At 71.0% G+C, this 57,671-nt stretch carries 51 protein-coding genes and 1 pseudogene (1 of these 52 running past the window's edge); 29 read left to right on the plus strand and 23 right to left on the minus strand.

The annotated features are described in order from the left end of the window. Window positions 1-146 precede the first annotated feature (146 nt). From ACXN5W_RS18820 to ACXN5W_RS18830, 3 genes are all read right to left on the minus strand, one after another. Window positions 147-563 (minus strand): globin, encoded by a 417-nt coding sequence (locus ACXN5W_RS18820; protein WP_473159629.1) that lies wholly within the window; start codon window positions 561-563, stop codon window positions 147-149. A 217-nt stretch (window positions 564-780) separates the two neighbouring features. Then, window positions 781-2,196: an MFS transporter gene (locus tag ACXN5W_RS18825; protein WP_473159630.1), complete on the minus strand. Its 1,416-nt coding sequence runs from the start codon at window positions 2,194-2,196 to the stop codon at window positions 781-783. A gap of 365 nt (window positions 2,197-2,561) precedes the next feature. Next, window positions 2,562-3,623 carry a mechanosensitive ion channel family protein gene (locus ACXN5W_RS18830; RefSeq protein ID WP_473159631.1) on the minus strand — a complete coding sequence of 354 codons (1,062 nt, stop codon included), beginning with the start codon at window positions 3,621-3,623 and terminating at the stop codon, window positions 2,562-2,564. A gap of 288 nt (window positions 3,624-3,911) precedes the next feature. Between ACXN5W_RS18830 and ACXN5W_RS18835 the strand changes: the two genes are divergently transcribed. After that, entirely contained in the window at window positions 3,912-4,445 is a 534-nt protein-coding gene (locus ACXN5W_RS18835; RefSeq protein ID WP_473159632.1) for an HNH endonuclease, read from the plus strand. Between the two features lie 72 nt (window positions 4,446-4,517). Here the strand turns inward: ACXN5W_RS18835 and ACXN5W_RS18840 are convergent, their stop codons facing one another. The 3 genes from ACXN5W_RS18840 to ACXN5W_RS18850 form a co-directional block, all read right to left on the minus strand. Beyond that, a complete protein-coding gene (locus tag ACXN5W_RS18840; protein ID WP_473159633.1) occupies window positions 4,518-5,438 on the minus strand; it encodes a class F sortase in 921 nt (306 codons plus the stop codon). 11 nt (window positions 5,439-5,449) lie between these two features. Further along, entirely contained in the window at window positions 5,450-5,956 is a 507-nt protein-coding gene (locus ACXN5W_RS18845) for a hypothetical protein (RefSeq protein WP_473159634.1), read from the minus strand. Between the two features lie 272 nt (window positions 5,957-6,228). Next, window positions 6,229-6,672: an Lrp/AsnC family transcriptional regulator gene (locus ACXN5W_RS18850; protein WP_473159635.1), complete on the minus strand. Its 444-nt coding sequence runs from the start codon at window positions 6,670-6,672 to the stop codon at window positions 6,229-6,231. A 193-nt stretch (window positions 6,673-6,865) separates the two neighbouring features. Between ACXN5W_RS18850 and ACXN5W_RS18855 the strand changes: the two genes are divergently transcribed. The 13 genes from ACXN5W_RS18855 (at window position 6,866) to ACXN5W_RS18915 (ending at window position 19,291) form a co-directional block, all read left to right on the plus strand. Continuing rightward, the gene (locus ACXN5W_RS18855) at window positions 6,866-7,759 is read left to right on the plus strand and encodes a tryptophan 2,3-dioxygenase (RefSeq protein WP_473159636.1); all 894 of its coding nucleotides are present in this window, start codon (window positions 6,866-6,868) and stop codon (window positions 7,757-7,759) included. Window positions 7,760-7,941: 182 nt separating this feature from the next. After that, the gene (gene kynU, locus ACXN5W_RS18860; protein WP_473159678.1) at window positions 7,942-9,288 is read left to right on the plus strand and encodes a kynureninase; all 1,347 of its coding nucleotides are present in this window, start codon (window positions 7,942-7,944) and stop codon (window positions 9,286-9,288) included. Beyond that, entirely contained in the window at window positions 9,285-10,646 is a 1,362-nt protein-coding gene (locus tag ACXN5W_RS18865) for an FAD-dependent oxidoreductase (RefSeq protein ID WP_473159637.1), read from the plus strand. The genes kynU and ACXN5W_RS18865 overlap by 4 nt, the downstream gene beginning before the upstream one ends. Window positions 10,647-10,666: 20 nt before the next feature. After that, window positions 10,667-12,151, plus strand: a complete 1,485-nt coding sequence (locus ACXN5W_RS18870) for a 2-hydroxymuconic semialdehyde dehydrogenase (protein WP_473159679.1) — start codon at window positions 10,667-10,669, stop codon at window positions 12,149-12,151. A gap of 109 nt (window positions 12,152-12,260) precedes the next feature. Further along, window positions 12,261-13,082: a 2-keto-4-pentenoate hydratase gene (locus ACXN5W_RS18875; RefSeq protein ID WP_473159680.1), complete on the plus strand. Its 822-nt coding sequence runs from the start codon at window positions 12,261-12,263 to the stop codon at window positions 13,080-13,082. A gap of 110 nt (window positions 13,083-13,192) precedes the next feature. Beyond that, window positions 13,193-14,152, plus strand: coding sequence for an acetaldehyde dehydrogenase (acetylating) (locus ACXN5W_RS18880; protein ID WP_473159638.1), 960 nt, complete (start codon window positions 13,193-13,195; stop codon window positions 14,150-14,152). A gap of 22 nt (window positions 14,153-14,174) precedes the next feature. Then, window positions 14,175-15,236, plus strand: coding sequence for a 4-hydroxy-2-oxovalerate aldolase (gene dmpG, locus ACXN5W_RS18885; protein WP_473159639.1), 1,062 nt, complete (start codon window positions 14,175-14,177; stop codon window positions 15,234-15,236). Then, a complete protein-coding gene (locus tag ACXN5W_RS18890; RefSeq protein ID WP_473159640.1) occupies window positions 15,233-16,006 on the plus strand; it encodes a 2-keto-4-pentenoate hydratase in 774 nt (257 codons plus the stop codon). Before dmpG ends, ACXN5W_RS18890 begins: the two co-directional genes overlap by 4 nt. A gap of 207 nt (window positions 16,007-16,213) precedes the next feature. Continuing rightward, window positions 16,214-16,660: a RidA family protein gene (locus ACXN5W_RS18895; RefSeq protein WP_473159641.1), complete on the plus strand. Its 447-nt coding sequence runs from the start codon at window positions 16,214-16,216 to the stop codon at window positions 16,658-16,660. Next, window positions 16,653-17,174, plus strand: a complete 522-nt coding sequence (locus ACXN5W_RS18900; protein ID WP_473159642.1) for a 3-hydroxyanthranilate 3,4-dioxygenase — start codon at window positions 16,653-16,655, stop codon at window positions 17,172-17,174. The genes ACXN5W_RS18895 and ACXN5W_RS18900 overlap by 8 nt, the downstream gene beginning before the upstream one ends. A 125-nt stretch (window positions 17,175-17,299) precedes the next feature. Then, window positions 17,300-18,316, plus strand: coding sequence for an amidohydrolase family protein (locus tag ACXN5W_RS18905; RefSeq protein WP_473159643.1), 1,017 nt, complete (start codon window positions 17,300-17,302; stop codon window positions 18,314-18,316). A gap of 251 nt (window positions 18,317-18,567) precedes the next feature. Then, entirely contained in the window at window positions 18,568-18,876 is a 309-nt protein-coding gene (gene ctaJ, locus ACXN5W_RS18910; protein WP_473159644.1) for an aa3-type cytochrome oxidase subunit CtaJ, read from the plus strand. Beyond that, on the plus strand, window positions 18,863-19,291 hold the full coding sequence (locus ACXN5W_RS18915) for a DUF5130 family protein (protein WP_473159645.1): 429 nt from the start codon (window positions 18,863-18,865) through the stop codon (window positions 19,289-19,291). The genes ctaJ and ACXN5W_RS18915 overlap by 14 nt, the downstream gene beginning before the upstream one ends. 118 nt (window positions 19,292-19,409) lie before the next feature. Here the strand turns inward: ACXN5W_RS18915 and ACXN5W_RS18920 are convergent, their stop codons facing one another. Together ACXN5W_RS18920 and pepN are read right to left on the minus strand one after the other, a co-directional pair. Then, entirely contained in the window at window positions 19,410-19,799 is a 390-nt protein-coding gene (locus ACXN5W_RS18920; RefSeq protein WP_473159646.1) for a Uma2 family endonuclease, read from the minus strand. Window positions 19,800-19,868: 69 nt separating this feature from the next. Next, complete coding sequence (pepN, locus tag ACXN5W_RS18925; RefSeq protein ID WP_473159681.1) at window positions 19,869-22,418, minus strand: aminopeptidase N; 2,550 nt, start codon at window positions 22,416-22,418, stop codon at window positions 19,869-19,871. A 235-nt stretch (window positions 22,419-22,653) separates the two neighbouring features. On the opposite strand from pepN, the gene ACXN5W_RS18930 reads away from it, so the two are divergent. The 4 genes from ACXN5W_RS18930 (at window position 22,654) to ACXN5W_RS18945 (ending at window position 25,586) form a co-directional block, all read left to right on the plus strand. Beyond that, window positions 22,654-23,277 carry a mycothiol-dependent nitroreductase Rv2466c family protein gene (locus ACXN5W_RS18930; protein ID WP_473159647.1) on the plus strand — a complete coding sequence of 208 codons (624 nt, stop codon included), beginning with the start codon at window positions 22,654-22,656 and terminating at the stop codon, window positions 23,275-23,277. A gap of 146 nt (window positions 23,278-23,423) precedes the next feature. Continuing rightward, the gene (locus ACXN5W_RS18935; protein ID WP_473159648.1) at window positions 23,424-23,732 is read left to right on the plus strand and encodes a hypothetical protein; all 309 of its coding nucleotides are present in this window, start codon (window positions 23,424-23,426) and stop codon (window positions 23,730-23,732) included. A 114-nt stretch (window positions 23,733-23,846) separates the two neighbouring features. After that, entirely contained in the window at window positions 23,847-25,055 is a 1,209-nt protein-coding gene (locus ACXN5W_RS18940; protein WP_473159649.1) for a DUF1015 family protein, read from the plus strand. Window positions 25,056-25,118: 63 nt separating this feature from the next. Further along, window positions 25,119-25,586, plus strand: a complete 468-nt coding sequence (locus tag ACXN5W_RS18945; RefSeq protein ID WP_473159650.1) for a ribose-5-phosphate isomerase — start codon at window positions 25,119-25,121, stop codon at window positions 25,584-25,586. A 105-nt stretch (window positions 25,587-25,691) separates the two neighbouring features. Here the strand turns inward: ACXN5W_RS18945 and ACXN5W_RS18950 are convergent, their stop codons facing one another. Both ACXN5W_RS18950 and ACXN5W_RS18955 read right to left on the minus strand, forming a co-directional pair. Then, on the minus strand, window positions 25,692-26,069 hold the full coding sequence (locus ACXN5W_RS18950; protein WP_473159651.1) for a hypothetical protein: 378 nt from the start codon (window positions 26,067-26,069) through the stop codon (window positions 25,692-25,694). An 88-nt stretch (window positions 26,070-26,157) separates the two neighbouring features. Further along, window positions 26,158-27,390 carry a GNAT family N-acetyltransferase gene (locus ACXN5W_RS18955; protein WP_473159652.1) on the minus strand — a complete coding sequence of 411 codons (1,233 nt, stop codon included), beginning with the start codon at window positions 27,388-27,390 and terminating at the stop codon, window positions 26,158-26,160. Window positions 27,391-27,500: 110 nt separating this feature from the next. On the opposite strand from ACXN5W_RS18955, the gene ACXN5W_RS18960 reads away from it, so the two are divergent. Beyond that, window positions 27,501-28,028: a hypothetical protein gene (locus ACXN5W_RS18960; RefSeq protein ID WP_473159653.1), complete on the plus strand. Its 528-nt coding sequence runs from the start codon at window positions 27,501-27,503 to the stop codon at window positions 28,026-28,028. Here ACXN5W_RS18960 and ACXN5W_RS18965 read toward each other — a convergent pair. Together ACXN5W_RS18965 and ACXN5W_RS18970 are read right to left on the minus strand one after the other, a co-directional pair. Continuing rightward, the gene (locus ACXN5W_RS18965) at window positions 28,018-28,818 is read right to left on the minus strand and encodes a polysaccharide deacetylase family protein (RefSeq protein ID WP_473159654.1); all 801 of its coding nucleotides are present in this window, start codon (window positions 28,816-28,818) and stop codon (window positions 28,018-28,020) included. The two genes, ACXN5W_RS18960 and ACXN5W_RS18965, sit on opposite strands and share 11 nt — an antisense overlap. Window positions 28,819-28,835: 17 nt before the next feature. Continuing rightward, the gene (locus ACXN5W_RS18970; protein WP_473159655.1) at window positions 28,836-29,741 is read right to left on the minus strand and encodes a universal stress protein; all 906 of its coding nucleotides are present in this window, start codon (window positions 29,739-29,741) and stop codon (window positions 28,836-28,838) included. Window positions 29,742-29,992: 251 nt separating this feature from the next. On the opposite strand from ACXN5W_RS18970, the gene gndA reads away from it, so the two are divergent. Next, window positions 29,993-31,459: an NADP-dependent phosphogluconate dehydrogenase gene (gene gndA, locus ACXN5W_RS18975; RefSeq protein WP_473159656.1), complete on the plus strand. Its 1,467-nt coding sequence runs from the start codon at window positions 29,993-29,995 to the stop codon at window positions 31,457-31,459. Between the two features lie 96 nt (window positions 31,460-31,555). Next, window positions 31,556-32,797, plus strand: coding sequence for an FUSC family protein (locus tag ACXN5W_RS18980; protein ID WP_473159657.1), 1,242 nt, complete (start codon window positions 31,556-31,558; stop codon window positions 32,795-32,797). Window positions 32,798-32,867: 70 nt separating this feature from the next. Here the strand turns inward: ACXN5W_RS18980 and ACXN5W_RS18985 are convergent, their stop codons facing one another. Further along, a complete protein-coding gene (locus ACXN5W_RS18985) occupies window positions 32,868-33,194 on the minus strand; it encodes a hypothetical protein (protein WP_473159658.1) in 327 nt (108 codons plus the stop codon). A 154-nt stretch (window positions 33,195-33,348) separates the two neighbouring features. Here ACXN5W_RS18985 and ACXN5W_RS18990 point away from each other — a divergent pair, with 154 nt between their 5' ends. Genes ACXN5W_RS18990 through ACXN5W_RS19000 form a run of 3 tightly spaced genes read left to right on the plus strand, consistent with a single transcriptional unit; the run spans window position 33,349 to window position 36,727 of the window. Beyond that, a complete protein-coding gene (locus ACXN5W_RS18990) occupies window positions 33,349-33,873 on the plus strand; it encodes a PadR family transcriptional regulator (RefSeq protein WP_473159659.1) in 525 nt (174 codons plus the stop codon). Beyond that, window positions 33,870-34,559, plus strand: coding sequence for an ABC transporter ATP-binding protein (locus ACXN5W_RS18995; protein ID WP_473159660.1), 690 nt, complete (start codon window positions 33,870-33,872; stop codon window positions 34,557-34,559). Before ACXN5W_RS18990 ends, ACXN5W_RS18995 begins: the two co-directional genes overlap by 4 nt. Further along, window positions 34,556-36,727: an FtsX-like permease family protein gene (locus tag ACXN5W_RS19000; protein WP_473159661.1), complete on the plus strand. Its 2,172-nt coding sequence runs from the start codon at window positions 34,556-34,558 to the stop codon at window positions 36,725-36,727. Before ACXN5W_RS18995 ends, ACXN5W_RS19000 begins: the two co-directional genes overlap by 4 nt. Before the next feature lie 204 nt (window positions 36,728-36,931). On the opposite strand, the gene ACXN5W_RS19005 is transcribed toward ACXN5W_RS19000, so the two are convergent. Next, window positions 36,932-39,724, minus strand: coding sequence for an Hsp70 family protein (locus ACXN5W_RS19005; RefSeq protein WP_473159662.1), 2,793 nt, complete (start codon window positions 39,722-39,724; stop codon window positions 36,932-36,934). A 518-nt stretch (window positions 39,725-40,242) separates the two neighbouring features. Between ACXN5W_RS19005 and ACXN5W_RS19010 the strand changes: the two genes are divergently transcribed. Next, window positions 40,243-45,657 carry a glycoside hydrolase family 9 protein gene (locus tag ACXN5W_RS19010; RefSeq protein WP_473159663.1) on the plus strand — a complete coding sequence of 1,805 codons (5,415 nt, stop codon included), beginning with the start codon at window positions 40,243-40,245 and terminating at the stop codon, window positions 45,655-45,657. Window positions 45,658-45,828: 171 nt separating this feature from the next. Continuing rightward, window positions 45,829-46,239: an NUDIX hydrolase gene (locus ACXN5W_RS19015; protein WP_473159664.1), complete on the plus strand. Its 411-nt coding sequence runs from the start codon at window positions 45,829-45,831 to the stop codon at window positions 46,237-46,239. A gap of 155 nt (window positions 46,240-46,394) precedes the next feature. On the opposite strand, the gene ACXN5W_RS19020 is transcribed toward ACXN5W_RS19015, so the two are convergent. After that, on the minus strand, window positions 46,395-46,703 hold the full coding sequence (locus tag ACXN5W_RS19020) for a hypothetical protein (RefSeq protein ID WP_473159665.1): 309 nt from the start codon (window positions 46,701-46,703) through the stop codon (window positions 46,395-46,397). 536 nt (window positions 46,704-47,239) lie between these two features. Between ACXN5W_RS19020 and ACXN5W_RS19025 the strand changes: the two genes are divergently transcribed. Then, window positions 47,240-47,797 carry a hypothetical protein gene (locus ACXN5W_RS19025; RefSeq protein WP_473159666.1) on the plus strand — a complete coding sequence of 186 codons (558 nt, stop codon included), beginning with the start codon at window positions 47,240-47,242 and terminating at the stop codon, window positions 47,795-47,797. A 681-nt stretch (window positions 47,798-48,478) separates the two neighbouring features. Here the strand turns inward: ACXN5W_RS19025 and ACXN5W_RS19030 are convergent. Then, window positions 48,479-49,256: pseudogene (locus ACXN5W_RS19030) on the minus strand (transposase family protein). A 217-nt stretch (window positions 49,257-49,473) separates the two neighbouring features. On the opposite strand from ACXN5W_RS19030, the gene ACXN5W_RS19035 reads away from it, so the two are divergent. After that, window positions 49,474-49,917, plus strand: coding sequence for a hypothetical protein (locus ACXN5W_RS19035; protein WP_473159667.1), 444 nt, complete (start codon window positions 49,474-49,476; stop codon window positions 49,915-49,917). Window positions 49,918-49,968: 51 nt separating this feature from the next. On the opposite strand, the gene ACXN5W_RS19040 is transcribed toward ACXN5W_RS19035, so the two are convergent. Then, window positions 49,969-50,448: a hypothetical protein gene (locus ACXN5W_RS19040; protein ID WP_473159682.1), complete on the minus strand. Its 480-nt coding sequence runs from the start codon at window positions 50,446-50,448 to the stop codon at window positions 49,969-49,971. 460 nt (window positions 50,449-50,908) lie between these two features. Continuing rightward, window positions 50,909-52,315: a non-reducing end alpha-L-arabinofuranosidase family hydrolase gene (locus tag ACXN5W_RS19045; RefSeq protein ID WP_473159668.1), complete on the minus strand. Its 1,407-nt coding sequence runs from the start codon at window positions 52,313-52,315 to the stop codon at window positions 50,909-50,911. 588 nt (window positions 52,316-52,903) lie between these two features. On the opposite strand from ACXN5W_RS19045, the gene ACXN5W_RS19050 reads away from it, so the two are divergent. After that, window positions 52,904-53,089, plus strand: coding sequence for a hypothetical protein (locus ACXN5W_RS19050; RefSeq protein WP_473159669.1), 186 nt, complete (start codon window positions 52,904-52,906; stop codon window positions 53,087-53,089). A 12-nt stretch (window positions 53,090-53,101) separates the two neighbouring features. Here ACXN5W_RS19050 and ACXN5W_RS19055 read toward each other — a convergent pair whose 3' ends face one another. The 5 genes from ACXN5W_RS19055 to ACXN5W_RS19075 all read right to left on the minus strand — a co-directional run. Further along, a complete protein-coding gene (locus ACXN5W_RS19055) occupies window positions 53,102-53,767 on the minus strand; it encodes a YdcF family protein (protein ID WP_473159670.1) in 666 nt (221 codons plus the stop codon). Window positions 53,768-53,820: 53 nt separating this feature from the next. Next, a complete protein-coding gene (locus ACXN5W_RS19060) occupies window positions 53,821-54,246 on the minus strand; it encodes an NADAR family protein (protein WP_473159671.1) in 426 nt (141 codons plus the stop codon). Window positions 54,247-54,828: 582 nt separating this feature from the next. Beyond that, window positions 54,829-55,476 (minus strand): PIN domain-containing protein, encoded by a 648-nt coding sequence (locus ACXN5W_RS19065; RefSeq protein WP_473159672.1) that lies wholly within the window; start codon window positions 55,474-55,476, stop codon window positions 54,829-54,831. A 4-nt stretch (window positions 55,477-55,480) separates the two neighbouring features. Further along, window positions 55,481-56,011, minus strand: coding sequence for a helix-turn-helix domain-containing protein (locus tag ACXN5W_RS19070; RefSeq protein ID WP_473159673.1), 531 nt, complete (start codon window positions 56,009-56,011; stop codon window positions 55,481-55,483). A gap of 254 nt (window positions 56,012-56,265) precedes the next feature. Beyond that, on the minus strand, window positions 56,266-57,671 hold the 3' portion of the coding sequence (locus ACXN5W_RS19075) for a chymotrypsin family serine protease (protein WP_473159674.1). The gene runs 343 nt beyond the window's last position; 1,406 of the gene's 1,749 nt are visible here — the last part of the coding sequence; its start codon lies off the right edge, out of view; it ends in the stop codon at window positions 56,266-56,268.

Below are 57,671 nucleotides of genomic sequence, written 5' to 3' on the forward strand. Positions count from 1 at the left end.
GGGATGATCTCTTTTTTTCTCCTGTGAGTCCCCACCTCTCTCTCCTTTCCTCCCCTCCCCCCCCCCCCCCCCCCCCCCCCCCCCCCCCCGCCCGGCTCAGACCTCGGCGCCGTGTTCACCACGAAGTAGGCGGCCCGCTCGCCGGCTCAGACCTCGTGCGCCGTGTTCACCATGAAGTAGGCGGCCCGCTCCAGGTAGTCCCAGAGCGTCGCGTGCTGCTCGGGAGGCAACCCCAGGCTGTCCACCGCCTGGCGCATGTGCCGCAACCAGGCGTCCCGGGCCGCCGCGTCCACCCGGAACGGCGCGTGCCGCATCCGCAGCCGGGGGTGGCCGCGTTCCGCCGAGTAGGTGTTCGGACCGCCCCAGTACTGCATCAGGAACAGCGTCAGCCGGTCCGCGGCCGGACCGAGGTCCGCCTCCGGGTACATCGGGCGGAGCAGAGGATCCTGGGCCACCCCGGCGTAGAACTCGTCGACGAGTTTGCGGAACGTCGGCTCACCACCGATGGCCGCGAAGAAGGTTTCGGCCTGCGGCGGTTGCGCGTTCTCCCCGTACGGATTCACCGTTCCATCCTGCCAGGTGCCACCCGGATCGCCGACCTCGCCGGCCGGGGAAGCAGGACCGGCGGACCCGGTTGCCGGCCTCGCCGGGTCCGATCCGGCGCGGATCCGGCGCGGATCCGACGCCACCGCTACGGTGCCGGGCACGGCCGGGGGAGGCCTCGGGGGCGGTCGATTCGGCTGCCATCGACGGACGGCGGAGCCCCGGAGGGTATGACGGTCAGTGGGCGGGGGCGTCGGCCGGCGAGCCCGACGGCCGGGCTGGCGGACCCGGCCGGGCCGGTCCACCACCGGCCGACTGGGCGGGCAGGTTCGAGCCGTTCGGGTCGGCGGATCGGACGCCGGCCTCCGACCGGGCGCTCTCCCGCTGGGCCGCGGCGATCGCCTCGTCGAACCGTTCCGGACTCGGCCAGTACAGCGCGGCCAGACCGACCAGCAGGACGCCGGCGAGGCTCCACAGGCCGACCACGCTGGGGATGCTGAAGTGGTCCGATAGCAGGCCGGTGACCAGCACGGCGCTGCCCTGGGTGACCTGGAGGCCGGTCGCCATCACCCCGAAGGCGCGGGCCCGGTACCCGTTGGGCAGGGCCCGGACGAACAGGCCGTTGGCCACCGGCGTCAGGCCCGCGACGGCGAACCCGCAGAGCGCCGACAGGCCGGCCACCACCACCGGGGACGGGTTCAGCAGCGCGGGCACCAGCGACAGCGGTGCGATCACGGCGAGCGGGCGGACCAGGGACTGGCGGACGCTCGGCCGGAGCAGCCGACCCACGAAGAGGCTGCCGATGATGAAGCCGACCGGGCTGCTGGCCATGATGAGCGCCTGGGCCATGCCGCGACCCGCCTCGGTCGAGGTGCGCTCGTCGGCCCAGCCCGCGGCGAGTCCCTCGGGGACGATCGCGAACAGCGTGGCGGCGAAGACGATGATCGCGATGGCCCGCAGCACGGGCCGGCCGAAGACGATCCGGAAGCCGTCGCCGGTCTCCCGGAGCAGGTGCCGCCGGGCCTGACCGGTCTGGGCCGGCGGCCGGTGGCGCAGGCCGAAGCGGACCAGCAGAGCGGAGGCGGCGAAGGTCAGGGCGTCGACCACCAGCGCGTACGCGGGGTTCACCGAGGCGATCGTCGCACCCACGACGTACCCGAGCACCTGCGCGGCCTGACCGGTGCTGGTGTTCACCGAGAGCCCGACCACCAGCCGGTCGCCGGGCAGGATCTGCGGCATCGTGGCGGAGCGGGCCGCCTGGGCCGGGGCGGTGAGCAGGGTGGTGCCGAAGAGCAGGGCGAGCATTCCCCACACCGGCATCCACGGCAGCGCGACCAGCGCGACCAGCCCCATCCGGCACAGATCGCAGATGACCATCACGGTGCGGTACGGGTGTCGTTCGGCTACCGCCGCGAGTAGCGGGCCACCGACCAACCAGGGCAGGTAACTGACCGCGAACGCCGCGGCCGACAAGGCGACCGAGGATGTCTGTTGATAAACGAGTACGGTGACCGCGGCCTTGGTGATGTGGTCGCCTATCCAGGAAAGCGCCGAGGCGGTGAAAAGCGCCCGGTACTCGGATCCGGCAAACACCTCGCGAAAGGTGGCCGGCCGTTCTGGACCATGCGTCTCATCCGGCAACAGGGCCTCCATCGTTCCCGACCGCTCCTGTGGGAGCCGTCGAAAAACGCTGACACATGTACCGATCAGCGAGGTCTTCGTGACGCTCCGAAACGGAGCTTTACTTCCCGAATTCTGCCCGATCGTCCAACGACTGGCTAGTGCGAACGGACGGTTCGTCGCATCTACGACTGAACGAACGGACGATACAGGACCCACTGTGCGGAGCGCGACCCCTTCGTCGCGGATAGCCGTGGCGGGCGGCCGGCCCATCCGGGTGGCCCGTCGGAGCTTCCGGGGCGGCCCGTCCGGTCACCGGCCGGCACCGGCTGCCCGCCGGAGGCGACCCGCCCCTCCCGGTCCCGCCGGCCGCTCCGTCGCGTCGGGTCGGCCGTGGGTCAGGTCGGACCGCCCTGCCCGGTCTCCTCGCCGGTGCCCCCGCCCGGTGCCGCCGGCCGGGGATAGGGCCATCCGGTGGCCAGCCGGGACGTGATGCCCGACTCGTCCAGCGCCTCGGTCAACCGTCGGCGCAGCGCCCGCCCGACCGACACCTGGCCGTCGGGGGTCGTCTTGGCCACCGTCCTGATCACCGTCCCGTCGACGGTCACCTGCTCGACCCCGAGGACCTCGGGTGGCTCCACGATCAACGGCGCCAGCTCGGGGTCCGCCGCGACCTCGGCGGCCGCGGCGTGCAGGACCCCGGTCGCCTCCTCGGTGTTGCCGAAGCCGATCGGCAGATCCACGATCACCATGCCCCAGCCCTGGCTCTTGTTGCCGACCCGGACGATCTCGCCGTTGCGGATGTACCAGAGGACCCCCCGGCCGTCCCGGACCGTCGTCACGCGCAGGCCGACCGACTCCACCGTGCCGGTGGCCTCGCCGAGGTCGACCGTGTCGCCGACCCCGTACTGGTCCTCGATCAGCATGAACAGCCCGGCGATCAGGTCCTTCACCAGCGTCTGCGCGCCGAAGCCGATGGCCACCCCGGCGATGCCGGCGCTGGCCAGCAGCGGCCCGAGGTCGAAGTTGAACTCGCTCAGCACGGTGAGCGCCGCGATCGAGAAGATCGTCGCGGTCACCCCGCTGCGCAGCACCGAGCCGATCGCCTCGGCCCGCTGCCGGCGGCGTTCCGGCACCACCGTCGCCGGGTTCCCGGGGCCGCTCGGCGTCCGTTCCCGCAGCGGCCGGAGCATCCCGGGTACGGCCGTCCGGGCCGTCGTCCGGACCAGCCGGCTGATCGAGCGGTGCAGCAGGAAGCGGATCAGCATGGCGCCGAGCACGATCAGGATGATCCGCAGCGGCTTCAGCACGATCCAGTAGCTGCCCTCGGCGAACCAGGCGGAGCCGGTCCAGTCCAGGACCTGCTGGCAGAAGGGGTCGGCCGAGCAGCTGGGGCTGGGATCGGGGGCCACGGAAGAACCGGACGGATCGGGGGCGAGGAGGAGGAACAGCGCGCTCACGCTGTCTTAGTACCGCACGGCCGGACGGTCCCGGCGGCCGACCCGCCCGAACCGCCGGCCGATCGGTCGGGTTCGCCCAGCGGCCGGACCGGGGCACCCGGGATCCCACGTCGGCAAAGGTTCACCGGGTGAGCCCGGATTAGTACGTGCAATCGAGGCACCTATCGGGGACGATGGGCGCACGGGCGCCGGTGATCTGCCGGCGCCGGCCGCGGTCCACCCGGACCGGGCCGCGGCCGGCGGGCAGATGACGGGAGTGGGCTGGGAACAACCGGGAGGGTGAGCACGATGCCTGACATACGACCCATGGTGGGCTCCAGTGCGTTGGTGCTCAATGCCACCTACGAGCCGCTGTGTGTCGTGTCGGTGCGTCGAGCCGCGATTCTCGTCCTCTCGGCGAAGGCAGTCTGCGTGTGCGACGGCGAGGGCGTCCTGCACAGTGCCCGCAATGTCCTGGCGGTTCCGTCGGTGGTCCGGCTGACCCGGTTCGTCCGGGTGCCCTACCGGACCCATGTGGGGCTGTCCCGGCGGGCGATCTTCGCCCGGGACGGTTGGCGCTGTGCGTACTGCCGGGGGACGGCCGAGACGATCGACCACGTCTTCCCGCGCAGTCGGGGTGGCCGGCACGCCTGGGAGAACGTCGTCGCGGCGTGTGCGCGGTGCAACCACACAAAGGGGGACCGGACGCCCGCCGAACTCGGTTGGCGGTTGCACACCGTACCGGCCGCTCCCAAGGGGGCGGCCTGGCGCGTTCTCGGCCACCGGACCCCGGATCCGCGCTGGGCGGACTGGCTGGATCTGCGCGAGGCCGAGGCGGCCTGACCGGCGAGCGATGTCGAACGGTTAACAAGGGGCCCTTGCTATACAAAAAGCGATAACAGGGGGCCCTTCCTTTCACCCGGGGCGGGCGGTGACCAGGGTGGCGTACACGACGATGTTGTCGGCGTAGCCGAGTTTCCCGCCCACCCAGCGACCGCCGCAGGTGATCAACCGGAGACCGGGCCGGTCGAAGTCGCCGAACACCTGGTCGGCGGGGAACCGCGACTTGTCGTATTTTTTCGACGAGTCGACCTGGAAGACCGCGGTCGAGCCGTCGGCGCGGTCGATCTCCACCCGGTCGCCGGAACGGACCCGGCTCAGCCCGTGGAAGACGGCCGGACCGGTCCGGGTGTCCACGTGTCCCACCAGCACGGCGGGACCGTACTGGCCGGGGGTCGGGCTCTGGTCGTACCAGCCGGCGGTGTCCGGCCGGTCCGGCGGCGGCGTGGCGATCGTGCCGTCCGGGGCCAGGCCGACGGGCTGGACGGGCGCCTCCAGGTTGACCGAGCGGATGGTGATCCGGGTCGGCTGGCTGGCGCCCATCAGGGGATACTTCCGGGGTGGCTGTCGCAGCTGCGGATAGAGCGCGCTCGGCAGCGGGGACTGTCCGGTGGCCCGCTGATAGCCGACCCCGGTGACGACCAGCCCGAGCAGCACGACCAGCAGCGCGACCGGCAACCTCGGCCCGAGCCCGAACCGACCGGGTCCGGCCCGGCGTGCCCCCGGGGCAACGCTGCCGCGGCCCCAACGCCGCCGCCCGAACCGGCCACCGGACGGTGCCGGTCCGGGGAGGCCGGGCAGGCGTCCCGGGCGGCTGACCGCCGGCTTGACCTCCAGGGTCCCCGGCGGCAGATAGTCGTCCGGATCCTGCGTGGTGACGCTCGCGGCGCCGGCCTGGAGCACCACCTGGCGCAGAATCGCCCAGGCGCGGCTGGGCGGTGCCCCCAGCGGCCCCGGCGGTGGGGCCAGTGGTCCCGGGCGTGGGATCGGCCGCATCGCCCGACGGGTCAGCGGGCCAGCGGGCTACGCCGGCGCCGGCCATGCAGGCCGAAGCCGACACCGAGCAGCACGATGCCGAGGCCGCCGGCGATCACCAGCGCGCCGGAGCCGCTACCCGCCGAGCCGCCACCCCCGGTGGCCGGGCCCTGCGAGGGCTTGCTCATGTTGACCACCGTCAGCGTGGCGCTGGCGGTGCTGTTGTTGTTGGGACAGGTGAGGTTCACCGGGTACTCGCCGGGCGCCTTGTTGCCCGGGATCGTGGCCGAGCCGGTCAACACGCCGTTGTCCGGCCGTACCATCACCCGCCCGAAGGCGTCGGACTGCACGTTGGCCTGCCGGTTGTTGCCGTCGTCGCAGTTCGCCCGGATGTTGATCCGGCTGCCCGGTTCGGCGGTGCTGGGCGTCACGTCGACCGTGGCGTTCTGCCCGGCGCCGGCCGGTCCGGCCAGCAGTGCGAGCGTGCCGGCCAGCGTGATCGCGGCGGCCACGGTGCGCAGGAACGTCAGACCCCGCATGATCCCCCCTTATCCGGCCATGGGCCGGTGGTGCATGGGTGCTCTCGACGTGCCACTGCGTTCCCCCTACGCACCGTTGAACACCCACCCCCCGACCCCTCCTCCCCACCCCCCATCCCCCCGCCCGCTCCGCCCCCGCCCCCTCCCGCGTTGATCATGAAGTTAGCGGTCGATTTGAAGATCAAAAAGCCGGCTAACTTCATGATCAACCATGAGGGGGGAGGGAGAGGGGGGGGAGGGGGGATGGGGGGTGGGGAGGTCGGGGAGGGGGGTCAGGGTGGGGGGAGGGGGAGGATTGAGCGGCGGTCGAGTGGGGTGGACAGCACCATGGTGCTGGCTGGGCGGCCGTACGGGGCGAGTCGGTCGATCAGCCGCTCGAAGGAGTCGATGGATCCGGCGGCCACCTTCAGCACGCTGCACGCGTCGCCGGTGATCCGCATGATCTCCAGGATCTCCGGCCAGGTCGGCACCTCCGGGTCACGCAGCACGCAACGGGGGCCGTAGCAGGACATCTCGATCAGGGCCACCACGCTGCGGCCGGCCCGGGCCAGGTCGACGTGGGCGTGGTAACCGGTCACCACGCCGGATTCCTCCAGCCGGCGCACCCGTTCGGCCACGGCCGGCGGGGACAGGTGGACCCGGCGGGACAGTTCGCTGTACGACAGCCGCGCGTCGGCCTGAAGCTCCCGAAGCAGCGCCCAGTCCATCTCGTCCACGGGGAACCTTTCCTTCTTAAAGCGATCCGTTCCGATCGGAGCAGATCTTGCGGTCGGAACCGGTCAGAGCCGTGGATCCTGTCTTCCGTTCCACGATCCGGTCGCGCGACCATGAACGCTACCCCGCGGGCTCCGACCGGCCACAACACCGCCGGCCGGGCCCGGCCGGGTCGGCCACGAAGGGACTGGACAGGTGGAGAGCACGGAACTGCGGGCCCCGGTCGCGGTGCGCCCGGTCACCGCGGCGGATCGGACCGCCCGGGCCGAGGCCAACAACGGCGGCCCGACCCTGGAATTCCCCGATCAGGTGCCGTACGACGCGTACGTCCGGGCCAGCACGCTGCACCGGTTGCAGTACCCGATCACCGGTGAACCCGGCGAGATGTCGTTCCTGATGGTCAGCCAGATCATGGAGCTGTACTTCAAGCTCGTCTGCTTCGAGCTGCGGGAGGCGTCCCGCCTGCTCCGCGCCGACGACGTGTGGGCGGCGCTCGCCCCGCTGCGTCGGGCCGCGCTCGAACTGGAGGGGCTGAACGGGGCCTGGCGGGCGCTGAGCTGGATGACACCCGCCGACTTCAACCGGTTCCGCGACGAGCTCGGCGAGGCGTCGGGTTTCCAGTCCGCCATGTACCGGCACCTGGAGTTCCTGCTCGGGCTGCGCAACCCGGCGCTGATCCGGCCGTTCCACCGGCAGGCCGACCAGTACGCCGAGCTGGTCGCCACGCTGGCCGCCCCGAGCCTCTGGGACGACGTGCTGGCGTTGCTGGACCGGCGCGGGTTCGCCGTGCCGGCCGAGGTGCTGCACCGGGACCACGCGGCCGACTACGAGCCGGACCCGGCGGTCGAGGCGGCCTGGGTGGCGGTCTACGCCGACGGCGGACCGGACAACCACCTGCGGCTGCTCGGTGAGGCGCTGGCCGAGCTGGCCGAGCAGTTCGGGGACTGGCGCTATCAGCACGTCAAGGCGGTGCAGCGCAGCATGGGCGCCAAGGTCGGCAGCGGCGGATCGAACGGGCTGGCCTGGTTGCAGCGCAGCATGGCCCGGGTGGTCTTCCCGGAGCTGTGGTCGGCCCGGACGAGCATGTGAGGGAGAGGACGGAACACCCCGTGACCACCACCCCAGAGACCCGGCCCGGGGCCGGGACCGAAACCCGGCCGCCGACCGGGGCCGGGACCGGGACCGAAACCCGGCCGCCGACCGAGGCCGGACCCGAGACCGAAACCCGGCCGCCGACCGGGGCCGGACCCGAGACCGAAACCCGGCCGCCGATCGGGGCCGGGACCGAGACGGCGGCCCGTCGGCTGGACGAGGCCGATCCCGGACACCGGCACCTGTTCCACGTGCCGCCCGCGACGGGCGGCCGGTACGCCGAGACGGCCTATCTGGCCGGCAACTCGCTGGGGCTGCAACCCCGGGCCACCCGGGCCGAACTGCTGGCCGACCTGGACGCCTGGCGGGAGCTGGGCGTCGAGGGCCATCTGGAGGCCGAACGCGCCTGGCTGTCGTACCACGAACCGCTCGCGGAGCCGGCCGCGCGACTGGTCGGCGCCCGCCCGGCGGAGACCGTGGTGATGAACTCGCTCACGGTCAACCTGCACCTGCTGATGGTCTCGTTCTACCGGCCAGCCGGGCAGCGGACCCGGATCGTCATCGAGGACAACGCCTTCCCCTCGGACAGCTACGCGGTACGCAGCCAGGTCCGGTTCCACGGGCTCGACCCGGAAACCGAGGTGGTACGGCTGCGCCCGCGCCCCGGCGAGGACACGCTGCGGACCTCGGACATCCTGGACCACCTGGCCGCCGAAGGCGACCGGACCGCCCTGGTGCTGCTCGGCGGGGTGAACTACCTGACCGGTGAACTGCTCGACATGCCGGCCATCACCGCCGCGGCCCGGTCCGCCGGCGTGACCGTGGGGTGGGACCTGGCGCACGCGGCGGGCAACGTGCCGCTGCGGCTGCACGACTGGGACGTGGACTTCGCGGCCTGGTGCTCGTACAAGTACCTCAACGCCGGCCCCGGGGCGCTGTCCGGGGTCTTCGTCCACGAACGCCACCTCGGCCGGGTCGACCTGCAACGGTTCGAGGGTTGGTGGAGCACCGAGGCGGCGACCCGGTTCGAGATGACCCCGGTGGCCCGGCCGCCGGCCACGGCCGAGGCGTGGGCCATCTCCAACCCGCCGATCTTCGCGATGGGCCCGGTGCGAACCTCGCTGGAACTGTTCGACTCGATCGGGATGCCGGTGCTGCGCGAGCGCAGTCGGCGGCTCACCGGGTATCTGGCCGGGCTGCTGGACCAGGTGACCGCCGCCCGGCCGCTCACCGTGGTCACCCCGAGCGATCCCGAACGACGCGGCTGCCAACTCTCGGTCCGGATCACCCGCGCGCTGCCGGAACCGGGGTCCGGCGGAGGCGCGCACGGGTCCAGTCGGTCCGGCGCCGGGAGCGCCGCGGAACTGGCCCGGCGGCTGCGGCACGAGTACGGGGTGATCGCCGACGCCCGCGAGCCGGACATCATCCGGTTCGCCCCGGTCCCGCTGTACTCGACGTACCACGACTGCTGGCGGGCCGCCGAGGCCCTCGCCGCCATCGTGCCGGCGACGGAGGGACGACGGTGACCGAGGGGGCGACCCGGCCGGCCGGGACGGCGGCCCGGCGCGACGGCGAGATCGCGGTTGTCGGCGCGGGACTCGCCGGCTGCCTGCTGGCCTGCTATCTGGCCCGGCGCGGCTACCGGGTCGCACTCTACGAGCGACGGCCGGACCCGCGGACCGGCCGGGCCGAACGCGGCCGGTCGATCAACCTGGCGCTGTCCGAGCGTGGCCTCGACGCGCTGCGCCGGATCGGGCTGGACGAGCGGGCCATGCTCGACGCGCTGCCGATGTGGGGCCGGATGATCCACCCCGTCGACGGGGGAGAGAACTTCCAGCCGTACAGCGCGACCGGCGACCGGGCGATCAACTCGATCAGCCGGGGAGCGCTGAACAACGCCCTGCTGAACGCGGCCGAGGCGCTGCCCGGGGTCCGGACCGTCTTCGCGCACCGGCTCACCGGGCTGGACCCGGAAACCGGGACCATGACCTTCGCGGGTCCCGACGGCACCGTCACGGCCACCGCGCCGGTGGTGCTCGGCGCGGACGGCGCCCGTTCGGCGGTCCGCGCCGAACTGGTCCGGCTCGGCGTGCTCACCGAGCGGTCCGAACCGCTCGACTACGGCTACAAGGAGTTGACCATCCCGTCCCGGGACGGCGACTTCGCCCTGGACCCGGCGGCGCTGCACATCTGGCCGCGCGGCAACTCGATGATGATCGCGCTGCCCAACCCGGACCGCTCGTTCACCTGCACGCTGTTCTGGCCCAACGCCGGCCCCGGCGGCTTCACCGCGCTGGCCACCCCGGCCGCCGTCGAACGGCACTTCGCCGCCGAGTATCCCGACGTGCCGCCGCTGGCCCCCGACCTGGCGCTGGACTACCAGCGCAATCCGGTCGGGCGGCTCGGCACCGTCCGGTGTACGCCGTGGCAGGCGTACGGCCGGGTCGGTCTGCTGGGCGACGCGGCGCACGCGATCGTGCCGTTCTACGGGCAGGGCGCCAACTGTGCCCTGGAGGACGTGGTCGAGCTGGACCGCTGCCTGGACGAGACCGGCGACGACTGGGCGGCGGCGCTGCCGCTGTTCCAGGCGCGCCGCGAACCCAACACGGAGGCGATCGCGCAGATGGCGCTGGACAACTTCGTCGAGATGCGCGACCGGGTGGCGTCGCCACTGTTCCAGCTCGGCAAGCGGGTGGAGCACGCGCTGGAGCGGGCACTGCCCGGCCGGTACGTCTCCCGGTACGAACTGGTGTCGTTCACCACCACCCCGTACGCCGACGTTCGGGACCGGGTTCGCCGGCAGCACCGGTTGCTCGGCGCGGCGGTGGTCGGGGTGGCCGCACTCACGCTGGCCGTGCTCGGTGGCCGGGGGAGGCGGGCGTGACGGGCTGGGATCCGGAACTCATGGCGGGCCGCCCGGCGGGCGCGCCCGGCCTGCTCCGCAACTTCGTCGCCGGTCGGTTCGTCGAGCCGGACGGCAGGACCTTCCCGAAGGTCAGCCCGGTCACCGGGGAGACCGTCTTCGAGGTGGCCGAGGCCGACGAGGCCACGGTGGACGCCGCCGTCTCGGCCGCCCGTGCCGCGTTGCGTGGACCCTGGGGTCGGCTCGGCGAGCGGGACCGCGCCGAGGTGCTGCGCCGGATCGCCGACGAGCTGGAGCGCCGGTTCGACGATCTGGTGACCGCCGAGGTGGCGGACACCGGCAAGTCGATCTCCCAGGCCCGGACCCTGGACATCCCGCGTGGGGCCGCCAACTTCCGGGCCTTCGCCGAGATCGTGGCCAGCGCGCCGACCGAGTCGTTCACGACGGTCACCCCGACCGGCGGCCGGGCCCTCAACTACGCGGTCCGCAAGCCGGTCGGGGTGGTCGCGGTCGTCGTACCGTGGAACCTGCCGCTGCTGCTGCTCACCTGGAAGGTGGCGCCCGCGCTGGCCTGCGGCAACGCCGTGGTGGTCAAGCCCAGCGAGGAGACCCCGGCCTCGGCCACGCTGCTCGCCGAGGTGATGGCCGCGGCCGGCGTACCGGACGGGGTGTTCAACCTGGTCCACGGGTTCGGACCGGATTCGGCCGGCGAGTTCCTGACCCGGCACCCCGGGGTGGACGCCATCACCTTCACCGGCGAGTCGGCGACCGGCAGCGCCATCATGCGGGCCGCCGCCGACGGGGTGAAGGCGGTCTCCTTCGAACTCGGCGGCAAGAACGCCGGCCTGGTCTTCGCCGACGCCGACCTGACCGCCGCGGTGGCCGGCTCGGTGCGGTCCAGCTTCACCAACGGTGGCCAGGTCTGCCTGTGTACGGAGCGGCTCTACGTGCAGCGGCCGGTCTTCGCCGAGTTCGCCGAGCGGCTGGCGGACCGGGCGACCGCGCTGCCGTACGGCTGGCCGGCGGACGAGGCCACCGCGAACATGCCGCTGATCTCCCGCCAGCACCGGGACAAGGTGCTCGGCTACTACGACCTGGCCCGCGCCGAGGGTGCGCAGGTGCTGGCCGGCGGTGGCACGCCGAGCTTCGGTGACGCCCGGGACGGTGGCGCGTACGTCCAGCCCACGGTGCTGACCGGCCTCGGGCCGGCGGCCCGGACCAACCGGGAGGAGATCTTCGGTCCGGTGGTCCACCTCGCGCCGTTCGACGACGAGGAGGAGGCGTTCGCGCTGGCCAACGACAGTGACTACGGCCTGGCGGCGACCGTCTGGACCCGGGACGTCGGCCGGGCGCACCGGGCCGGCGGCCGGCTCGACGCCGGCATCGTCTGGGTGAACACCTGGTTCCTGCGGGACCTGCGGACCCCGTTCGGCGGCGTCAAGGCCAGCGGCATCGGTCGCGAGGGCGGCACCCACTCACTGGACTTCTACTCCGAACTCACGAACGTCTGCGTGGACCTGTCATGACCGGGCGCAGCGAGGGAATCATCAGGGTCGGTGCGGTGGAGCCGCCTGGCGGGTCCGAGCGCAGCGAGGAGCCGACGTGAGCGAGCGGAACCAGTCCGGCGAGTGGGTCATCGACCCGGCTCCGTTCGACGTGGCGGCGGCCGCCGCCGAACTGGACGTGGCCCGGGAGAAGGGCCAGCCCTGCCCGCCGCTGCGTGGGCGGTTGCTGCCGGCCGGTGACGTCGAGGCCGCGTACCAGGTGCAGCGCCATCAGGTACGGCGGTGGCTGGCCGGCGGTGGACGCCGGGTGGGCGCGAAGATCGGCCTGACCTCCCGGGCGGTCCAGGAGACCTTCGGGGTGTACGAGCCGGACTTCGGCGTCCTCACCGACGCCATGGCGGTGCCCGACGGGGCCGAGGTGGACCTCGACCGGCTGCTCCAGCCCCGGGTCGAGGCCGAGGTGGCGTTCGTGCTCGGCGCCGACCTGACCGACGAGCGGGTGACCACCGTGGACGTCATCCGGGCGGTGGACCACCTGCTGCCGGCCATCGAGATCGTCGACTCCCGGATCGCCGGCTGGGACATCTCCATCGTGGACACGGTGGCGGACAACGCCTCCAGCGGGCTGTTCGTGCTCGGTACCACGCCGCGCCGGCTGGCCGACGTGGACCTGCGGCTGTGCGGCATGGTGCTGGAGCACGCCGGTGAGCCGGTGTCGGTGGGTGCCGGCGCGGCCTGCCTGGGCAACCCGTTGCACGCGCTGGCCTGGCTGGCGGCCACCCTGGTCCGGGGCGGTGATCCGCTGCGGGCCGGCGACGTGGTGCTGTCCGGCGCGCTCGGCCCGATGGTGCCGGTGACCCCGGGCGGCGCGTACGAGGCCCGGATCTCCGGTCTCGGCTCGGTCCGCACCTGCTTCTCCGCCGAACCGGCCCGCGAAGCGGGGCCCCGGTGAGCAACGGAGCAATGAGCGACGGCGCAGCGAGCAGCGGCGCGGTGAGCGGTGTCTCAGTGAGCGGTGGAAGTGGATCAGTTGACGGTGGACCCATGAACGGAGGACGGGACTTGACCCATGGCGTGGCCGTGATCGGGTCGGGCAACATCGGCACCGATCTGATGATCAAGGTGTTGCGGGTGTCGGAGACGCTCCGGATGGTCGCCATGGCGGGCGTCGACCCGGACTCCGACGGACTGGCCCGGGCCCGCCGGTTCGGCGTGGCCACCACCGCCGGCGGAGTGGCCGGGCTGGTGGCGTTGCCCGAGTTCGCCGACGTGGAACTGGTCTTCGACGCCACCTCGGCCGGGGCGCACCGGCACAACGACGCGGTGCTGGCCGCGCACGGCCGGACCGTTGTCGACCTGACCCCGGCCGCCCTCGGCCCGTACGTGGTGCCCCCGGTGAACCTGGACGCGCACCTGCACGAACGCAACGTCAACATGGTCACCTGCGGCGGCCAGGCCACCGTGCCGATCGTCGCGGCGGTCGGCCGGGTCACCCCGGTCGCGTACGGGGAGATCGTCGCCTCGATCGCCTCGAAGTCCGCCGGGCCGGGCACCCGGGCCAACATCGACGAGTTCACCGAGACCACCGCGCGGGCCATCGAGGTGGTCGGCGGCGCCGGGCGGGGCAAGGCGATCATCGTGCTGAACCCGGCCGATCCGCCGCTGCTGATGCGCGACACCGTCTACTGCCTCTGCCCGGACGCCGACGCCGACCGGACGGCCATCGCCGGTTCCGTGGCCGACATGGTGGCCACGGTCCAGCGGTACGTCCCGGGCTACCGGCTCAAGCAGGAGGTGCAGTTCGACCTCGTGGACAGCTTCGTGCCCGCGCTCGGCGGACGGTTCACCGGGTTGCAGGTGTCGGTCTTCCTGGAGGTCTCCGGCGCCGGGCACTACCTGCCGGCGTACGCCGGCAACCTGGACATCATGACCTCGGCCGCACTGCGCACCGGGGAGCGGCTGGTGGCCGTCCGGGCCGCCGACCGGCTGACCGGCCTGCGCGGAACGGGAGCAGCCCAATGAGCGAGCGTAGCGAGGAGCCGTCATGAGCGAGCTTTATGTCCAGGACGTGACGCTGCGGGACGGCATGCACGCCATCGGGCACCGGTACACCGTCGAGCAGGTCCGGGCCATCGCAGCGGCCCTGGACGCGGCCGGGGTGGCGGCCGTCGAGGTGGCGCACGGCGACGGGCTGGCCGGCTCCAGCGTCAACTACGGGCACGGCGCGGCCAGCGACGCCGACTGGATCGGCGCGGCGGCCGAGGTGCTGACCAACGCCCGGCTCACCACGCTGCTGCTGCCCGGCATCGGCACCATCGCCGACCTGCGGGCCGCCCGGGATCTCGGGGTGACCAGCGTACGGATCGCCACCCACTGCACCGAGGCGGACATCTCGGCCCAGCACATCTCGTGGGCCCGGGAGAACGGGATGGACGTCTCCGGGTTCCTGATGATGGCGCACCTGAACGACCCGGCCGGGCTGGCCGCCCAGGCCAAACTGATGGAGTCGTACGGCGCGCACTGCGTCTACGTGACCGACTCGGGTGGCCGGCTGCTCACCCGGGACGTGGCCGAGCGGGTCGACGCGTACCGGCAGGTGTTGGAACCCACCACGCAGATCGGCATCCACGCGCACCACAACCTGTCACTGGGGGTGGCCAACAGCGTGGCCGCGGTGGAGCACGGCCGGATCCCCGGTCCCGGCCCGGCGGACCCGGCCGCGCCGGCCGGGCGGACCGTCCGGGTGGACGCCTCGCTGGCCGGTCAGGGCGCCGGGGCCGGGAACGCGCCGCTGGAGGTCTTCGTGGCGGTGGCCGAACTGCACGGCTGGAAGCACGGCTGCGACGTGTTCGCGCTGATGGACGCCGCCGACGACCTGGTCCGGCCGCTCCAGGACCGGCCGGTACGGGTGGACCGGGAGACGCTGTCGCTGGGCTACGCCGGGGTCTACTCCAGCTTCCTGCGGCACGCCGAGCGGGCCTCGGCGAAGTACGGCGTGGACGTCCGGTCGATCCTGGTCGAACTGGGCCGCCGGCGGATGGTCGGCGGGCAGGAGGACATGATCGTGGACGTGGCCCTCGACCTGGCCAACCGGGAGGCGTCATGACCCCGCCCGACGTCACGGCCCTGGCCGAGCGGCTGGGTACCGCCGCCGACACCGCGACGCCCACCGCGCAGCTCGCGGCGGCGGCCGGTCTGGACGTCGACGGCGCGTACGCCGTGCAGACCGCCCTGGTCGAGCGCCGGCTGACCCGAGGCGAACGGCTGGCCGGGGTGAAAATGGGGCTGACCAGCCGGGCCAAGATGGCCCAGGTGGGCGTGGACGAGGTCATCTGGGGCCGGCTGACCGACGCGATGCGGGTGCCCGACGGCGGCACCGTGGACCCGGCCGGACTCATCCATCCCCGGGTCGAACCCGAGGTGGCGTTCCTGCTCGACCGGCTGCCCGAGCCGGGTGAACCCCTCGTCGACTTCGGCTCCGCCGTCCGGGCGGTCGCCCCGGCGATCGAGCTGATCGACTCCCGGTACGCCGACTTCCGGTTCTCGCTGCCCGACGTGATCGCCGACAACACCTCGGCCGCCGCGTTCGTGGTGGGCCAGTGGTCGCCCGTACCGGACGGGCTGGACAACCTCGGCGTGCTGCTGGAGATCGACGGGCGGGTCGCCCAGGTCGGTTCGACCGCGGCCATCCTCGGCGACCCGCGCCGGGCGCTGGCCGAGGGGGTACGGCTGGCCGGCCGGTACGGCGTCCGGCTGCGCGACGGTTGGGTGTTCCTGGCCGGCGCGGCGACCGCGGCCGTACCGCTGCGGCCCGGCGCGCACGTCCGGGCCGTGGTGGAGAAGCTCGGCGCGGCCTCGCTGAAGGCGTCGTCGTGACCGGGGTGGCGCCGGGTTGGTTTCCGGCCACCCCGCCCCACTCCGGGCGGTCAGGTCTGGTGTCGGCGGGCGGCGGCGGGGTGCGGTGTTGGTTTCCGGCCGTCCCGCCCCACTCCGGGCGGTCAGGCTTGATCCCTGCGTGGGGCGGAACGGCCGGAAACCAGTCGGTGGGCGCTGCCTGTCCGTCGGTGGCGGGGGGTGGGGGCGATGGTCGCTGAGGCGCGGACCGTGGCCGGGAAGGCGGTGCCGCGGGGGGCGTTTCCGCACGTCAAAGTGGCTGGTGGGTTCGTCTTCGTCTCCGGTACGTCGTCCCGTCGGCCGGACAACACCATCGCCGGCGCGCGGGTCGACGCGCTCGGCACCACTTCGCTGGACATCCGGGTGCAGACCCGGGCGGTGCTGGAGAACATGCGGGACCTGCTGCGTTCGGTGGGCGCGGACCTCACCGACCTGGTGCAGGTCACCACGTATCTGGTCAACATGAACGACTTCGGTGGCTACAACGAGGTCTACGCGGAGTTCTTCGACGCCACCGGGCCGACCCGGACCACGGTGGCGGTACACCAACTGCCGCACCCGCACCTGCTCATCGAGATCCAGGCCGTCGCCGCGCTGCCCGACGGCGCCCTTGCCAAGGAGGTTGGTCGTGAGTGAGATCGCCGAGCCGTTCAGCTTTCCCGGTTGGATCGCCGACAACCAGCACCTGCTCAAGCCGCCGGTCGGCAACCGGGAGATGTTCCCCGGCGGCAGCGACTTCATCGTGATGGTGGTCGGTGGCCCGAACCAGCGCACCGACTTTCACGTCGACCCGTACGAGGAATTCTTCTACCAGGTCAAGGGCGACATGCACATCAACCTGATGCTGCCGGACGGTCCGCGTCGGGTGGACGTCCGGGAGGGTCAGATGTGGATGCTGCCCCGCGACACCCCGCACTCGCCGCAGCGGGAGGCCGGTTCGATCGGCATGGTGGTGGAACGGGTGCGCGAGCCCGGGACGCTGGAGAGGTTCCAGTGGTACTGCGCCGAGTGCGGTAACCGGGTGTACGAAGTGGAACTCCAGGTCCGGGACATCGCCGCCGACCTGCCGCCGGTGTTCGAGGCGTTCTACGCCGACGAGTCGGCCCGCACCTGTGACCGGTGTGGCACCGTGCATCCGGGCAAGGGCTGATGGCTCAGCCGGCCCGGCCGTCGCCCGGTCCGTCGGCTCCGGCCGGTCCGTCGGCTCCGGCCGGTCCGTCGGCTCCGGCCGGTCCGTCGGCTCCGGCCGATCGGGTGGGCCAGCCGGTTCCGCCCGTGCCGGCCAGCTCGCCGGTGGTGGACGTACACACCCATGTCGTACCCCGGGGGTGGCCGGACCTGGCCACGGCCTGCGGTGGTTCCGGCTGGCCCTGGCTGCGGATCGACTCGGAGCGGGCCGCCATGATCATGGTGGCGGAGACCGAGTTCCGGCCGGTCGGGGCGGAGTGCTGGGACGCGCCGACCCGGTTGGCCGACATGGCGGCCGACGGCGTGGACCTCCAGGTGATCTCGCCGACACCGGTGTTCTTCTGCTATGACCGGCCCGCCGATCAGGCGGCCAAGGCGGCGCGGATCTTCAACGACCGGATCCTGGAGATCGCCGCCGGTGCGGACCGGCTGGTGCCGTTCTGCCAGGTGCCGTTGCAGGACCCCGACGCGGCCTGTGCCGAGTTGGACCGGTGCCTCGCCGCCGGGCACGTCGGGGTGGAGATCGGCAACCACGTCGGGGATCGGGACCTGGACGACGCGGGGATGGTCACCTTCCTGCAACACTGCGCCGAGGTCGGCGCGCCGGTCTTCGTCCACCCGTGGGACATGCCCGCCGGTCCCCGGTTGGACCGCTGGATGGCCCGATGGCTGGCCGGGATGCCGGCCGAGACGCACCTGTCGGTGCTGGCGCTGATCCTGGGCGGTGTCTTCGACCGGGTGCCGCCGACGCTGCGGATCTGCTTCGCGCACGGCGGCGGCAGCTTCCCGTTCTGGCTGGGTCGCGCCGACAATGCCTGGCACCGCCGGGGTGACCTGGTACGCGGTGCGTCCAGCGCCCCGCCCAGCTCCTACCTGGACCGGTTCTCGGTGGACTCGGTGGTCTTCGACCCGGCGGCCCTGCGGCTGCTGGTCGACACCATGGGCGTCGAGCGGGTCATGCTGGGCAGCGACTACCCGTACCCGCTGGGGGAGCGCCCGGCGGGCGCGGTGATCCGCCGGGCCGACTTCCTCAGCCCGGAGCAGCGTGACCTGCTGCTCGGCGGCAACGCGCTGCGTTTCCTCGGCCGTCCCACCGGGGCGTAGCCGGAGCCGGGTCGTGGCGCAGGCGGGCGCCGGCTCCAGGGGGGACCGCGAGCCGGCCGACCGGGGCTGATTCCGGACGTGTAGGAGCGACCCGTACGGGGAACACCAGGGCGCCGGCGTGGCGGATCGCCACCCGGGAGCAGGGCTGGACGTGCTCTCCGCTAACGTGAGCACGGCTGGATCGGACCCGCCGACGACGTCGTGGGCGGTCCGAGGAGACCATTCGACTTTCAGATCTTCGCCTGGGGGCGTTGAGGTTGTCTGTTACCGAGACGTTGCTGATCTTCGTCGGCATCCCGGCCCTCGTCGTGCTGGTGATCGCCGGCCTGACGTTCGCCGGGCGGGGCCGTGGCACCGCCAACCGGCGGTACCGGCCGGGCCGCCCGTTCGACTTCACGCCGGTGTGGTTCCTGTCCGCGCCGGAGCAGCTCGCCGAGACGGCTGGAGTGGCGCTGCCGGCCGGTGCCCAGGCTCCCGCGCTGGTCAGCAGTGCGGTCGAACACCGGCCCGAGACCGCGGCCCGGATCGGCACGACGGGAGGCGCAAGTGACCGTTGGTGAGATGTCGAAGCGGGATGTGATGCCGGAGTACCGGGGAGAACGTCCGGCTGTGCTCGACGGCCCGTTCACGACCCGTCAACTGCTCCGGATCGACGAGGCGATGCGGACGGCCGACCGCGCCACCGGCCTGGTCTTCTCGATCTACGTCGGTGGCCTGGACGAGCCCGTCCGGGAGCACGCCGAGCGGCTGCACCGGCAGCTCGCCGACCCGGATCACGCGGTGTTGATCGCGCTCTCGCCGAACCAGCGCCGGCTGGAGGTGGTGACCGGCGCGAGGGCCCGGCGCCGCATCCCGGACCGGGAGGCGAAGCTCGCCGCACTGTCCATGGTGGCCGCCTTCGGCGGTGGCGACCTGGCCGGTGGCATCCTGGCCGGCCTCGACCAGCTCGCCTCCCGGGCCGGCAAGCCCGACTGACGCTCGCCTCCCGGGCCGGCAAGCCCGACCGACGGTTTGGCCGGTAAGGCCGACTGACGGCTCGCCTCGCGGCGCCGGCAAGGCAAGCTGACGGCGCCACGCGGACAGGGTGTTGCCGTCAGGGCGCGGTGATCCAGCTCGCGGGTCGCACCTGGACCGGGAAGGGTCGGTCGATCCGGATGCTGTCGGTGCCGCCGACCGAGGCGAGCAGCCGGTAGCGGCCGAGTTTGGTGATCCGGTCATGCCGGCGGCTGCTCGGCGACTCGACCTCGACCACCAGCGCGGCCTGGATCGGCTCGTGCCAGAGCACGCCGCGGGGTGAGTCCGGCCGCAGCACGGTGAGGTCCGGGATGACGCTCGCACTCGACAGCCGGAGGCCGACCTCCCGGATCACCCGCCACCCGGTCGGCAGCGCCGAACGCAGCGTCATCCGCACCTCGTCGGCCAGCTCGTGGTGGCCCAGACGACAACGGCCCAGACGACAACGGCCCGGACCGGCCCGGGTCACGGGTCGATCCGGGCCGCGTACCGGATTCGGCGGGGCGTCGGCGACGAGGCCGCCGGGCGCCCGCTGCGGTCAGGCGGTGCGGGCGTCGCGGCTGCGGGCGCGTTGGGCGCGCAGGACGCCGTCCCGGCCCTCGGCCACCAGCCGACGCAGCGGCGCCGGGTGGCTGGCGGCCGCCAGCCAGCTGTCGGTGGCGGCCACCGTGTCGTCTCCGACGTGGAACATCGGGTACGCCAGCAGGGCGAACTCCTGTGCCGGTTCGCTGTCCCGGCGTGCCCAGACCGCGTCCGCGTCGGCGAAGAACCGTTCGACGTACGGCGCCGTGAGCTCGACCTGCGCCGGGTGGTGGAAGCCCTGCAACAGGGCGCGGTTACGCCAGTTCGGCAGCGCCTCCTCGCCGGTCAGCTCCCGCCACACCCGGGCCTTGTTCTCGGCCGTCGGCACCAGCGCGCGGGCCAGCGCGGCCTCCCGCTCGCCGCCGGTGGTCCGGTCCCCGGCCAGCTCGGTCTCGATCAGGTCGGTGTCGGCGACCCCGTTCGCGACGAGCGACTGGATGAGCGTCCAGCGCAGTTCGGTGTCGATGGTCAGCCCGGCCGGGACGTCGGTGCCGGACAGCCAGCCGCGCAGGATGCTCAGGTCGGCGTCCGATCGGGCGGCCGAGGCGAAGACGCGGGCCCAGGCGAGCTGGAGGCCGCTGCCCGGCTCGGCGGTCCGCAGCGTCGCGTACGCGGTCCGGGCGAGCGCGGTCCGTCCCTCGGGCGCCCAGGCCGGATCGGCGTACATGGTCAGTGCCGCCTCGACCTGGCGCAGCGTCGGGGTCACCAGGTTGATGTCGGTCTCCCGGGGCAGGCCGGCGAGGACCAGCGCCACGTAGTCCCGGGCGGCCAGTTCGGCGTCCCGGAGCATGTCCCAGGCGGCCGTCCAGCACAGCGCCCGGGGGAGGGACTTCTCGAACCCGGCGATGTGCTCGACGACGCACGCCATCGACCGCTCGTCCAGCCGCAGCTTCGCGTACGTGAGGTCGTCGTCGTTGAGCAGCAGGACGTCCGGCGCGGTCACCCCGACCAGTTCGGCCAGTTCGGTGGTGTCACCGGTCACGTCGACCTCGATCCGGTCCCGCCGGACCAGCCGGCCGTCGGCCAGGTCGTACAGGCCGACGCCGATCCGGTGGGTACGCAGCGTGGAGTGCTCGGCGGGCGCGTCCTGGCGGATCGTGACCCGCTCGTACCGGCCGTCGGCGCCGATGGTCACCTCCGGGCGCAGCGTGTTGACCTGCGCCGTCTCCAGCCACTGGGCGGCGAACTTGCGCAGTTCCCGGCCCGAGGCCGCCTCCAGCTCGGTGAGGAGGTCGTCGAAGGTGGCGTTGCCCCAGGCGTGCTTGCCGAAGTACGCGCGCAGCCCGGCCAGGAAGGGATCGAGCCCGACGTACGCGACGAGCTGCTTGAGGACGCTCGCACCCTTGGCGTAGGTGATCCCGTCGAAGTTGACCTCGACAGCCTCCATGTCCGGCATGTCGCAGTACACCGGGTGCGTCGAGGAGAGCTGGTCCTGCCGGTAGCCCCAGTTCTTCCGTACGGCCAGGAAGGTCGTCCAGGCGTCGGTGAACCGGGTGGCGTGGGTGTTCGCCCAGTGGCTGGCCCATTCCGCGAACGACTCGTTGAGCCACAGGTCGTTCCACCACCGCATGGTGACGAGGTCACCGAACCACATGTGCGCCAGCTCGTGCAGGATCGTGTTGGCCCGCTGCTCGTACTCGTAGTCGGTGACCTGCGAGCGGAACAGGTAGTGCGCCTCGGCGTGGGTCACGCAGCCGAAGTTCTCCATCGCCCCGGCGTTGAAGTCCGGCACCCAGACCTGGTCGTACTTCGGTAGCGGGTAACGCACCCCGAACTGCTCGTGGAAGAAGTCGAAGCCCTGCTTCGTGATCAGGAACAGGTCGTCGGAGTCCAGGTGCGGCGCCATCGAGGCCCGGCAGAACACCCCCAGGTCGACGCCGTCGTGGGTCTCGCGCACCTCGTGGTACGGGCCGGCGCAGAGCGCGTTGACGTAGGTGCCCATCCGCACCGAGTCGGCGAAGTGGACGGTTTTGGTGTCCTCGGTGGCCTGCTCCACGGTCCGTACCGGCATGTTGGAGACGACCAGCCAGTGCGCGGGCACGGTGGCGTGCCAGGTGAAGACGCTCTTCAGGTCCGGCTGGTCGAAGCAGGCGAACACCCGCTGGGCGTCGTTGGTTTCGAACTGACTGTAGAGATAGGTCTCGCCGTCCACCGGGTCGACGCTGCGGTGCAGTCCCTGGCCGCTGCCCGAGTACGTGAAGTCGGCCTCGACCACGAGGGTGTTCTCGGCCGCGAGTCCGGTCAGCGGCAGGCCGCTCTCGGACGACCATCCCGAATGGTCCACCGGAACACCGTTGAGGGTTACCGAGCGGATCGCGGAAGCTGCGATGTCGATAAATGTCCCGGCACCCGGTTCGGTGCACCGGAAATTGACGGTTGTAGTGCCGCGAAAGGTCGGACTACCCGTGGCCCGAACCGCATTGGACAGATCGAGATCGATGTCGTAGCCGAGGACGTCCAGCAGGCGGGCCCGCTCCGTCGCCTCGGCCTGGGTCAGGTTATGCACTCCTGGCACGTGAAATCTCCATCCGTCTCGCTCGATCCACCGAGATGTCCCGGCGACCGCTGCCCGGGTCAGCAGCAGCGGCTTTGGTTGGAGTCTCGCATGTTAGGAGGCGAACGGGGTGTCCTAGGTCACCGGCCGGTTTTCCGGTCGGCGGCGGGTCCACGGGATAATGATCTGTTGAGTGCCGGACGCCGTCTCGGCGGACCGGTGACGTCACGATGCGGGAGGGGTTGCCGTGACCGAGCGCGCGACCGTAGACATGTGGTTCGACCCGATCTGCCCGTGGGCCTGGCTCACCTCACGGTGGCTGTTGGAAGTGGAGAAGGTCCGGCCGGTCCAGATCAATTTCCATGTGATGAGCCTGTCGGTCCTCAACGAGGGCCGCGATCTGCCGGAGCAGTACCGGGAGCTGATGGAGACGGGCTGGGCACCCGTACGGATCTGCATCGCCGCCGAGAAGAAGTACGGCCCGCAGGTGCTGCGTGACCTCTACACCGCGCTCGGCACCCGGATCCACCCCGGCCACCAGGAGCGGGGCGTCGAGCTGTACGCCGAGGCGCTGGCCGAGGCGGGGCTGGACCCCGACCTGGTCAAGGCCGCGGTCAGCACCGAGTACGACGAGGCCCTGCGGGCCAGCCACAACGCTGGAATGAAGCCCGTCGGCACCGACGTGGGTACCCCGGTCATCCACGCGCCAGGCCCGGACGGCAGCCCGGTGGCCTTCTTCGGCCCGGTGGTGACCCCGGCGCCCAAGGGGGAGGCGGCCGCCCGACTCTGGGACGGCGTCCTGCTCGTCTCCGCGACCCCCGGCTTCTACGAGTTGAAGCGGTCCCGCGAGCAGGGTCCGATATTCGACTGAACCACGTACGGATTTCGGCGAACCGCCCGGACACGATCGTCACAGTCGATACCGTGACCGTGTCTGGGCGGCCCGCCCCGGGGAACGGTCGCGGGGTGCGTCGCCGTGGTCGCGCGGGCTGTGGCCCGCCGTACGGGAGGCACCCGATGGTCGAGCACCGCCGCACAACCGCCGAGGAGTCCCCGGGCCGGCTCGGGGACGAGGCGAGCCGCAACCTCGGGGACGAGGTGAGCCGCAACCTCGGCGCCGAGTACTGGTCGGTGGATGACTGCGGCTGGTCCAGCCTGTGTCCGGGACTGCCGGAGAACCTGGTGGACCTGCTGGCTCCGCCCATCCTGGTGGGCGCGGTGCCCACCGGTCACCTGGTGACGACCGGCCGACCGGGCTGGTCCCGACCCGGTGACTCACGCCGGCCCGGTGGGCGGCACCGACGACCGGTCGCCGGCCCCAGCTGACTCGCCGGCCCAGCCGACACCGGGCCGACCGGGCCGACCGGTGACTGTCCGATCTCCAGGACACCCCGGGGTATCCGTGAGCGGCGCGTGCCGGCGCCGGTAGCGTCTCGGGTCATGACGGTCGTACACCCGATCAACCGGGCCTGGATCTCCACCGGTGGCACCGGCGCGCAGAACTACGACGAGTTCGCCGACGACGCGGAGATCACCGCGATCATCGAGGCCAACCCGCACAGCGCCCTGGCCATCGAGATGCCGCACCGGGCGCCGGACAGCCTGGGCCGGTCCTTCGCCGAGTCGCTGCCCGCCGCCGCGGAACGGCTGGCCGAGGCGAAGGCCGACGGCAGCTACACCCCGGCCGAGGACGTGGTGGTGCTCTACCGGATCAGCTCGGCCGTCGAGGAGCCCGCGTACGGGCTTTTCGCGCTGGTGGACACCGGGGAGATCTCCACCAGCGCCGACGAGCCGGGCCTGGTGATCCGCAACGAGGACGTGTTCGTGGAGAAGGTCCGGGAGCGGGTCGCGCTGGCCGACGCGGTCGGGCACCTGCTCTCCCCGGTCCTGCTGTTGCAGACCGGCAGCGGGGCCCGGCTGCACGCGGCCCTGGCCGCGGCGACCGAGGCGGCCGGCGTGCCCGCGGCCACCGACGTCGACCAGGCGGGGCGTACCCACGCGATCTGGCTGCTCGGGCCGGGCCCGTCCCAGGACGAGCTGCTCGCGCTGGCCGGTGGCGGCGAACTGGTGGTGGCGGACGGCAACCACCGCAGCCTGGCCGCGCAGACCGGCGGGCTGTCCCGGTTCCTCGCCGTGGTCACCACCCCCGCGTCGGTGGCCATCCAGCCGTACAACCGGCTGGTCAGCGAGCTGACCGTGGACCAGGGCGAGCTGCTGGACCGGCTCCGGGCCGCCGGGGTCGAGGTGACCGAGGCCGGCACCACGCCCGTCGTACCGGCCCCCGGCGAGCCGGTACGGCTCTACGTCGCCGGCCGCACGTACGAGGTGCGGCTGCCGGTCGGCGGTGCCGGCGGGGTGGACGACCTGGACCACGCGCTGGTCGAGCGGGTGCTGCTGCGGGACGTGCTGGGGCTGGACCCGGGCGACAAGCGGATCACCTACGTCGGTGGCGACTACCCGGCGAGCTGGCTCGCCCGGGAGGTGGACGCCGGCCGGGCCGAGCTGGCCGTGCTGATCGCGCCGGTCACCGTCGACGACTTCGTGGCGGTGAACCTGGCCCGGCAGAAGATGCCCCGCAAGAGCACCTGGTTCACCCCGAAGGCCCGCGGTGGCCTCGTACTGGCCGAGTTGTCCGACCGCTCGAAGTGATCCTTGTCCGGCCGGGCCCGCCCGCGGTGCGGGACCGGCCGGCGGGCTGACACACTGCCCGGTATGCGCGTCTACCTGGGAAGTGACCACGCCGGCTTCGAACTGAAGGTGCATCTGGCGAACCACCTGGCCAACTCCGGCTATGACGTGGTGGACGTCGGACCCCGGGCCTTCGACCCGGACGACGACTACCCGACCTTCTGCCTGCACACCGGGACCAGGACGGTCGCCGACCCGGGCAGCCTGGGGGTGGTGATCGGCGGTTCGGGCAACGGCGAGCAGATCGCCGCCAACAAGGTTCCCGGGGTACGCGCGGCGTTGGCCTGGAACGTCGAGACCGCCCAGCTCGCCCGGCAGCACAACGACGCCAACGTGGTGGCGATCGGGGCCCGGCAGCACACCCTGGACGATGCGACGAGCCTCGTCGAGGCGTTCCTCACCACGCCGTTCTCCGGCAACGAGCGGCACGCGCGCCGGATCGAGCAGGTGGCCGCGTACGAGAAGGCCCACGACCTGCCCCCGCTGCCCTAGGGATCGGGTCCCAGGACCCGGGTCCGAGGCCACCGGGCCGTTCCCGCGCGTGCGGGAACTGTCGCGTGCGGGGACTGTCGCGTGCGGGGACTGTCGGTCGGCCGGTCAGCGCGAGTGTCTGGGCAGTTCCTCGCGGGGCGTCCAGTTGCGCCGGACGATCGTCAGTTCCGCCTCCGCCGTCGCGAGCTGGCGGTCGGTGGGCCGGGCCGCGTCCCGGGCCCGCATCGCGGCGGTCACGCCGACCTGCGAGGAACCCGATCCGACCAGGCCGCGCAGCCCCCGGTCCCCGTCCCGATCCTCCACGGGCGGGGCACCACGGCGCCGACCGGTCGGTTCGGGCGCCGGGTCGGACACCTCGCTGGTGACCGCCGCCGGTTCCGTCCGGTTGGCCCGCGCCACCCCGTCGCCGGGCCGACCGCCGTCCGGCGCGTCGATCTCGGCGCCGTGCCGGGACCGTCGCCGCCGCCGCTCCACGTCCGCCATACCCCGACGGTAGCCGGTAACCGGCCGGACCGCGCCGGCCGGTGGGATCGGGTTCGGCCGGCTCCGCCCCGCGGGTCCGGGCACCCGTTCAGAAGAACTCGGTGCCCGCCGGCCCCGGATGCCAGCCGAAGCCGGCACTCGCCCTGGCCACCGCACCCGGCCGCAGTTCCCGAACCCGCCCGACGGTGTGCAACGCGGCCAGCGACGGGGCGCCGAGATAGATCGCCCCGAGGTCACGCACGTCGCACCCCAGGTCGGCGGGCTCCGGGGTGGCGACGCAGCGGGCGCCGTCGAGGTCCCCGGTCAGCCGCCACCGACCGGCGTTCTCCGGCAGCAGGGCGTCGGTCACCTCCAGCACCACGTCGACCGGGGCCGCGTAGCGGCGGGCGGCCAGCGCCGTGGGCACGTCCACCAGCCGGATCCAGAGTCCGTCCCGCAGCCCGGCACCGAGCCGGGCGTGCTCGTCGACCAGATACAGCAGCGGCTCGTCCAGCGCCGCGAGCTGCATGGTCACCGTGCGGGTCAGGTCGATCGAGAGCAGGAAGCTCCACAGCGCGGCGTACGAGTCCGGGTTGACGGCCGTCAGCTCGCGCAGCAGCACCGTGCCCGCCGGTCCGCCGTCATTCCAGTCGCCCCGGACCCGGTACAGGGCGTAGCCGTCCACCCCGTCGGGACCCGAGTGCAGCACCGCGCGCAACTCGGTGGCGCCACCCCGGCGGCCGGGTGGGTCGGCCAGTGCCTCCCGCCACCAGGCGTCGTTCCGGCTCGACCGGCCGGGCCGGCCGGCCGGGGCGGACCGGACCAGGTCGTGCAGCCGGGCCAGGTCCGCGCGGACGGCCTGCGGATCGGCCAGCGACACCCCCTCCACGGGGTGGGACAACCGCGCCTCGCGACTGTCGACCCGCAACGACAGCCGCTGCGCCGCGCGCCCGTAGCCGAACCGTGGATAGATCCGTCCCTCGCTCGCCCAGAGCACCGCGACGGGTTCCCGACCGGCGTCCCGGATATCGCGTAGCTGACGGTGCATCAGCCGGGTCAGCAGCCGGCGGCGCCGGTGGGTGGGCGCGACGCCGACCTGGGTGACGTGCGCGGCCGGCAGCACGGCTCCGGGCACGGTCAGCTCCCGGGTGAACGCGCCGGCGTGCGCCACCAGGCTGTCGCCGTCCCGGACCAGCAGGGCCCGGTCCGGCTCGTAGACGTTTCGGGCGCTGTCCCGCTCGTCCGCGTCGAACGTCTGGAGGAACACCGTACGCAGCAGCTCGAAGACATCGTCCCAGTCTTCCGGGGTGCCGGTCAGGATGGGCGGTTGCGCGTCGGTCATCCCCTCTGTCTAGCCGAGCGGTGCCAGGGGCGGCGACCCCTTTGTCGGCTCGTTACCCTCGGATGTGGGACGGGTGGCGGGGATCGGACCGCGCCCGATGGGGAGGAACCATGTCGGACCAGTTCCAGCCGTGGGCCGAGCGGACCGTCGAGCTACCGCCGGAGGAGCACGGATTCCGCCGTGGGGTGGCGTCGGTGGGAGCGCCGCGTACGCCACGTACGGAGAGCTTTCCCACGGTGTCGCAGGAGCCCACCGGCACCGGGTGGCCGGACGCGGAGGAGCTCCCGGTACGGCGACCGCTCGGGTACCACCTGGCCCGGTTGCGCCGGGGCGGCGAGTGGAGTGCGTTCGGTGGCCTGTTCGCCTTCGTCTGCTGGGGTGTCTGGGCGATCTCCTCCCGGGGTGACCTGTCCAGCCCGGTTGCCGCCTTCGTGCTCACCCTGCTGGTCGCGGTGGGCCTGTTCGCGCTGGCCCGGCTGCTCGGTCGGATGGTGTGGGAGCGGCAGCTCGGTCGCCCGCGCCGGACCGCTCGGGGCGCCCACCTGGTGACCGGGATCTTCCTGGCCGGGGTTGGGCTGGCCTACCTGCGCCAGACCGACTGGGTGATGTCCGCCTGGCACTGGGTGTTCAACTCGTGACCCGGGTTCCGGCGTGATTCAGGCCACCGGTTGCTGAGTCGACTGACCGGGGTGCCCGGAGGCCGTGTTCGGCCAGTGGGCCGACCCGCCACCCCCGATCGGCGCAACCGGCCAGCAGATCCGGCAGCGCGTCGAGGGTGGCCCGCCAGGAACCCGGCGCGCAGGTGCGGTCGGAGTCGTGCAGCAGCACGGTGCCGCCGCCGGTGAGGCCGCTGCGCACGGTCACCAGCACGGACCTGGCCGTCGCGCCGGCCGTCCAGTCCCGCCCCCAGCAGGTCCACAGCACCGGGGTCAGCCGTAGCCGCCGGGCGGCGACCAGGGCCGCCCCGGTCAGCACCCCGTACGGCGGGCGGTAGAACACCGGCGACCGGCCGGCGGCCTCGGCGATCACGTCCCGGGCCCGGGCCAGGTCCCGATGGGTCGAGCGGGCGTCGGTGAGCAGCAGGTTCCGGTGTCCCCAGCCGTGCACGGCCACCTCGTGGCCCGCCGCGACCAACTCGCCGACCAGTCCGGGAGCCCGGACCGCCGCCGCGCCGAGCAGGAAGAAGGTGGCCCGGACCCGGTGCGCCGCGAGGACGTCCAGGAACCGGGGCGTGGCGACCGGGTCCGGCCCGTCGTCGAAGGTGAGGGCGACCCGGTCCGGTGCGCCCCGGCCGGACAGCCCGGGAAACCAGCGCAGCCGGACCGAGGGCAGCACCGTGGCCGCCGGCAGGGCCTGCGCCAACCCGGCCGAGGCCAGGGTGGCCAGTGCGGTGCCGGCGACCGCCCGGATCCGATGGTACGTAGGCATCCGTCCGTTCTACCCGATCAGGCCGGTTTGTTGGCGTCTTCCGGCGGCTCGGCGTGCCCGCGTTCCCGGACGATGGCGACCGGGCAGTGACCGTGGTGCAGCAGTTGCTGGCTCACCGAGCCGAGCAGCAGCCCGGTGAAGCCGCCGTGACCGCGTGAACCGACCACGACCAGCGCGGCCGACCGGCTGGCCTCGACCAGCGCCGGCCCCGGGCTCTCGGCCAGCACCGAGACGTCGACCGGCACCCGCGGGTACTTCTCCCGCCAGCCGGCCAGCAGTTCCTCGACCGACCGCCGTTCCGCGGCGCTGACGTCGGTGAGGTCGAACGCCGGCAGTTGCCACCCGGTGGCCGGTGGTGTCCAGGTCGCGACCACCCGCAGCCGCAGGTCGCGGGCGGCGGCCTGCTCGAAGGCGAAGCCGAGCGCCAGCACCGAGGCGGCGGAACCGTCCACCCCGACCAGCACGTGGTTCGGGGCCTGCGGTCCCGGCCCGCCCGTCCGGACCACCACCACCGGGCAGCCCGCGTGGGCGGAGACGGTGACCGCGGTCGAGCCGACCAGCAGCTCCGCGAAGCCGCCGCGGCCCCGGTGCCCCAGCACCAGCAACGCGGCCGTGCCGGACAGCTCCCGCAGCACGACGCTCGGCGACCCGTCCCGGACCGTCCCCGAGACGACCACGGTGGGCCGGGACTCGGCGGCGCGGGCGATCGCGGTGTCGAGCAGCCGCTGCGCGGCTGGCCGGGCCGTCGGATCGGGCCGGTACGTCGGGCGGGCCGCGACCGGGCCCGCAACCGTGGGCAGTTCCAGCGCGAACACCAGCCGGACCGGCGCGACGGACCGGGCGGCCTCGTCGAGCGCCCAGTCGAGCGCGGCCTCGGCGCCGGGGGATCCGTCGTATCCGACCATGATGGGTAGGGTGGTCATGGCAACCTCCTCGCGGAACGCGGCGGGATTTCTCCGCGCACCCCAAGCGAACGCCGGTCCGGTGGGTTCCGGCAGGGGCCTGTGGCCCGGTTCCACCCGTCGGACGGCCCGGTGTGTGCTCCTCCCGGCCCGTTCGGCCGTACCTACCATGGGTGCGGAAGCTCGCCGGCCGTCGCGAGTGGTACCGGCACCCGGGGCCGGCGCGGTGGTGGCGGCCCGAGCAAACCGGCGACGACAGGCAGGCGAAACGAATGAGTGAACAGGCAACCCCCGCTCGTGGCACGGCGCGGATCGGGGTGACCGGACTGGCGGTCATGGGTCGCAACCTGGCCCGCAACCTGGCCAGGAACGGCTTCCCGGTCGCGGTACACAACCGGTCGCCCGAGCGGACCCGCAGCCTTGTGGCCGAGCACGGTGACGAGGGCACGTTCGTGCCGAGCGAGTCGCTGGCGGACTTCGTCGCCTCGCTGGAGCGGCCGCGTGCGGTGATCGTGATGGTCAAGGCCGGTGCGCCGACGGACGCCGTCATCGACGAGCTGATCCCGCTGCTGGAGGCCGGCGACATCGTGGTGGACTGCGGCAACGCGCACTACGCGGACACCCGGCGGCGGGAGGAGGCGCTGCGTGAGCACGGGCTGCACTTCGTCGGCACCGGGGTGTCGGGCGGCGAGGAAGGCGCGCTGAACGGCCCGAGCATCATGCCGGGCGGATCGGTCGAGTCGTACCAGAAGCTCGGCCCGATCTTCGAGAAGATCGCCGCTCAGGTGGACGGCACGCCGTGCTGCGCCCACATCGGACCGGACGCCGCCGGGCACTTCGTCAAGATGGTCCACAACGGCATCGAGTACGCCGACATGCAGCTCATCGCCGAGGCGTACGACCTGCTGCGGACCGGGCTCGGCGCGGAGCCGGCGGAGATCGCGGAGATCTTCTCGGGCTGGAACTCCGGTGACCTGGAGTCGTTCCTCATCGAGATCACCGCGGATGTGCTGGCGCACACCGACGCGGCGACCAAGCGGCCGTTCGTGGACATCGTGCTGGACCAGGCCGAGCAGAAGGGCACCGGCCGGTGGACGGTGCAGAGCGCGCTCGACCTGGGCATCCCGATCACCGGTATCGCCGAGGCCACCTTCGCCCGGTCACTGTCCGGGCACGCCGACCAGCGGGCGGCGGCGGTCCGCGCCTTCGCCGAGGTGGACGCCGCCCCCGCGCCGTGGGCGACCGGCGACCGGGAGACCTTCATCGAGGACGTCCGGCGGGCGCTGTACGCCTCGAAGATCGTCGCGTACGCCCAGGGGTTCGACCACATCGAGGCCGGCAGTGACGAGTACGGCTGGGACGTCGACCGGGGTCAGCTGGCCACCATCTGGCGGGGCGGCTGCATCATCCGGGCCCGCTTCCTGGACCGCATCCGCGAGGCGTACGACGAGCAGCCCGACCTGCCGAGCCTGCTGGTGGCGCCGTACTTCGCCAAGGGCGTGACGGACGGCGTGCCGAGTTGGCGGCGGGTCGTCGGGGACGCCGCCCGGTACGGCGTGCCGGCACCGGCGTTCTCCTCGTCGCTGGCGTACTTCGACGCGCTGCGCCGGGACCGGCTGCCGGCCGCGCTCATCCAGGGCCTGCGGGACAACTTCGGCGCGCACACCTACCGCCGGGTCGACCGGGACGGTTCCTTCCACACCGAGTGGGCCGGCGACCGCGCCGAGTCACCCGCCTGAGTCGTCGGGACGCCACCGGCCCCGCTCTCCGGGCCGGTGGCGCCCTCCGACCACCGGAGGAGCCATAACCTCGGCTGGGGCGGGTATCCGCCCGGCATGGCGTCCCAGCGGCACAGACCGGACGCCGCGCGGAGGCGGGATGCGGCCGGGCCGCGGCGCCTGCACGTCGACGCGGTGCTCGCCGACCTGCGCCGGCGCACCGCCGCGACGACCCGGGAACGGATCCGGCAACTCCAGCTCACGGCGATGCTCGCGTTGCAGGGAGCGGTCGCCGCCAGCCTGTCCTGGATGATGGCGCACGACGTGCTGGACAACCCGTCGCCGGTGTTCGCGCCGGCCGCCGCGGTCGGCGTGATCGTCTCGTCGGTCGGGCAGCACCTACGGCGGTCCGTCGAGCTGGTCATCGGGGTGGTGCTCGGCGTCGCCGTCGGCGACTTCCTGGTGAACCAGCTGGGCACCGGCTGGTGGCAACTGGGCCTGATCGTCGGGCTGGCCATCGTGATCGCCCTGCTGGTCGGCGGGCGGGGCACCCTGGTGGCCCAGGCCGGCAGCACGGCGGTGCTGATCGCCGCCCTGTCCCCGAGGTCGGGGATGCTGGAGTTCCCGCGCATCGTCGACGCCCTGGTGGGTGGTTCGATCGGCCTGGCCGTGGTGATCCTGCTGGTGCCGCTGAACCCGATGCGCATGGTCGACCGTTCGATGGGTCCCGCCGCGGAACTGTTTGCGAAGCAGCTCGGAGCCGCTGCTCGGGCTCTCGCCGAGCGCGACGCGGTGGCGGCGCAGCGGGCCCTCGACGGGTTGCGGGACATCGCCACCGACATCGGGCGGATCCGTGAGGCGCTGAGCGGTGCCCAGGAGGCGGTCTCGCTCGGACCGGTCCACTGGCACCGGCGCCAGGTGCTGGACGAGGTCGCCACCGGGGTGGAGCAGGTGGATCGGGCCGCCGGGAACGGCCAGTCACTCATCAGGCGGGCAGTCACCCTGATCGAGGACGGGGAACCGGCTCCGGACCAGCTGTCGACCGCGATCGGACGGCTGGCCGAGGCGGTGCGCCAACTGGGCCGGGACTCCCGCGGCGGCCGGTCCCCGGAACGGACCCGGCGGACCGCCCTGTTGGCCGTCAGCGAGGCGGCCACGGCGTACGACCAGGGGCTGGGTTTCTCCGGCACCGTGGTGGTGGCCCAGGTCCGGACGATCACCAGCGACCTGCTGCGGGCCTCCGGCATCGGCCGGACCGAGGCCAACGACATGGTGCATCGGGTCGCCGCGCGGGCCGCCGAGTTCGGTCCGGCCAACGAGCGGTCCGGCGCGCCCGCCTCGGACGTGGAGGCGAGCTGACCGTGAGCCCTCGGACCGGGTGCGGGGCGAGGAAGATCAGCCACGTCCCAGAGCGGGAAGCCCGGCTTGTTTACAGTGCCGGATCTGCCCACATGCGGAGGTAGCCGAGAACCACCACCGTTCCCGCCAGTAGCAGGAGCACCGTGGGCGCCACGAGCCATCGCCATTGTCCCCACCGCCCCGCCAGAACCACGCTGTAGACCATTGCCGAGACACCGGCCAGGAGGATGGGAGGGGTCAGAATCCCCGCGATGATCCACCGGTTCGCGTTGAGATAGCCACCAGCCACCGCGATCAGATAGATGATCGCGGCAGCGATGAGGTTCGCGACGACGTTGACCCCGACATCGCGAGCCAGTTTCCGCCATCCCCGCTGACTCCGCACCTCGGCCTCCACCGGACCAGGGTGCCCGACCGCCGCCACGCTGGTGGGTGCGGGTCGGCCTGTCCGGGCGGGCGGCAGTGACTCCCGGCCGGTCAGAAGGTCCCTGGCGAAGTGACTACCCCGGGTGTATGTACGCGGGTTATACACGCGGGTTATAGTGGCCGGCATGAGCGTTCCCCTCACCCTGCTCGGCCTGCTCGAGCGGGAACCGAGCCACGGCTACGACCTCAAGCGCGACTACGACACCTACTTCGGCCGGGGCCGACCGCTGCCGTTCGGGCAGGTCTACTCCACGCTCGGCCGGCTGACCCGGGACGGCAAGGTGGTGGTCAGCGAGGTCGCCCCGGGTGACGGGCCGGACCGCAAGCGGTACGTCATCACCGAGCGCGGCGCGACCGAACTGGACGCCTGGCTGACCGAGCCGGTGGAGGCCGAGCCACACCTGCAGACCGTGCTGTTCACCAAGGTCACCCTGGCGCTGATGCTCGACCGGCCCGCCGAGGAGTACCTGGACACCCAGCGCCAGGCCCACCTGCGCCGGATGCGGGAACTCACCGAGATCCGGCGCGGTGGCAACCTGGTCGACGCCCTGCTCGCCGACCACGGGCTGTTCCACCTGGAGGCCGACCTGCGGTGGATCGACACCACCGCCGCCCGGCTCAGCGCGCTCGCCGAGGCGGTGCGGCGATGACGGCGTACGCGCTCGAGGCCCGGAACGTCGCCCTGTCGTTCGGCGCGACGCCCGCGTTGCGCGGCGCCAACCTGGCGGTACGGCCCGGCGAGGTCGTCGCGGTGATGGGGCCCAGCGGCTCCGGCAAGTCCACCCTGCTGCACTGCCTCGCCGGCATCCTGGTCCCCGACTCCGGTGAAGTCCACTTCGACGGGCAGCGCCTCGACACCCTCAGCGAAACCGCCCGCAGCGGCCTGCGTCGCGAGCACTTCGGCTTCGTCTTCCAGTTCGGTCAGCTCGTCCCCGAGTTGACCGCCGAGGAGAACGTGGCGCTGCCGCTGCTGCTCGGCGGCCTCCGCCGGTCCGAGGCGCTGAGCCGGGCCCGCCCGTGGTTCGACCGGCTCGGCCTGTCCGGCCTGGAGCGCCGCCGCTCGGGCGAGCTGTCCGGTGGTCAGGCGCAGCGGGTCGCCCTGGCCCGCGGCCTGGTGGCCCGACCCGAGGTGCTGTTCGCCGACGAGCCGACCGGAGCCCTCGACACCCTCACCGGCGAACAGGTGATGAACCTGCTGGTCGACGGCGCCCGGGAACAGGGCGCGACGGTGATCCTGGTCACCCACGAGGCCCGGGTCGCCGCGTACGCCGACCGGACGGTGCTGGTCCGCGACGGGCGGGTCACCGCCGACGAGCCGGTGCGGGCGGCGTCATGATCCGCTTCGGATTCCGGCTGGCCCTGGCCGGCGGTCGGGAAGCGGTCACCCGACTGGTCATCATCGTCCTCGCCGTGACCGCCGGGGTGGGCATGTTGCTCGCGGTCGTGGCCGGGGTCAACGCCGTCAACGCGCAGAACCCCCGGTACGCCTGGCTGGCCCCGGCCCCCGACGCCGGCACCCCGGTGCCCGGCGTGGACCCGCTGTGGGCCGCCAAGCGGGACGACTACGTGCGGCACACCCTGGTCACCCGGGTCGACCTGGCCGCCACCGGACCGCACTCCCCGGTCCCACCCGGACTGCCCCGGGTGCCCGGACCCGGCGAGTACTACGCCTCGCCGGCGCTGGCCGACCTGCTCGGCACCATGCCGGCCGACCAGCTCGCCGACCGCTACCCGGGCCGGCTGGTCGGCACGCTCGGCCGGGCCGCGGTGCCCGACCCGGACACCCTGATGGTCGTGGTCGGGCGTAACCCCGCCGAGCTGTCGGCGCTGGACGGTGCCATCCAGCTCAGCCGGTTCAACACCGATACGCCGCCGGTCCGCGCCGACGCGCTGAAGCTGGTCCTCGGCGCGGTCGCGGCCGGGCTGCTCTTCCCGCTGCTGATCTTCACGGGCACCGCCACCCGGCTGTCCGCGGCCCGCCGGGAACAGCGGTACGCGGCCATGCGGCTGGTCGGCGCCACCCCCCGACAGATCTCCCTGATCGCCACCGTGGAGGCCGCGCTCGCGGCGGCCGTCGGCACGGCGCTCGGCTTCGGCGTGTACGCGGCACTGCACGGCGTCCTGGCCACCATCCCGTTCACCGGCAACCGGTTCTACCCGGACGACCTCGCGGTGCGCCCGGTGGACATCGTCGTCGTGGCGCTCGGGGTGCCCCTCGCGGCGGCGCTCGCGGCCCGGCTCGCGCTGCGCCGGGTCCGGATCTCCCCACTGGGCGTGAGCCGGCGGGTCACCCCGCGACCGCCGTCGGCGTACCGGCTGCTCCCGCTGCTGCTCGGGCTGGTGCTGCTCGGCTACCTGCTGTTCCGGCGGCCCGAGACCAGCACCGCCCAACTGCTGACCTTCCTGCCCGGGATCCTGCTGGTGATGACCGGCCTCGTCCTGTCCGGGCCCTGGCTCACCATGATGGGTGCCCGGCTGCTGGCCGCGCGGTCCCGCCGGCTGGCCACCCTGGTGGCCGCCCGCCGGCTGGCCGACGATCCACGTGCGGCGTTCCGCGCGGTCAGCGGGCTGGCCCTGGCGCTCTTCGTCACCACCGTGGCCACCGGGGTGATCTCGACGATCGTCTGGGAACGCGGTCCACACGACGGCGGCTCCGGGACGGGCACCACCATGCAGATGTGGTTCGCCGACCCGCAGTCGGCTCAGCCGGCCGCCGGCGTGAGCGGCCTGGACACCCTGCCCGGGGTACGCGACCTGACCGTGCTGCGGGAAAATCCGCAGCACCGGCCGAACGAGCCGGAGACGCTGGCCAGCTGCCGGGACGTGCTGCGGGTGCCGGGCCGGGGCGGTTGCCCGCCCGGGGCGGCCGTCGTGCGGGTGTGGCCGGACTTCACCGGCTGGCGCGGTGCGCCGCCGCCCGCGCAGTGGCCGGCCGTCCCGATGTCCGAGGCGGAGTTCGCGCGGCTGCCGGTGTACTGGATCCTGCTGGACACCGACGGCGCCCAGTCCACGGTGGAGCGGGCCCGGACGGTGCTGGAGCGGGCCTATCCCGACAACCGCTTCGCGCCGAACATGCCGGGCGACTTCGAATCCGACGTCAACAAGGCGCTCGTGGCGTGGCAGCGGCTGGCCGAGGTGATCATCGTGGCCAGCATGGTGGTGGCCGCCGCGGGGCTCGCGGTCAGCATCGCCGGCAGCCTGGCCGAGCGGAGGCGGCCGTTCAGCCTGCTGCGGCTCACCGGCGTCCCGCTGCGGGCGCTGCGCGGGGTGGTCGCGCTGGAGACCGCCGTACCGCTGCTGCTGGTGGCCGCCGTCGCGATCGGAGCGGGTCTGCTCACCGCGTACCTGTTCCTGCGCGCCCAGATGCACTACTCGCTGCGCCCGCCCGGGCTCGGCTGGTACGCGCTGGTGGCCGCCGGCCTGCTGATCTCGCTGGCCGTCATCGCGAGCACGATGCCGCTGCTGCGCCGGATCACCGGCCCGGAAACCGCCCGCAACGAATGACCCGCTGAAAGGAAGGGCCCCTTGTTATCGCTTCTTGTCTAGGAAGGGGCCCTTCCTGACGCCCCGAGGGTGACGCGCTCGGCCGGCGGCGACCTCGACCTCGACCCTCGACCCGCGACCCGCGACCCGCGACCCGCGACCGGCGACCGGCGGCCGGCGACCGGCGGGTTCGGTGGGGCCGGCGTGCTGATGGCGCCTGGTCGGTCAGCCGGACGTCAGGCGGTAGAGCGGGAAGGCCCGCTCGGCGCCGCAGACGATCACGCGGGAGTCCCACGAGCAGGTCTCGCCGCGTACGTCCCGGAGCTGGCCGAGCTCGGCCACCTTGCCGGACCGGGACCACACGCCCGCGACGCTGATGTCGTCGGTGGACGAGCTGGGCTGTTGGGCGAAGAACAGCAGGTTGCCCTTGTCCAGCCGCACCCCCACGCCGTCCCGGTCGCGCAGCAGCACCTTGCCGTGCGGGTCGAAGAGCGTGGCCGCCGGCTCCGGGGAGGTCCGCTGGGCCAGCAGGCGGTCACCGAACGGGACCAGCCCGGTGGCGTGCGGCGCGGCCATCCGGACCGGAGCCGTTCCCTCGGCGGCGGCGACCACCTCGGTCGTGGTCGCGTCGAAGTCGCGCGTCTCCAGCAGACACGCCCGCGCGTCGCCACAGGGCACCAGGGCCGCCGGGCGGGCGCGGTCGTTCGGCGCCGTGTAGAGCACCGTCGGCTCCCCGAGTCCCTTCAGGTCGTACGCCAGCAGCCGGTAACCCCCGTCGTTGTTGGCCACGTACAGGTGTCCGTCGTACGCCGTGACCAGATCGTCGGGGCTCGCCACGTTGGGCCGGCCGCGTACCACCGTGCCCCGGTCCATGTCGACCAGCCGGGCCGAGTGATCCGCGCCGATCTGGACGAGCTGCCCGGCCGCGCCACGCCACGGGTGGCGCGGCCGGCCCGAGAAGCCCGCCGACCCGGCCAGGGCGTCCGCGCCGGTGACCGGATGGACGCTGGTCCGGGCGTACCCGGAGGAGTCGCGCGGGCTGGGCAGCGACCAGCGTTCCTTCCCGGTGCCGAGGTCGAGGCCCACCAACCGGCCTCCGGTCCGGTCCACCTGCACGGCCGTCTCGGCGGTGAACAGCAGGTCGTCGTCGCCCCGGACGGGCCGGCGCCACCGTTCGGTGCCGGACCGGCCGTCCAGCACCACCAGGTCGCGTGGGGTGTCGTCGCCCGACGCGTCGGCGACGACGGCGAGCGCGCCGGGTACGGCGACCAGTCGATCCCAGTCGCCGGCCGGAGTGGAGATCCGCTTCCGCCACTTCTCCCCGCCGGTGCGGGTGTCGACGGCCACCAGTTCGAGCTGGTCGTCGGCCAGGGAGTAGCCGAGATAGGCCCGGTCATCCAACAGCGCGGTGAACATCTCGGCCGGCCGGTCCTGGCCGACGTCGACCCGGGCCAGCTCCGCCAGCGGCTGGAAGGCGAGGTCCGGGTAGCGATCCCGGGTCAGGTAGAGCACGCTCGCCACCACCACGCTGGCGAGCGCCACCGCGGCGCCCGCGGCGATCCACCAGGCCCGCCGGTGTGCCGGCCGGGTCGGTACCCCGCCGGGTGGCACCGACCCGGGCACCCCCGATCCGGGTACGTCCGCCGCACCGTACCCGGGTCCGCCGGACCGACCGGCTCCGCCGTGGACTGGTACCGGCGGGATCGGCGGTCCGGCCGGGCTGGTCGGTCCGGGTGGAATCGGCACGGCGGCCACCCCGGGTGCCGGTCCAGCCAGTCCAGCCGGTCCAGCCAGTCCAGTCGGTACTGCCGGTCCAGCCGGTGCGGGTGGGCTGGGCGCGGCGGCCGGCGGCATCCCCGGTACGCCGGAAAGCGCCACCACCCGGGGTCCGGGCAGGTCCGTCAGCGCGCCCTCGGCGACCGGCAGCTCCGGCTGTTCCAGCACGGTCGGCGAAACGCCGAGTTCGGCGTGCAGCAGCCGGGCCACCAGCGGCATCCGGGACGACCCACCGACCAGGAACAACCCGGACAGCCGCGCCGGTGCGACGCCGGCCGCCGTGATCACCTCGCGGGTCTGCGCCACCGCCCGGGTCAGCAGCGGTCGCACGGCCCGTTCCAACTCGTCCCGGGTCAGCTCGAACGCCGCGTCCAGGCCCGGCACGGCGATCGGCGCCACCGTGGCCCGGGACAGCATCTCCTTGGCACCCCGGACGTTCTCCCAGAGTTGGTGCCGGTTGCGCCACTGGGTGGCGGACGTCGGTGTGGTCAGCCGGTCCCAGTCCGCCGGGTGGGCCGCCGCGACCCGCGCGCCGATCAGCTCCGCGACCGCCGCGTCGAGGTCCGCGCCACCCACTTCGGCGCCGCCGGCCGACACCACCGCGAAGCCCGAGTCGCCCCACGGATCGGCGCCCTCGTTACGCAGTACGGCCACGTCGAGTGTGCCGCCGCCGAAGTCGAAGACCGCGATCGTCTCGCCGACCGGCACGGGCCGGTGCAGCAGCTGGGTGTAGTAGCGGGCGGCGGCCACCGGTTCGCGCAGCAGCCGGGTGCCCCGGGGCACCGGTCCGGAGATGGTGTGCTCGGCGGCCGGCGGCCAGCCCGCCCGGACCAGGGCGTCGGCGAGCACCTGCCGGTGGGTGGCGTCCCAGGTCGCCGGGCAGGTGACCACGGCTGTCGGCAGGAAACCGACCGCGCCGACGGCGGCCTCGGCCACCGCCCGCAGGATCGCGGCCAGCAGTTCCGCCGGTGCGTAGTCCTCGGCGCCCAGCCGGATCGTCGGTTCGGTGATCCGGCGCTTCGGGTACGGCTCGTACCGGGTGGGGTCGGCCTGCGCGAGTCGCTGGGCGTCAGCGCCGACGTGCAGCCGTCGCTGCGGGTCGGCGTACACGCCGGAGGGCAGGATGGGCCGTCCGTCGACCAGCAGCGGCCGGGTCCGGCCGTCGGGTCGGCGTAGCACCGCCACGGTGTTGGAGGTGCCGAGGTCGACGGCCAGGGCGAACCCGTCGTGCTGGTCGGCCATTGCCGGTACCTCCGCCGGATACTGAGGATCTTCGGCCCCGCATCGTACGCGGCCGGGACACCCGCCCTGATGATCCGGTCAGGGAGGGAACCGCATCGACGAAGCGGTGCGGCGACCACACGCCCTGTTATCGTACTGTTACCTACGGATGGATGTTTCCGGCAGTATCATGATCGTCGATTGCCTAATCATTCGGTAAACGGAAGTAGCGGGTCCCTGCTTCCTCTCACTCCGGGCCGATGGTGTCCCCTTCTTCATCCGTCAGCGGACTGCTCCGGTCGCGATTGGCGCGGCAGGTCGACGGACGTGCGACCAATGGGAAGGAAGCATCCATGGACGAGACCGCCGGCATTCCAGAACTCCCGGTAACGGGGGTCACCAGGCGCCGCCTGATCGTCGGCGGCGCCGCAGCGGTCGGTGCTGCTGGCGCGGCGGCGCTGCTGGGGCCGTCAACCCCGGCGGCGGCCGGGAAGGCACTCGAGCAGGCCGGGCCGGCCGAATTTAATGACGAATATCTTATGACAATCAGCAATAACGCATCCGACACGATCGGTGGGGTCAACTACGGTTATCTGACCTATCCGGGTGTCGACGTGTTTATGTACAACAATGGATACAACGGGGTGTTCGGCGATGAGCACCTCAGCGGCATCACCCTGACGCTGCACGGTCAGCGCGTGGCCGGAAATGGTGACATCCACCTGCTTCCCGTACCGGAGCAGTGGGATGCCGCGACCCCGGCCACCTCCTCGCCGATCGCCGCCACCGGCGGTCCGCGCCAGTACGACCGGGTCAACAACGTCATCACCCTGCCCATGCGGTACGTCTACGCGACCGGCCCGACCGTACCCACCGAACTCGCGATGAGGTACGACCTGCGGGCCACGCCCGAGCCCGGCGGGGTCCGGTTGGAGGTCATCCTCCGCGACGACCTGCCCAGGCAGCTCGCCGGCTCGGCGGCGTTCAACCTGGAGTTCATCCCCTCGCTCTACCGGTCGAAGAGCTACCAGGTCGACAGCGACGGCGACGGCAGCTACGACACCTTCGGCGTCTTCCCGCTGTCGCCGGAGGACCCGATGGACGAGGACTGGCCCCGGCCGAAGCTCGTGGGCAACGCCTGGTACGTCGACCAGTGGAACGCCGAGAAGGGCGACGCCCAGCCACGCGCGCTGGCTCGCGGCCACAAGTTCGCGCTGGCCCCCGAGGACGAGCTGGTGAAGCTCACGGTCGAGTCGGATGAGCTGCTGTCCCTCTACGACGGCCGCAACCGTTCGCAGAACGGTTGGTTCACGATGAGTTCGAAGATCCCGGTCGACGCCAAGGCCGGCCAGACGGTGGCCACCTGGCACGTCAAGGCCCCGGTGCGGCCCAACTGGGTACGCGAACCCAACATCGCGCACAGCCAGGCCGGCTACGCGACGGGCCTGTCGAAGGTCGCCGTCATGGAGATCGACGTCAACGACAGGGACGCCCCCGGCACCGCCAGACTGGTCCGGCTGAACGCCGACGGCAGCTACCCGACGGTGCTCACCGGTGAGCTGGGCGCGGCCCGGCCGTGGGCCCGCTACAACTACCGCGACTTCGACTTCAGTTCGGTCCGGACCCCGGGCATGTACGCGATCGAGTACCACGGCCGGCGCACGGACGTCTTCCCGATCGCGGACGACGTCTACGACCGGAGCTGGCAACCGGCGCTGAGCGGGTTCCTCGCGGTGGCCATGGACCACATGCAGGTACGCGAGGGTTACCGGATCTGGCACGGTGCCCAGCACCTGGACGACTGCCGCCTGGGTGAACCCTTCGCCAACTCACCGACCACCGGCAACTACATCCCCTGGTTCGACGGTCAGGCGGTGGCGCTCGAACCGACCATCCCGCAGGTGGTGAAGGACAAGGGTCTCAAGCCGGGCGACCGGATCCCCGGGCTGAACCAGGGCGGCTGGTGCGACGCCGGCGACTTCGACATCGAGATCGGCAGCAACATCGGCGTGCTGCAGAACCTCATCTACACCGCCGAGACGTTCGACAACCTCGACGGGTACGACACCCTGTCGGTGACCTGGGACCCGGAGACCGGCGGGACCACCGAGCTGCACCGGCCCGACGGGACACCGGACATCGTCCAGATGGTCAAGCACGGTGCTCTCCAGATCCGGGCGCTGATCGAGAACGTCGGCATCGCCGTCGGCACGATCGAGGTGCCGACGCTGCGCCAGTACACCCACCTGGGCGACGGCTCGACCGACACCGACGGGTACATCTACGACAAGAGTCTGGGTGAGAACGAGATCGTCGAGCGGGACGGGAAGGTCTACTCCGGCCGGAACGACGACCGGATGCTGATGATCTACCGCAACGCGTTCGGCGGGGTCGTCCCGACGGCGCTGCTCGGCGGCGCGGCCATCGGCATGGCCGGCGCGGCCACCGTGCTCAAGGGCCACGACGACGCGTTCGCGGCCGACTGCCTGGCCACCGCCGAGGCGATCTGGGCGAAGGAGGGCCAGGCCGCCATCGACGGCACCAACGCGGGCGTCCGGGGCAACGCCTTCAACACCCTGGTGCAGCTCATCCTGGCGACCGAGGCGCACGGCAGGACCGAGCGGTACGCCTTCTACACGGCGAAGCTCGTCGAACTGCTGGCCAAGGCACCGGCCGGGACGACGAACCCGTTCAACACGTTCCTGCCGATCACGAACTACTACACCGCCGCACTGGTACTGAACCAGATGGACAAGGTCCAGCCGGGCTACCGGAACCAGGTCCGGGAGGCGACCATCGCCGCGGCCGGGACGTACGCGTACAACCCGACGACCCCGTTCGGGTTCGGTGAGAGCCTGACCGCCACCTGGGGACCGGGCACCGGCAAGTACCAGGTGGGGTTCAACGCCACCATGCTGCTGAGGAACCTCGGCACCTCGACTCCGGGGCTCGAACCGCTGAAGGACGTGATCCTGCGCGGCGTCAACTACACGCTGGGGTGCCACCCGTACAACGACACCTCGTGGGTGACCGGCGTCGGGGTCAACTCGCACCAACTGCCGTACAACTCCAACCGGGCGGACGGCGGCAAGATCCCCGGTTCGATCGTGCCGGGATACATCAACTTCCGGCCCAACTTCCCGGAGTCCCTGGACAACTTCGCCTTCCTCTGGGCCGAGAACGAGGCCACGATCGGCTCGGTCGCCCTCTGGATCGCACCCGCCCGGATGGCCGCCGAACTGGCCCACGAGGCAGCCGCCGCCCGTACCGCCGCCGACTCCGCCCGGACCGCCGCGGGCCGTACCGCCGCCGCGGCCGGCACCGCCGCGCCGGCCCGGGACTTCACCGGCAGGTACCTGATGAAGGTCCGGGAGACGCCGTCCGGCACCACCGGACTGCCGTACGAGACCCTGACCGCCCCGGGCTTCGAGCTGTTCATGTACAACCAGACCTTCTCGGGCGTCTTCGGTGACCAGCACTGCGCCGGGGTCGAGTTGGTGCTGCACGGCGAACGGATCGCCACCAACGGCGACCTGCACCTGCTGCCCACCCCCGAGCAGTGGGACGCCACCCCCGCCCCGATCCTGAAGGCGCGCTCGTCCCAGAAGGCGACCCGGACGGTCAGCGCCACGCTCACCCTGCCGGGCACGAAGGACGGCCGGAAGCCTCCGGTGGACTACACGCTGAAGGCGACGCCCGAGCCCGGCGGGGTGAAGCTGACAGTGGTGCTGGACAAGCCGCTGCCGGCCGACCTGGTGGGCAAGGCCGGGTTCAACCTGGAGTTCATCCCGGACCGCTACCGGACGAAGACCTTCCAGACCGACACCAACGGCGACGGCCGGTACGACGAGTTCGGCGTCATCCCGCTGCTGCCCTTCGACGACATGGAACCGAAGGAGCGGGCCCGCACCGACGACCAGGCCTGGTACGTCAAGGAGTGGAACTCCGAGCGTGGCGACCACCAGCCGGTCCCGCTCACCACGGGCCGGACCATCACGCTGGCGCCCGAGGATCCGCAGAACCGGATCCGGATCACCTCCGACAGCGGCGACCTGCAACTGCTGGACGGACGGAACCGCGCCCAGAACGGCTGGTTCGTCGTGCGGACGGTCTTCAAGGCGGGCAGCACCCGACTGGTCTGGCACATCCGGGCCGACGTCGAAAAGAACTGGACCCGCCGGCCCAACATCGGGCACAGCCAGGCCGGCTACGTGCCCAGGCAGTCCAAGGTCGCGATCATCGAGCTGGACCCGAACCAGCGCGGCCCGGAGACGGCCAGCGTGGAGCGGGTGAACGCCGACGGGACGATCACGACGGTCTTCATCGGCCGGCTGGGCCGGGCCAGGCGCTGGCTCCGCTACGACTACCGGAACTTCGACTTCTCGAAGGTCACCGCCGCGGGGGTCTACCGGATCAACTACGCCGGGGTACGCACCGAGGTGTTCGTGATCGCCGCCGACGCGTACGCGAAGTGCTGGCAGCAGACGCTCAGCGGATACCTCGCGAAGCAGATGGACCACATCGCCGTACGGGACGCTTACAAAATCACACACGCGGCCTCGCACATGGACGACGCGATCATGTGGCCGCTGCTGGGCGAGCCGTTCCGGGGCCAGCCCTACGACGGCACCTGGTTCGACGGGCAGAACTTCGCGCCCACCAGCCGGACCAACACCACGTACCACTCCCTGGAGCACATCCCCGGCCTGGCCGTGGGCGGCTGGTACGACGCCGGCGACTTCGACGTCGAAGCCGTCCGCAACGCCGGGGTGATCGAGGACCTGGCGATCGCCTGGCGCGAGTTCAAGCCGGCGTACGACACCCTGGACGTCAAGTGGGACAAGACCACGGGCGGCATGGTCGAGTTGCACCGCCCGGACGGCACACCCGACCTGCTCCAGCAGATCAAGCACGGCGCCCTGGGCATCCTGGCCCGGATCGACGCCGTCGGCTACAACTTCAAGGTCGTCGAGGTGCCCACGCTGCGCCAGTACACCCACCTGGGCGACGGGGCGCGGGACACCGACGGGTACAGCTACGACCCGTCCCTCGGCGAGAACGAACGCGACGGCCGCCGCTCCGGCCGGCAGGACGACCGGCTCGCCATGGTCGGGGTCAAGGACCCGAACCTCCAGTACGCGGCGGCGTACGCGCTGGCGGCGGCGGCCAGCGTGCTGGGGGAGTGCGACGCCCCGCTCGCTGCACGGTGCCTGGAGGCTGCCAGGCACATCTGGGACACCGAGACGCTGATCCTGTCTCTGGACGGGATCCCGTCGACCGACACCAGGGCGATCGCGGCGGCCCAGCGGCAGATGGCGACCGAGTGGACCGCCGCCATCGAGCTGCTGATCGCCACCGGCGGAGACCAGAAGTACCTTGACGCGATCAAGGCCCTGTGGCCGCTCGTGAAGGTCGCCGACGGCCGGTACCTGTCGTTCGGCGCCGGCGGCTGGAAGGCCGCGTTCGTGCTCGACCACCTGCACCAGGCGTTCAAGTCCGACTTCCGGTCGGCCATCGCCGACTACAAGCGGGCGTACGACGCCTCCGTCGCCGACAACCCGTACGGCGTGCCGCCCACCGTCGGCATGTGGGGTGGCAGCACCGGGGTGCTCGACATGGGCGTCAAGATGTACTTCCTGCACAAGGTCGACCCGCACACGATCAGCGCGGACTACACGTTGCGGGCTGCCACGTACATCCTCGGCACCCACCCGGACAACGACACGTCGTGGGTCTCCGGCGTGGGCACGTCCTCGGTGGAGCACGCCTACGGCAACACGCGGGCCGACGACACCTTCGTGGCCGGCGGCGTCGTCCCGGGCTACGTCCAGATCATGCCCGACCTGCCGGAAGCCAAGGACAAGTTCGGCATGCTCTGGTTCGAGAGCGAATACGTCATCGACACCGCCGCCAAGTGGATCATCGTCGGCAACGCCATCAACACCCTCGTGTAGATCATTGCCTTCGCAATCATCTGTGACAACACCGGCAGCGCATTGCCGCGCGATTCGCGTGGCTGACTTGACGAAGCATTTAAGGGCACAATCCGATGCGGTGCGCGAGTTCTGGGGTCGGCGCAAACCTCGTGATCGGTCACGAATTTCGGCCGGCGGTAGGGTCACGGTGTGTCGAACCCAGAAATCACCGCGGCAACGTGGGCCTGCCTTCGTCATCAACGGCTGTTGGTGGTGCGGCCGCATGGCCAGGATGTGTTCTTCCTTCCTGGTGGGGTGCCCGAGCCTGGGGAGACTTTGGCGGCTGCCACGGTGCGTGAGGTTGCGGAAGAGGTCGGTATCAACTTAGGACTGGACGACCTGACGCTATTCGCTGAGATAGTCACGGCCGCTTATGGGCGGCCAGAAACGGATGTCCGGCTCGTCTGCTTCACGGGCCCGAGTGACGGAGAGCCGACAGCACTCGGCGAGATCGCTGAGGTGGCATGGTTTTCGGCGGCGGACGCAGACAGGTGCGCCTCCGCGATCCAGGAGTTGATCTCCCGGCTGGTGGAGTCAGGCCTGATGGCTACCGAGCCTTGACGTCCGATCTGTGTGATCAACATGCGTCCCAAGCCGTAGCTCCGACCGGAACGGCCGCCTCCACTGCGGCGTCGTCCCCCGACGCCTGCACTCGGCACGGAACGCTCAGCACGGCGAACCCCACAACCACCGCAGGGGTGGTCGCGCCGATGCGGTTACCAGTACGTCAGGCGGAACACGTCTCGGGCAACCAGTCCCCTCGGCGGCCGGGCCGGGTCATAGCCGTCGCTGGTGTACTCCGCTCGCTGATGGGAGTGGAGAACGAGACGGTGGGCGGCCAAAATCAGGATGGCGCCGACGGCGGCCATCAGGGCTGCCCCTCGTGAGTGCATCAGCCGCACCCCCGCCAGCCGGAACGGCAACGGATAAATAGCGTGGAGGATCGCCAAACGGTAGAGCCAGATGCCCGCACGGTAGGTGAGAAGCTGGCGGCACGCCTCGAACTCGCTGCTGTCGATTGACACCGCGTCAGGTTAGTAGACACCTGGAACAACACCGGCCCGGGTACGCGGAGCGTGCCGCTGACCTGGCCGAAGGTGTGGAGCGGGCGACGGGAATCGAACCCACACCGTCAGTTTGGAAGATCTTTTCCGAGCGTCGTGGTCTGCCCGGAGTGCCCGGTCAGCGGGGCTGTGGTGGTGCCCGATCATCACCGATGGGGACCCCGGCTACTGGCACGTGCTCCGGGCGCGGTGGCGTGTGGCTGTCCGGCGATGGGTGGCTTACCGCTCCCGGCTTCCCGCGCGCCTGGACTCCGGTAGCCGATGGCAAGCCGCGGAGCGGCGCGGCAGCCGATCGTCCCAGCCCGGACGGTGGCCGACCGAGTCGCGATCGTCACGGCATCGAGTCCGTCTCCCGGCGCCGCCCGAGCTGGCCCACAACATCGAACTCCAGTTGTACGGTCCTCGATATGGATCGCGATCGTCTCGTATCTCTCCTATCCGGCTCACACGATGCGCATGCTGCCTGTAGGGCCGCGCTTCGAGATGGTGCGCCGTTCGTGGTCTACGACGATCCTCTGCCAGCGAACTACTTCCTCGCCAGCTATCGCCGGCGGCAGAGCCACACCCGGAGGGCCGGGATTCCCACTCTCGGCTTCGACCTGGCCGTTGAGTCGTTGGCCGCTGCGGATGCTCTGCCGTTGCATCTCGGCTCTGTGACCGCCACTGACCCGCCCTACCAATTCCAACTTTTCCTCACGGAGGACATGTCAGACGTCGTCGCCTGCCTCGGCGTCGACCAGCGACACCGGGATCTCGGCGGTAGAGCCGGGCGCGGATACGCCGTCAATGTCATCAGCAAGTTCGGCGCGGACGGCTACCTCGAACGGTCATGGACCCTGCCGCCAGAGATCATCACATTGCTTCGAGAGCACGTACGGATAACGCCCGAGGGGTGGGTCATGGACGAGTGGTCGATAACGACCGAGATTGCTGCGGCCGTCCAGCCCTGGGTAGACGAGCCGATCAACGTCTCCTCAGGCGCCTGGTTTGTCGGATCAGAGCAGGCCGCGGCTGCGGAACCCTGGTCCATCGGGGACTGGCCAACCTCTCCCTGACGGATTTCCCGACTAACGGGGTAGCCCGCCGCGCCGCGAAGCAGCGCCTTGATCCTAATGAGAACGTTTCGGCAGCCATCCGAACTGGTCGAACTGGTCGAGCTGATCGACGTCTCTGCCGCCTCCTGAGCACTCGCTTACAAGCTCTGCGCGGATCGTCTGGCTCGTCTATCCGCGTTCGCGACTTTGGGCGACTGTCTGCACGCTTCCGCCGATAGGCGTCCTCGTCCACGCCCGTTGCTGTCGACAGCTCCACCCGATCCAAGCTGTCGTTCCAAGTCCATGATCCGTCCGAGTGTCGGTTCGTGCAGTTCCACTGGAAGTAAGAGCCTCGGCTCCCCAACCTCTCAGGCAATCCCCGACACGACCTCTGCCCTGCTGAAAAAACACCTTCCGACACTTTCCGGCATCTTCTGCCGTTATTCGCGCTCGGTGTGCCGGATCTGTTCCCTGACGGCGTAGGGCAACATCGCTTGTATCCGACGACGTCTCCCAGGCACGTTCGGGACGAAGGTGGCATAAGTCTCAGGGTCGGTGAGACGCTGGATAGCCTCTCATGAGCAGGAGCTTGCTGCACGCTGCTGCCCTTATGTCGTTTCGTGCCGTCCTCTCGCTGCCTCAGCCCACTGATGCTGGACGTGAACCAGTCTGTACGCCCAGGCGCTCGTCATTGAGCCATTTTCATCGTGCGTGGCGGTTGGTTTCGACGTGGTGCAGGACGAGGATGGCCTGCACGATCACGGTGGTTCGGCGGGGGCAGCAGCGCAGCTTGACCAGGATCTTCCAGGTCTTGAGCGTGGCGATCGCTCGTTCTCCACGGGCGCGGATCTTCGCGTGGGCCCGGTTTACGGCCTTCTGCCTGGATGACAACTTCGGCCGGAAGCGGTGCCGCTTGAACGGGGTGCGGACGCTGCCGTGGACGCCCTGGTAGCCCTTGTCTGCGAAGGTCATCACGTCCGAGCTGGTCAGGGCTTCGATGATGCCGTGGCTGTGGGCGGCGGTCAGGTCGTGTGTCGAACCGGGCAGGGCCGGTGATGCCCACACGAGCCGGCCGGCCGGGTCCGCGATGACCTGCACGTTCACGCCGTGGCGTTTGTGCTTGCCGCTGTGGTAGGGCTTCTGTTCGGCGACCCGGTCGATCGGGATCAGCGTGCCGTCCAGGATCGGGTACGCCAGCAGCCGGATGCGTCGCATCGCGGTTTCCAGGTCGTCGGCTGCCGATCTGAGCAGGACGATCGCTGGAGTAGCGTCAGGCGGTGGCGATGCCGATCTCGAAGCCGGCTGCGAGTCGGGTGTAGGTGTCGCCGTTACGCAGATGGGCCAGGGCCAGCAGCGCCTGCCGGCCTGGGTCGAGGCGCCGCCACCGGGATCGGCGCTGCTTGCGGTGGCCGCGGATGCGTTCGGCGAGGTGGTTCAGGGTGCGGCTGGACAACGGAATCGTGGCGGGGTAGGACAGCATGGCGAGGCTCCCGGTCGGGGCTTCGAGTCTTGGTCGACAGCTGTCCTACCTGGAGCATCGCACCATCGATCACCGGTCCTGCCACACCCACCCTGACCTGCACGATCAGCTTGGAAAAGGTTCCGTGATCACTATTCAACGAGTGCGTGTGCGCTGGAGTGCGGCAGCACGTGGAGCGCCAGCGGCGAACGCCCGGCGGGGTCTGTGCAGCCCAGCGGTGCTGCCGCCGTCGATGCCAGCAGGTGATGTGGTCATTCACGACGTGTTTGCAGATGAGGCAGCCCGGTACGTGCCTCACAACGGCGTAGTCAGTGGTGGCCTGGATCAAGCCCGTGATCTCGACCTCTGGTTGTCCGTGGAGAGCGGGATGCTGGTCGTCGACCGGTTACCGGGCTGGGCCGCCTATCCGCGGCAGAGTGGCCCGGCCCGTCTCTTCGCGCTCAAGCCCGGGGAGATCGGTCGGTATCGGGCGAACTTTCGGTTCACCGTCACCACCTGCGCCTGCAATCCCAGCTGGTACTACGAGGACTGGCTGATACTCATCGCGAACGGCGAGATGAAGACTGACGGGTTCGTCTCACGCGAGTCCGACCATCATGTCGACCACCGCGTCCACCTTTACGGCGGATCGAGACGGCCAAGCCGGGGACACGGCAAGTGATTGCGAGGCTTCGACCGACGCGCACGATCGGCGGCAGAAGAGTGCGCTCGATCATGCGGTCTTGTTTAACTGGTCGAGCCATTGGTGTATTTCCGTAAGGTCGGTATCTGCCAGTCCTACAAAAGGGTCGACGCGGTGCAGCAGCGCTGGTTCTGGGTGGTGTGCGGCCACCCATCGCCGGTCGGCGTCGGTGGTCTCGTCATCGAGCCAGACGAACGGCTGCCCGGCCGCCCATCGAGTCAAGGGTGCGGTCTTCCAATGCACGCCGCGTGAGGGTTCCTCGTCGACGTCTGGCCAGCCGACGAGGGGTAGAGCAGGTAGGCCGAGCCGGGGCGCCACGACTTCATTCGCCTCGGCCATCCAGTCGCTCGCACAGACAAGGTCCCCTCGTGGAGCGAGTAGACGGTGGCCGTCGTGGGGGTCGAGACGATTCAGCAGCGGGTTACCCGACCGGTCGGGTAACCCGCTGCTGCCGCCATCTGGGCCGACCCGGAACGGGATGAGTACCTCGCCGATATCCGCGAAGGTCAACGGATGTGTTACGCCGACAAGCACGGCCGAACCGTGCCGCTTGCCGACCCTGTCCCTGAACGGCGGCTGGGACGAACCGCCTGTGACATCCTCGGCAGCGTACGCACGGCGGCTACAAATGAGGACACTCGATCTTGAAGACTTCGGGTCCCGGTGGTCCGATAGCACGTGATCCGAAACCATGGTCAGATGCCAACGTGGCTGACCTACGACCGTTATTCACCGCGGACACAGAAAGACATTCGAGACTGCAGCTGGCAAGGGTTCCACGTCCGTCCAACCCGGTCCTGAATGGCACACCATTTTGGCTATCGCGGTCTGCGGTTGGTCGATACAGTCCGGGCCTGCCCCTCGTCCAACCCACGGATTTCGCCGGAGTCGTCAGCCACTGGGCTGGTGGTCGAAAGGCGGGCCTGGTGGAAACTAGGCCCGCCTTTCGTTGTCTCACCTGGTCATGGGATCAGCGGCGGAGGGTCAGCAGAGCCGGCCGGTACGGCAGGAGGCCGTAGTCACCGCTCGAGTTCGTGGCACGGCCCTGGTATAGCAGCTGCAAGTTGCACGGGTCGATCGTGTTCGTCTGATCCGCGCTGGTGCGCAGCAGCTCGCCGTGGCTGATGTCGTTGGTCCAGGTGGCACCGCTGTTGGCCTTGCCCGCGAACGGGTTGTTGTAGTCCACCGCGTTCGGGGTCCAGGTGCCGCCCAGGCTGGTCGCCGTGAACGAGCGGAAGTAGCGCTCCCAGGAGGAGGTGTGGGCCTCGATGATCATGAGGTACTGGTTGCGGCCCTGCACTTTGTACACCTGCGGCGCCTCGAAGATCTTCTCCGAGGTGTCGCTCATGATCGTCGTGAAGCTGGAACCGAAGCTGCCCGGGAAGTTCCCGATCGGCATGATCTGGCGGTAGATCTTGCCGTTGTCACCGGCGAAGAACAGGTACATGTTCTGGCCGTCACCGATGATCGTGTGGTCGATCGCACCGGTGCCGGGGTCGGTGACCTTTGCGGTCGACAGGGGCTGCGGGGCCGACCAGCCGTTGACGTTGGCCGGGTTGGTCGACGTGCGGTACGAGAACGACGTCGGACCCCACTGGTGGGCGAGGATCCAGATGTTCTTCGGCGCGAAGTAGAACAGCGACGGCGCGACGGCGCTCTGGGTCATGCCGGTCTGGGTGGCCGTGCTGAGCTGGTTGAGGTTGTCGACGGGACTGAAGCCCATCGAACCGTAGCCGCCGGTGGCGCTGGTGCTGTGGGTGGTGGCGTACACGAGCTGCTTGCCCTGGTAGGGCGCGATGGTGAAGTCCTTGAGCGACGCCCAGCCTGCCTTCGGCTGCGCCAGCGGGCCGGACGACGTCCAGCGGTAGGACGTCGGCAGCTCGCAGGAGGCCGGCGGGCTCGACGGCGGCTGCGAGGTGGGGGTGACCGGCGGGCTGGTCGGCGGCTGCGAGGTGGGGGTGACCGGCGGGCTGGTCGGCTGCCCGGTGCATGCCACGCCGTTGAGGGCGAAGTCGGTCGGGATCGGGTTGTTGTCGTTCGACGAGCCGTTGAAGCCGAATGACACCTCGCCGTTCGTGCCGATCGAGCCGTTGTAGCTGACGTTCTTGGCTGTGACGGAGGCACCGCTCTGAGTCAGCGACGTGCTCCACGACTGGGTGACGGTCTGCCCGGCACTGTATGTCCAAGTCAGAGTCCAGCTACTCAACGCGTCGCCGAGGTTCTTGATGGATACGTTGGCGCCGAATCCGCCCGGCCACTGCGAGGCGATGGTGTAGTTGACCGAACAGCCGGCTGCGGCGGCATTGGCCGGCAACGCTACCGTGAGCGCAGCTGATCCGAGCAATGCGGCGCCGACCGAGGCCAGAGCGGCATTCATTCGTCTGGATCTGTTCACAGATTCTCTCCTGAGTGGGGGGTGACGGCTCTCAGGGCCGAGCAGACCGCGTTGTTGACTTTACAGTCGTTACTCGTATGTCACGAGGGCGCTACGGAACTTTCAACAAAATCGAGCTTCAGATTTAGACACATCAATAGATGTGTGGTTGCGCCAGGCTCTTTCGGACAAATCTTCCACAAACGGAGCATTCCGGCTGGTCACCCGACACCGACGCACTCATCTCGGCCAGAAGCGGATGGGCCGGTCAGCTCGACGCCGCGTCACCAGTCACGGAACGTAACGGCGGCCGCTGGTCTTTCCGATAATCTCGCTGAGTCCGCGTTCGCCTTTGAACGATTGGGGCGTCGACCTACCCGGTCACATGATCCGACGCCGAGGCGAGTCTCCGGGCGGAGAACGCCCGGCTCAAGCAGGCACTGCGGGACTGGCAGCAGCGCTTTGCGCCCCGTCCCGCGGCGGCCTGTCCCGCGCCGCTTGGCTGCCCAGTCCGTCCGTCTCCAGACGAAGGAGTGTCGGCTTCGAGCGCGCGATGATGAGACGGTCTGTGGCGGACGAGGGTGAGGGCTGGTGTCGAGCAACCCGGAGTGGCCGACCGCTGAGCATGTGCCTGCCAAGGAGTTGGCCCGCCGGCAGGGTGTGCGGCCGATCGATCCCGTTGACAATCTGGCTCGGCCGGACGCGTTCGAGTCCGACGACGAGTTGGACGACTGCCTCGCCGATCTGTACGCCCCCCGCCGGGCTGGCGTCGCGTGAGCACGGCATCGGCTACGGCAGGAGTCGACTGGTGTAGCCGGCGTCCACCAGGCGGGCGTAGGCGGCGCGTACCTCGTCGGGCATGTCCTGGGGGATGGCGAAGCCAGCTTCGGCGTACGCCTCGATGCGCTGCGTATCGCCGACCAGCATGTCGATGACCTTCTTCGTATCGTCGATGGCGATGACGTAGTCGTCTAAGGCGAGCGGGTGGGACGCGCAGATCACTTCGACGTCGGGCCACAACTTCTTGGCGGTCGCGTAGGCGCGGCGCTGCTGGTAAGGGCGGCTCATCAGGATCACGGAGCGGACGTCGATGCCGTGTGCGGCGAGTAACGCACGGGTGTGTTCGATGTTCTGGCCGGTGTTGCGGGCCTCGGTCTCGATGAGAATCGCGTCGGCTGGTACGCCGTGCTCGACGGCGTACTCCCGATAGTGGACGGCCTCACCGCGCGGGAAGGTCCCGATGGTGGTGGAGGCGTTGGCGCCGGTGAAGACCAGCAGCGGATACATACCCCGGTGGTAGAGGTCGGTGGCGACCTTGGCGACGCCGAGGTCGTGGCTGCCCAGTCCGACGCCGACGTCAACCGGCCGGATCTCGTGGTGCATGTGGTGGTAGCCCCACAGGCGTTCTACATCGGCGCGGTGGGCGTCGGGGATCGTCGGTACGCTCGCGGACATTTGGCCGATTCTCTCAGTCCGAGATCGCGAAGATAGCCGCCTGTCGATAGACGCTAGCTTCCGGCACGGATCTTCATCCAGAGCCGGCCGAGCATGTTCTTTCCGGAGCCGTCCGCGCCTTCACCCCAGAAGTAGTCGGTGGGGGAGTCCTCGACGATGTCTTCGTCGCCACTCTCGCGTAGGGCTTCCTGCGCCTCCGGGTGCTGGGCGAGCTTCGCGCGCAGGATCTCTTCGACAACCGTCACCTTCTTGCGGTCCCAGTCGGGGTCCCTCGCGGCCTTGTATGTCTCGTTCGCCAATCGCTTGGCCTCCAGCGGGCTCCGAGCATTGCGGATCGCCTCCTGGGCCTCGGGATCGAGGCACTTCGCGGCCTGGTAGGCGTGTTCGCAGGTGGGGTAGCGCTTCCCCCGATACTCGATCGCGTGCGCGGAGAAGTTGTTGAAGACGTAGAACTTGGGCGTGTAGAACCTGATCGCCATTGGCTACACCTCCTCATCGCGTAGGTCGTCCACCAGAGCCGCAACCGGTTGCAGAGATCGGTGTGGCGTCAGCCGGGCTGGATGTGGTGGGCAAGCTGGTCTTGGTTCAGCCTCTGCGCCTCCCGATGGGCGGCGAGCTGGCGGCCGAGTGTGTCCGCTTGGCCTCGACAACGGCTTCCTGGTCGATCATCTCTCTTGTCTACCGCCCTCGATGTCGCTCGATTGTCAGGCAACTGTCGCAAGACTCCTGCACCGATTCCCGACACGGATTGTCACCGGATTCACTCCCTCTGTCACCACCGCGCACCGTGGTGGCGAGAGCGGCACCGGGGCGGGTGCTGGCAGGCCGCGTCACCCCCGATCTGCGGTCGTTCACGAAGCCCGCTCGCCTCGGTGCCCATCCAACGAGCGTTCGTGAAGGAGCGTCGTGGTTCCCGTACCCGGTGATGTGGTCCGTGTCGACGGTCGGGCGTCGGTGCAGTTCGCCGGTGACCGTGCCCTGGTCTTCCGGGTGACCGCCGTGTCGGACGCACCGACGTACCAGGGTGGACCGAGCCGAGATTGCCGGGCGGGTCGGATCACCTACGAGGCGCCGCCACGAAACACCGGTTGGCTCGACAGCTCACCGATGCGGGGCCGCACGGTCATCTTGCCGGAAGCTCGGCGCATCATGTCAACTGCAGCAGTCATCTTGTATCGCTCGGCAAGAATTCGAAGAATGTCGTCCTCGGTACGAGCGGGACCCACCCTACCTGAACGGCCCGCAATAGCGCTTACAGCGGAGCGAGCCCTCACGGGGTCGAGGGAAGTGGTGTTCGCTGCGAACTCCTGTGGCGGAAGCACCTGGACTCCGGCGGGCATCTTGCCCTGCGGAAGGTCTCGGATGTTGTGGGTGACGATGGCCCCTGCGTTGGCCACAAACGCTGCGGCCACCAGATGCTCGTCGTCCGGGTCGGGAAGGCCGTACGTACCCTCCAGGCCCTCCCACCCGGTGACCTCCGCATCGTCAAAGTGCTTACGCATCTGCTGAATGAGGCCTCGCGCCCGCTGGGTTGCCTCGGGCTCGCTTTGCCCTCGCCCGATCCACTTTGCCCGCTCCTCGTATTCCAGTTCCTCAAGGACGACCCTGTTCCACACCGGGCGGTACATTCCCTCAACCGCTAGGGACAGCAGGAAGTCGCGTTGAAGACTGGGCCAGAGGACGCATGTGTCAAGGAGGGCCGTAAACACCGGCCTATTCTGTCAGGCCCTTGCGTCGACGTGCGACGGCGCGGCGTGCCTCGCGTAGTCGATCGAGCACTGCGTCGAGATCTTCTCCATCGTCGATGCTTACTGCTGTGGCTTCGAGCGCGGCGTACTGCTCGGCCCTGCGCCGCTGCCGGTAGGAGAGCAGGTCGGGCAACAGGACACGACGATGTGTGCCCACTCGTTCGAAAGGGATCTTTCCGTCGTCCAGTAGCTTGACCACCGTAGGTCGGCTCACTCCAAGCAGATCGGCGGCCTGCTGCGTCGTCAGCGTCAGGGTCCGGGGGGCGACCGTGACTGCAAAACCCTGCTGCAGAGCCTCCACGACCTGGCGAAGGACGGCATAGATTTCGGCTGGAAGCTCAACCCGGTCACCTGCGGTCGCTCCGGCAAGGAAGTACCGCGGCTCTACCTGCCCCAGTCCAGCCCTCTCATGAGCCTTCAGGAAGTCGTACACCTTGGCGACTTCCTGATCAGCCTCTGGCAGGTAGGTCTCTTCCTTCAGGGCAGCTGCGGTCATGGTGTTCGCCTCCTCGTCGCAAGGATCGTAACCGGCTTCGTTTCTTTCGTCTAGCGAAAGGCCACATCACATTCCCTCGTGCGGTTCCGCCGTACCGGTCTCGGCCGCCGAGGGCTGGCCGAGGATCAGGTGTACGCGTGCAGCGCCCTGCTCGTACGGGATCCCGAACCATCGCAGGCTCGGGATCCCGTACGAGCAGGGCGCTGCTGTCAGTTGTCCGCGTACACCGACGGTCCCCTTCGGGAGGCCGCGGCCTAGAGCTTCGTCCAGAGCGTGTTGTCGGACCACCTGATCGTATTGGGCGACTCAAGCCGCCCGATGTTGGTGCGGTCGTCGGGGAAGGTCATGCTGATCGTCGTCGCGTCGATGACCGAGCCGTGCGCGGTGGGTCGGTGGAACGCGGACATGTCCACCGACAGCGCGCTTCCGTTGGCCGAGAAGAACGGCCCCGGGCCGGTGCCACCCGACCACAGGCCCTGCAGGTCGAAGATCGTGCTGCTGCCAGCCTTCGTCCAGGACGTTCCGTTGGACCACCGGATCACCGAAGACCCCTGGAGCTGCCCGGTCACGGTGGCGAAGTCGGGGAACGTCACCTGGATCGTGTTGCCGGAGGTCACGAATCCGCGTGCCGTCGGCCGGCCGAAGGCGGACATGTCGACCGTGAGGGTCGCGTCCTTCATCGTGATGATCGGCTGACGGCCTTCGGCCGACCACCGACCGCTGATGTCGGATGCCATCGCGGTGGGCGGGGCGGCCTGGTAGAAGTCCAGGGAGCCGATCTGCCGGTTGTTGGCCGGCCGGAACAGCGGCGCGTAGTAGACCGTGTTCGCCCCGGTGGTGCCCCCGTTCGGGCAGTTGGCGGTGCCCGACCCGGCGGAGATGGTGCCGCGCGCCAGCACACTGTTCGTGTTCGGGACGTAGGAGTAGACGGGCCCGCCGCTGTCACCGGACGCCACGGCGCACTGCGCCGTCGGGTAACCGGCTCTGATGAACGGCCCGTCCGCGTTCCGGCCGCAGGAACTGTCGGAAAGCGTGATGAACACGTCCACGGCCTGCACCGGGATGTTGAAGTGCTCGCCGCTGGTCGCGCCGCCGGTCTCGACCAGGTTACCGACGAAGTCGGGGGTCGCGCCCAGGATGTCGGCCGCCGAGTTCGAGTTGGACGCGCCGGTGTAGACCCGGGCGTCCATCCCGCCGGGGTAGTCGATCAACGCCGTGTCGCGGCAGGCCGTCACCGCTGTCACGGTTCCGGCCGGGTTCGGCTGGCCGGAGATGCGGACGGCCGCGCCGGGCGTGACGCAGTGGGCCGCCGTCGCCATCCGGTAGACGTTGCCGAAGCGGAACCGGAAACCGTTGGTGCAGCCGATCGCCAGCGGGGAACCGGACTCGTAGGCAGACCCGCCGTAGAACAGGGGTACGTCGGCCTGCCGGTTGAACAGTGCCCGCGGGCGTTCACCGACGGTCACGCTGATCGGCACCGTGGCGTCGGCCCGCAGCGACGCGCGGTCGGCCAGGGCCGACGCCGTGGCGACCGTGACCGCCAGTCCGCTGCCGTCGGCCTGGGGTGCGGCCTGCGCCACCCGCGGGTCCGCGGCCAACCGCTGCGCCTGCGCCACCAACGTGTTGTGGCTGAATCGCGCCGGCCGGAAGACCACCGGCA

This window comes from Plantactinospora sp. A48 (genome assembly GCF_055793945.1).

Bases quoted from the DNA above. Each gene is read 5' to 3' on its own strand.
- ACXN5W_RS18825 (WP_473159630.1), bottom strand. From the start codon at position 2,196: ATGGAGGCCCTGTTGCCGGATGAGACGCATGGTCCAGAACGGCCGGCC.
- ACXN5W_RS18835 (WP_473159632.1), top strand. From the start codon at position 3,912: ATGCCTGACATACGACCCATGGTGGGCTCCAGTGCGTTGGTGCTCAAT.
- ACXN5W_RS18840 (WP_473159633.1), bottom strand. From the start codon at position 5,438: ATGCGGCCGATCCCACGCCCGGGACCACTGGCCCCACCGCCGGGGCCG.
- ACXN5W_RS18845 (WP_473159634.1), bottom strand. From the start codon at position 5,956: ATGCGGGGTCTGACGTTCCTGCGCACCGTGGCCGCCGCGATCACGCTG.
- ACXN5W_RS18870 (WP_473159679.1), top strand. From the start codon at position 10,667: ATGGCGGGCCGCCCGGCGGGCGCGCCCGGCCTGCTCCGCAACTTCGTC.
- dmpG (WP_473159639.1), top strand. From the start codon at position 14,175: ATGAGCGAGCTTTATGTCCAGGACGTGACGCTGCGGGACGGCATGCAC.
- ACXN5W_RS18890 (WP_473159640.1), top strand. From the start codon at position 15,233: ATGACCCCGCCCGACGTCACGGCCCTGGCCGAGCGGCTGGGTACCGCC.
- ACXN5W_RS18895 (WP_473159641.1), top strand. From the start codon at position 16,214: ATGGTCGCTGAGGCGCGGACCGTGGCCGGGAAGGCGGTGCCGCGGGGG.
- ACXN5W_RS18935 (WP_473159648.1), top strand. From the start codon at position 23,424: ATGGTCGAGCACCGCCGCACAACCGCCGAGGAGTCCCCGGGCCGGCTC.
- ACXN5W_RS18940 (WP_473159649.1), top strand. From the start codon at position 23,847: ATGACGGTCGTACACCCGATCAACCGGGCCTGGATCTCCACCGGTGGC.
- ACXN5W_RS18945 (WP_473159650.1), top strand. From the start codon at position 25,119: ATGCGCGTCTACCTGGGAAGTGACCACGCCGGCTTCGAACTGAAGGTG.
- ACXN5W_RS18950 (WP_473159651.1), bottom strand. From the start codon at position 26,069: ATGGCGGACGTGGAGCGGCGGCGGCGACGGTCCCGGCACGGCGCCGAG.
- ACXN5W_RS18955 (WP_473159652.1), bottom strand. From the start codon at position 27,390: ATGACCGACGCGCAACCGCCCATCCTGACCGGCACCCCGGAAGACTGG.
- ACXN5W_RS18960 (WP_473159653.1), top strand. From the start codon at position 27,501: ATGTCGGACCAGTTCCAGCCGTGGGCCGAGCGGACCGTCGAGCTACCG.
- ACXN5W_RS18965 (WP_473159654.1), bottom strand. From the start codon at position 28,818: ATGCCTACGTACCATCGGATCCGGGCGGTCGCCGGCACCGCACTGGCC.
- ACXN5W_RS18970 (WP_473159655.1), bottom strand. From the start codon at position 29,741: ATGACCACCCTACCCATCATGGTCGGATACGACGGATCCCCCGGCGCC.
- gndA (WP_473159656.1), top strand. From the start codon at position 29,993: ATGAGTGAACAGGCAACCCCCGCTCGTGGCACGGCGCGGATCGGGGTG.
- ACXN5W_RS18980 (WP_473159657.1), top strand. From the start codon at position 31,556: ATGGCGTCCCAGCGGCACAGACCGGACGCCGCGCGGAGGCGGGATGCG.
- ACXN5W_RS18990 (WP_473159659.1), top strand. From the start codon at position 33,349: ATGAGCGTTCCCCTCACCCTGCTCGGCCTGCTCGAGCGGGAACCGAGC.
- ACXN5W_RS18995 (WP_473159660.1), top strand. From the start codon at position 33,870: ATGACGGCGTACGCGCTCGAGGCCCGGAACGTCGCCCTGTCGTTCGGC.
- ACXN5W_RS19000 (WP_473159661.1), top strand. From the start codon at position 34,556: ATGATCCGCTTCGGATTCCGGCTGGCCCTGGCCGGCGGTCGGGAAGCG.
- ACXN5W_RS19005 (WP_473159662.1), bottom strand. From the start codon at position 39,724: ATGGCCGACCAGCACGACGGGTTCGCCCTGGCCGTCGACCTCGGCACC.
- ACXN5W_RS19010 (WP_473159663.1), top strand. From the start codon at position 40,243: ATGACAATCAGCAATAACGCATCCGACACGATCGGTGGGGTCAACTAC.
- ACXN5W_RS19045 (WP_473159668.1), bottom strand. From the start codon at position 52,315: ATGAATGCCGCTCTGGCCTCGGTCGGCGCCGCATTGCTCGGATCAGCT.
- ACXN5W_RS19055 (WP_473159670.1), bottom strand. From the start codon at position 53,767: ATGTCCGCGAGCGTACCGACGATCCCCGACGCCCACCGCGCCGATGTA.
- ACXN5W_RS19060 (WP_473159671.1), bottom strand. From the start codon at position 54,246: ATGGCGATCAGGTTCTACACGCCCAAGTTCTACGTCTTCAACAACTTC.
- ACXN5W_RS19070 (WP_473159673.1), bottom strand. From the start codon at position 56,011: ATGACCGCAGCTGCCCTGAAGGAAGAGACCTACCTGCCAGAGGCTGAT.